The organism is Streptomyces sp. NPDC057249 (assembly GCF_042669245.1).
Taxonomy (GTDB): Bacteria; Actinomycetota; Actinomycetes; order Streptomycetales; family Streptomycetaceae; genus Streptomyces.
Window position 1 is genome coordinate 1 of record NZ_JBHUXS010000015.1, and the last position, 57,671, is coordinate 57,671.

Annotated in this window: 48 protein-coding genes and 2 tRNA genes (1 of these 50 running past the window's edge); 40 read left to right on the forward strand and 10 right to left on the reverse strand. The window is 72.7% G+C overall.

The features are described 5' to 3' along the window. Positions 1–61: 61 nt before the first annotated feature. Positions 62–2,284, reverse strand: a complete 2,223-nt coding sequence (locus ACFUJY_RS25345) for a CDP-glycerol glycerophosphotransferase family protein (protein ID WP_383303726.1) — start codon at positions 2,282–2,284, stop codon at positions 62–64. A gap of 191 nt (positions 2,285–2,475) precedes the next feature. Here ACFUJY_RS25345 and galE point away from each other — a divergent pair, with 191 nt between their 5' ends. The 4 genes from galE (at position 2,476) to rfbD (ending at position 6,691) form a co-directional block, all read left to right on the forward strand. Further along, positions 2,476–3,447 (forward strand): UDP-glucose 4-epimerase GalE, encoded by a 972-nt coding sequence (galE, locus tag ACFUJY_RS25350; RefSeq protein WP_383303729.1) that lies wholly within the window; start codon positions 2,476–2,478, stop codon positions 3,445–3,447. A 225-nt stretch (positions 3,448–3,672) separates the two neighbouring features. Then, positions 3,673–4,743: a glucose-1-phosphate thymidylyltransferase gene (locus tag ACFUJY_RS25355; protein ID WP_383303731.1), complete on the forward strand. Its 1,071-nt coding sequence runs from the start codon at positions 3,673–3,675 to the stop codon at positions 4,741–4,743. Next, complete coding sequence (gene rfbB / locus ACFUJY_RS25360; protein WP_383303733.1) at positions 4,740–5,729, forward strand: dTDP-glucose 4,6-dehydratase; 990 nt, start codon at positions 4,740–4,742, stop codon at positions 5,727–5,729. Before ACFUJY_RS25355 ends, rfbB begins: the two co-directional genes overlap by 4 nt. Beyond that, entirely contained in the window at positions 5,726–6,691 is a 966-nt protein-coding gene (rfbD, locus tag ACFUJY_RS25365; RefSeq protein WP_383303736.1) for a dTDP-4-dehydrorhamnose reductase, read from the forward strand. The genes rfbB and rfbD overlap by 4 nt, the downstream gene beginning before the upstream one ends. Here rfbD and rfbC read toward each other — a convergent pair. Next, positions 6,610–7,263 (reverse strand): dTDP-4-dehydrorhamnose 3,5-epimerase, encoded by a 654-nt coding sequence (rfbC, locus tag ACFUJY_RS25370; RefSeq protein ID WP_383303739.1) that lies wholly within the window; start codon positions 7,261–7,263, stop codon positions 6,610–6,612. The two genes, rfbD and rfbC, sit on opposite strands and share 82 nt — an antisense overlap. Positions 7,264–7,475: 212 nt before the next feature. On the opposite strand from rfbC, the gene proB reads away from it, so the two are divergent. The 5 genes from proB to ACFUJY_RS25395 all read left to right on the forward strand — a co-directional run bounded on the left by proB (position 7,476) and on the right by ACFUJY_RS25395 (position 12,542). After that, positions 7,476–8,582 (forward strand): glutamate 5-kinase, encoded by a 1,107-nt coding sequence (gene proB, locus ACFUJY_RS25375; protein ID WP_383303742.1) that lies wholly within the window; start codon positions 7,476–7,478, stop codon positions 8,580–8,582. Between the two features lie 141 nt (positions 8,583–8,723). Then, a complete protein-coding gene (locus ACFUJY_RS25380; RefSeq protein WP_383303745.1) occupies positions 8,724–9,224 on the forward strand; it encodes a hypothetical protein in 501 nt (166 codons plus the stop codon). A gap of 82 nt (positions 9,225–9,306) precedes the next feature. Next, on the forward strand, positions 9,307–10,590 hold the full coding sequence (locus ACFUJY_RS25385; RefSeq protein WP_383303747.1) for a glutamate-5-semialdehyde dehydrogenase: 1,284 nt from the start codon (positions 9,307–9,309) through the stop codon (positions 10,588–10,590). A gap of 64 nt (positions 10,591–10,654) precedes the next feature. Continuing rightward, a complete protein-coding gene (locus ACFUJY_RS25390) occupies positions 10,655–11,248 on the forward strand; it encodes a hypothetical protein (protein ID WP_383303750.1) in 594 nt (197 codons plus the stop codon). A gap of 178 nt (positions 11,249–11,426) precedes the next feature. Then, positions 11,427–12,542 (forward strand): hypothetical protein, encoded by a 1,116-nt coding sequence (locus tag ACFUJY_RS25395; protein ID WP_383303752.1) that lies wholly within the window; start codon positions 11,427–11,429, stop codon positions 12,540–12,542. Here the strand turns inward: ACFUJY_RS25395 and ACFUJY_RS25400 are convergent. After that, positions 12,481–13,590 (reverse strand): M48 family metallopeptidase, encoded by a 1,110-nt coding sequence (locus tag ACFUJY_RS25400; RefSeq protein WP_383303755.1) that lies wholly within the window; start codon positions 13,588–13,590, stop codon positions 12,481–12,483. The two genes, ACFUJY_RS25395 and ACFUJY_RS25400, sit on opposite strands and share 62 nt — an antisense overlap. 113 nt (positions 13,591–13,703) lie before the next feature. On the opposite strand from ACFUJY_RS25400, the gene ACFUJY_RS25405 reads away from it, so the two are divergent. From ACFUJY_RS25405 to ACFUJY_RS25435, 7 genes are all read left to right on the forward strand, one after another. Then, a complete protein-coding gene (locus tag ACFUJY_RS25405; RefSeq protein WP_185992685.1) occupies positions 13,704–13,856 on the forward strand; it encodes a hypothetical protein in 153 nt (50 codons plus the stop codon). An 83-nt stretch (positions 13,857–13,939) separates the two neighbouring features. Then, positions 13,940–14,101 carry a hypothetical protein gene (locus ACFUJY_RS25410; RefSeq protein WP_199563822.1) on the forward strand — a complete coding sequence of 54 codons (162 nt, stop codon included), beginning with the start codon at positions 13,940–13,942 and terminating at the stop codon, positions 14,099–14,101. A 38-nt stretch (positions 14,102–14,139) separates the two neighbouring features. Then, complete coding sequence (gene nadD / locus ACFUJY_RS25415) at positions 14,140–14,757, forward strand: nicotinate-nucleotide adenylyltransferase (RefSeq protein WP_383303759.1); 618 nt, start codon at positions 14,140–14,142, stop codon at positions 14,755–14,757. A 19-nt stretch (positions 14,758–14,776) separates the two neighbouring features. Further along, the gene (locus tag ACFUJY_RS25420) at positions 14,777–16,564 is read left to right on the forward strand and encodes an LCP family protein (RefSeq protein ID WP_383303761.1); all 1,788 of its coding nucleotides are present in this window, start codon (positions 14,777–14,779) and stop codon (positions 16,562–16,564) included. 146 nt (positions 16,565–16,710) lie between these two features. Continuing rightward, positions 16,711–17,142 (forward strand): ribosome silencing factor, encoded by a 432-nt coding sequence (rsfS, locus tag ACFUJY_RS25425; RefSeq protein WP_018103223.1) that lies wholly within the window; start codon positions 16,711–16,713, stop codon positions 17,140–17,142. Beyond that, positions 17,139–17,792 (forward strand): histidine phosphatase family protein, encoded by a 654-nt coding sequence (locus ACFUJY_RS25430; protein WP_383304143.1) that lies wholly within the window; start codon positions 17,139–17,141, stop codon positions 17,790–17,792. Before rsfS ends, ACFUJY_RS25430 begins: the two co-directional genes overlap by 4 nt. Positions 17,793–17,910: 118 nt before the next feature. Next, positions 17,911–17,983 (forward strand) — tRNA-Ala (locus ACFUJY_RS25435). A gap of 49 nt (positions 17,984–18,032) precedes the next feature. On the opposite strand, the gene ACFUJY_RS25440 is transcribed toward ACFUJY_RS25435, so the two are convergent. Continuing rightward, on the reverse strand, positions 18,033–18,932 hold the full coding sequence (locus tag ACFUJY_RS25440) for a helix-turn-helix transcriptional regulator (protein WP_383303765.1): 900 nt from the start codon (positions 18,930–18,932) through the stop codon (positions 18,033–18,035). Positions 18,933–19,026: 94 nt separating this feature from the next. On the opposite strand from ACFUJY_RS25440, the gene ACFUJY_RS25445 reads away from it, so the two are divergent. From ACFUJY_RS25445 to ACFUJY_RS25480, 8 genes are all read left to right on the forward strand, one after another. Beyond that, positions 19,027–20,502 (forward strand): MFS transporter, encoded by a 1,476-nt coding sequence (locus ACFUJY_RS25445; RefSeq protein WP_383303768.1) that lies wholly within the window; start codon positions 19,027–19,029, stop codon positions 20,500–20,502. 133 nt (positions 20,503–20,635) lie between these two features. Then, complete coding sequence (locus ACFUJY_RS25450; RefSeq protein ID WP_018103228.1) at positions 20,636–20,869, forward strand: hypothetical protein; 234 nt, start codon at positions 20,636–20,638, stop codon at positions 20,867–20,869. Between the two features lie 114 nt (positions 20,870–20,983). Continuing rightward, positions 20,984–21,056: transfer RNA gene (locus ACFUJY_RS25455), tRNA-Ala, on the forward strand. A 291-nt stretch (positions 21,057–21,347) separates the two neighbouring features. Continuing rightward, positions 21,348–24,221 carry a leucine--tRNA ligase gene (gene leuS / locus ACFUJY_RS25460; protein WP_383303771.1) on the forward strand — a complete coding sequence of 958 codons (2,874 nt, stop codon included), beginning with the start codon at positions 21,348–21,350 and terminating at the stop codon, positions 24,219–24,221. 137 nt (positions 24,222–24,358) lie between these two features. Next, positions 24,359–25,093, forward strand: a complete 735-nt coding sequence (locus ACFUJY_RS25465) for a hypothetical protein (protein WP_383303774.1) — start codon at positions 24,359–24,361, stop codon at positions 25,091–25,093. Positions 25,094–25,248: 155 nt separating this feature from the next. Beyond that, positions 25,249–26,094 carry a DegV family protein gene (locus tag ACFUJY_RS25470; RefSeq protein ID WP_383303777.1) on the forward strand — a complete coding sequence of 282 codons (846 nt, stop codon included), beginning with the start codon at positions 25,249–25,251 and terminating at the stop codon, positions 26,092–26,094. A gap of 268 nt (positions 26,095–26,362) precedes the next feature. Continuing rightward, positions 26,363–27,310, forward strand: coding sequence for a helix-hairpin-helix domain-containing protein (locus tag ACFUJY_RS25475; RefSeq protein WP_383303780.1), 948 nt, complete (start codon positions 26,363–26,365; stop codon positions 27,308–27,310). After that, on the forward strand, positions 27,307–29,940 hold the full coding sequence (locus tag ACFUJY_RS25480; protein WP_383303783.1) for a ComEC/Rec2 family competence protein: 2,634 nt from the start codon (positions 27,307–27,309) through the stop codon (positions 29,938–29,940). Before ACFUJY_RS25475 ends, ACFUJY_RS25480 begins: the two co-directional genes overlap by 4 nt. Positions 29,941–30,035: 95 nt before the next feature. Here the strand turns inward: ACFUJY_RS25480 and ACFUJY_RS25485 are convergent, their stop codons facing one another. Continuing rightward, a complete protein-coding gene (locus tag ACFUJY_RS25485; RefSeq protein WP_383303784.1) occupies positions 30,036–30,491 on the reverse strand; it encodes a pyridoxamine 5'-phosphate oxidase family protein in 456 nt (151 codons plus the stop codon). 101 nt (positions 30,492–30,592) lie between these two features. Between ACFUJY_RS25485 and ACFUJY_RS25490 the strand changes: the two genes are divergently transcribed. After that, the gene (locus ACFUJY_RS25490) at positions 30,593–31,402 is read left to right on the forward strand and encodes an arylamine N-acetyltransferase (RefSeq protein WP_383303786.1); all 810 of its coding nucleotides are present in this window, start codon (positions 30,593–30,595) and stop codon (positions 31,400–31,402) included. Between the two features lie 146 nt (positions 31,403–31,548). Further along, the gene (locus ACFUJY_RS25495) at positions 31,549–32,433 is read left to right on the forward strand and encodes a YceI family protein (protein WP_383303789.1); all 885 of its coding nucleotides are present in this window, start codon (positions 31,549–31,551) and stop codon (positions 32,431–32,433) included. Positions 32,434–32,460: 27 nt separating this feature from the next. Here ACFUJY_RS25495 and ACFUJY_RS25500 read toward each other — a convergent pair whose 3' ends face one another. Further along, positions 32,461–32,706 (reverse strand): hypothetical protein, encoded by a 246-nt coding sequence (locus tag ACFUJY_RS25500; RefSeq protein WP_383303792.1) that lies wholly within the window; start codon positions 32,704–32,706, stop codon positions 32,461–32,463. 83 nt (positions 32,707–32,789) lie between these two features. On the opposite strand from ACFUJY_RS25500, the gene holA reads away from it, so the two are divergent. Continuing rightward, on the forward strand, positions 32,790–33,785 hold the full coding sequence (gene holA / locus ACFUJY_RS25505) for a DNA polymerase III subunit delta (protein WP_383303794.1): 996 nt from the start codon (positions 32,790–32,792) through the stop codon (positions 33,783–33,785). 299 nt (positions 33,786–34,084) lie between these two features. Here the strand turns inward: holA and rpsT are convergent, their stop codons facing one another. Next, positions 34,085–34,351: a 30S ribosomal protein S20 gene (gene rpsT / locus ACFUJY_RS25510; protein WP_018103239.1), complete on the reverse strand. Its 267-nt coding sequence runs from the start codon at positions 34,349–34,351 to the stop codon at positions 34,085–34,087. A gap of 214 nt (positions 34,352–34,565) precedes the next feature. Between rpsT and lepA the strand changes: the two genes are divergently transcribed. From lepA to hemW, 4 genes are all read left to right on the forward strand, one after another. Then, entirely contained in the window at positions 34,566–36,440 is a 1,875-nt protein-coding gene (gene lepA, locus ACFUJY_RS25515; protein WP_383303796.1) for a translation elongation factor 4, read from the forward strand. A gap of 213 nt (positions 36,441–36,653) precedes the next feature. Next, the gene (locus ACFUJY_RS25520) at positions 36,654–38,543 is read left to right on the forward strand and encodes an AMP-dependent synthetase/ligase (protein WP_383303799.1); all 1,890 of its coding nucleotides are present in this window, start codon (positions 36,654–36,656) and stop codon (positions 38,541–38,543) included. Positions 38,544–38,764: 221 nt separating this feature from the next. Then, the gene (locus tag ACFUJY_RS25525) at positions 38,765–40,657 is read left to right on the forward strand and encodes a SpoIIE family protein phosphatase (protein WP_383304145.1); all 1,893 of its coding nucleotides are present in this window, start codon (positions 38,765–38,767) and stop codon (positions 40,655–40,657) included. Between the two features lie 46 nt (positions 40,658–40,703). Next, complete coding sequence (hemW, locus tag ACFUJY_RS25530; protein ID WP_383303801.1) at positions 40,704–41,945, forward strand: radical SAM family heme chaperone HemW; 1,242 nt, start codon at positions 40,704–40,706, stop codon at positions 41,943–41,945. Between the two features lie 60 nt (positions 41,946–42,005). Here the strand turns inward: hemW and ACFUJY_RS25535 are convergent, their stop codons facing one another. The 3 genes from ACFUJY_RS25535 to ACFUJY_RS25545 all read right to left on the reverse strand — a co-directional run bounded on the left by ACFUJY_RS25535 (position 42,006) and on the right by ACFUJY_RS25545 (position 46,562). Next, positions 42,006–44,879 carry a hypothetical protein gene (locus tag ACFUJY_RS25535; protein ID WP_383303803.1) on the reverse strand — a complete coding sequence of 958 codons (2,874 nt, stop codon included), beginning with the start codon at positions 44,877–44,879 and terminating at the stop codon, positions 42,006–42,008. A 117-nt stretch (positions 44,880–44,996) separates the two neighbouring features. Next, entirely contained in the window at positions 44,997–45,815 is an 819-nt protein-coding gene (locus tag ACFUJY_RS25540) for a DUF3097 domain-containing protein (protein WP_383303804.1), read from the reverse strand. Between the two features lie 24 nt (positions 45,816–45,839). Next, positions 45,840–46,562 (reverse strand): MBL fold metallo-hydrolase, encoded by a 723-nt coding sequence (locus ACFUJY_RS25545; protein ID WP_383303807.1) that lies wholly within the window; start codon positions 46,560–46,562, stop codon positions 45,840–45,842. 185 nt (positions 46,563–46,747) lie between these two features. Here ACFUJY_RS25545 and hrcA point away from each other — a divergent pair, with 185 nt between their 5' ends. From hrcA to ACFUJY_RS25590, 9 genes are all read left to right on the forward strand, one after another. Continuing rightward, complete coding sequence (gene hrcA / locus ACFUJY_RS25550; protein ID WP_018103247.1) at positions 46,748–47,764, forward strand: heat-inducible transcriptional repressor HrcA; 1,017 nt, start codon at positions 46,748–46,750, stop codon at positions 47,762–47,764. Continuing rightward, positions 47,765–48,901, forward strand: a complete 1,137-nt coding sequence (gene dnaJ / locus ACFUJY_RS25555; protein ID WP_383303810.1) for a molecular chaperone DnaJ — start codon at positions 47,765–47,767, stop codon at positions 48,899–48,901. 111 nt (positions 48,902–49,012) lie between these two features. Next, a complete protein-coding gene (locus ACFUJY_RS25560; RefSeq protein ID WP_383303813.1) occupies positions 49,013–50,086 on the forward strand; it encodes a nitronate monooxygenase in 1,074 nt (357 codons plus the stop codon). After that, positions 50,083–50,829 carry a 16S rRNA (uracil(1498)-N(3))-methyltransferase gene (locus tag ACFUJY_RS25565; RefSeq protein ID WP_383303816.1) on the forward strand — a complete coding sequence of 249 codons (747 nt, stop codon included), beginning with the start codon at positions 50,083–50,085 and terminating at the stop codon, positions 50,827–50,829. Before ACFUJY_RS25560 ends, ACFUJY_RS25565 begins: the two co-directional genes overlap by 4 nt. Positions 50,830–51,010: 181 nt before the next feature. Then, a complete protein-coding gene (locus tag ACFUJY_RS25570) occupies positions 51,011–52,633 on the forward strand; it encodes an IS200/IS605 family accessory protein TnpB-related protein (protein WP_383304147.1) in 1,623 nt (540 codons plus the stop codon). 62 nt (positions 52,634–52,695) lie between these two features. Further along, positions 52,696–53,226: a hypothetical protein gene (locus tag ACFUJY_RS25575; RefSeq protein WP_383303819.1), complete on the forward strand. Its 531-nt coding sequence runs from the start codon at positions 52,696–52,698 to the stop codon at positions 53,224–53,226. A gap of 123 nt (positions 53,227–53,349) precedes the next feature. Next, complete coding sequence (locus ACFUJY_RS25580) at positions 53,350–56,568, forward strand: S41 family peptidase (RefSeq protein ID WP_383303821.1); 3,219 nt, start codon at positions 53,350–53,352, stop codon at positions 56,566–56,568. A gap of 223 nt (positions 56,569–56,791) precedes the next feature. Continuing rightward, positions 56,792–57,151, forward strand: coding sequence for a histidine triad nucleotide-binding protein (locus ACFUJY_RS25585; protein ID WP_383303824.1), 360 nt, complete (start codon positions 56,792–56,794; stop codon positions 57,149–57,151). After that, positions 57,152–57,671, forward strand: partial view of a ribonuclease Z gene (locus ACFUJY_RS25590; RefSeq protein WP_383303827.1) — the 5' portion only. Its footprint extends 389 nt past the window's final position; the window shows 520 of its 909 coding nt (coding positions 1–520); the start codon lies at positions 57,152–57,154; its stop codon lies beyond the right edge, outside the window.

Below are 57,671 nucleotides of genomic sequence, written 5' to 3' on the forward strand. Positions count from 1 at the left end.
GGCCCGGTCCCTTCCGGATGACGGAAGGGACCGGGCCCGCGGTCGTTTCGTTACGGGGCGCTCAGACCTGGGACAGGGCCTCGGCGGGGGAGGGGGCCGGAGTCCGCTCGGCGAGCGGGATCACCGGCAGCAGGGTCTCCTCGCCCAGGAACACCTTGCGCACCACGCGCTCGGCGGCCCGCCCGTCGTCGTAGTCGCAGTACCGCTCCCGGAACGCCGTGCGCAGCGCCGCCGCCTTCTCGTCGCACCACTCCTTCGAGCCCAGGATCTCGGTCAGCCGCTCCTGGGTCGTCGCGACGGCGCCCGGGGGCTCGGCCATCAGGTCGAAGTAGGTGCCCCGCACCACCCGGTAGGTGTCCCAGTCGTCCGCGTGGATGACGATGGGCCGGTCCAGGTTGGCGTAGTCGAACATCGCCGAGGAGTAGTCGGTGATCAGGGCGTCGGCCGCGAGGTAGAGCTGTTCGACGTCGCCGTGGGCGGAGACGTCGATGATCCGGCCGCCGGCCTGGAGCTCGGCCGTCCGGCCGGCGGGCTTGTAGAAGTAGTGCCCGCGCACCAGCAGGGTGACGTCCGGGCCCAGGTCCTCGGCCAGCTTCGCCAGGTCGAGCCGGGGCGTGAACGACTTCTCGTACTCGCGGTGGGTCGGCATGTACAGGAAGGCGGTCGTGCCGTCCGCGAGGCCCAGCTCCCGCCGGGCCGCCACGACGTCCGCCGCGGTGGCGTTGACCAGCACGTCGTTGCGCGGGTAGCCGGTCTCCAGCGTCTTGTACCGGCAGGGGTAGACCCGCTCCCAGACGGTGGTCGAGAACCGGTTGGACGACAGGCTGAAGTCCCAGCGGTCGCACCGGCGGAGCAGCTTCTCCATGTCCATGTTGGTGGACGCCGGGTACTGCGCCTGGTCGAGACCCATCGTCTTCAGCGGGGTGCCGTGGTGGGTCTGGAGGTGGATCTGCCCCTCGCGCTTGACGATGGTGTCGCCGAAGTTGACGTTGTTCGTCAGGTACTTGGCGCGGGCCATGACCGCCCAGTACTCGCGTGAGCCGACGATGACCTTCTCGACGCCCTCGGGCACCCGGTCGCGGTGCTCGGCACGCACCGCCCAGACCCGGCGCACCTGCGGCGCCAGCCGGCCCAGCTCGGCCTCGATGGCCGCCGGGTTGCAGGAGTGGCCCCGGCCCCAGTACGCGGAGAAGACGGCCAGGTTCTCGTCCACCGGCAGCCGCAGCTGCGACCGGTAGAACACGCCGAGGGCCGCCCGCTTGGCCCGGCCGATACGGGCCTGCCCGCCCAGACGCGCGCGGTGGCGGACGTTGTTGGCGCGGGTCAGGCCGAAGAACGCGGAGTACGAGTCGAGGCCGAGCAGCGCGTACTTGTAACCGCGCCCGCCGGCCGGCCGCTCGAAGCCCTCCGGCAGCCGTGCGCGGTAGTCCTTCGCGGCCCGGTGGAAGAACTCGGCCCGCGCGTTGCGCGGCAGCCGGCCCGGCTTCTCCAGCACGGTCAGGAAGTGGTCGACCATCTTCCGGAACAGCGCCGGCCGCCAGGAGGCCAGGTCCGGCCGCTCGTCCAGGAACGCGAACACCCGGTCGTACTGGTCGAAGACGTCGAAGTGCTTCCGGCTGACCGTGCGCAGGATGTTGCCGCCCTCACGCCGCTGCCGGTACATCACGCAGGAGCGGTCGAGCACCGCGATGCGCTCCGCCGCGATGAGCGAGCTGTACGTCCATGGGGCGTCCTCGTAATAGCCGGGCGGGAACTGGAACCCGTGCCGGGTGACGAAGTCGCGGCGGTACGCCTTGTTCCACACGATCTGGAGCAGGTCCAGGAGCTGCGGGCGTTCGGCGAGCGAGAAGACGGCCGGGCCGTCCTCGGTCATCAGGTCGGAGCGCTTGTTGCGCAGCAGCCGCCCGTCCCAGTAGGTCCGGGTGTAGTCGTAGACCAGGATGTCCGGGTCGCCGGTCGCGTCGAGCCGGGCCGCTATGGCCGACAGCGAGCCCGGTGCCAGGGTGTCGTCGCTGTCCAGGAAGAGGACGTAGTCACCGGTGGCCTCTTCGAGACCCGCGTTGCGCGCCCGGCCCAGGCCGACGTTCTCCGTGAGGTGCAGCACACGCAGCCGCTCGTCGCGGGCCGCGTAGGTGTCGAGGATCGCGCCGGAACCGTCCGGGGAGCAGTCGTCGACGCCGATGACCTCGAAGTCGGCGAAGTCCTGCCCGAGCACGGAGTCCAGACACTCTCCGATGTACCCCTGCACGTTGTACGCAGGCACGATGAGTGTCAGTCGAGGCATCGTCCACCAGTTCCAGAGGGCTGTCCGCAAGGGCTTTACGAGGGGGCGCGGTCGGACCGTGCGACAGTGGTCGGCGTCCGGCACCCGGACAGCGTAATTGATCGCCCCAACCGCCTCCGGAGGGTGCCGGGGGCCTTCCGCGTAGGGTGGAACGCCGACGGGGCGCAGCAGCTGACAGGAGACGCACGAACATGACCTGGATGGTTACGGGTGGGGCGGGATTCATCGGTGCGCACGTGGTGCGCGCGATGGTCGCCGGTGGTCAGCGGGTGGTCGTGTTCGACGACCTGTCGACCGGAAGCGCCGACAAGGTGCCCGCCGGCGTTCCGCTGGTGACCGGCACGGTCCTCGACCGCGAGGCCCTGGACGCGGCGATCCGCGAGCACGGCGTGACCGGTGTGGTGCACGTCGCGGGCAAGAAGCAGGTCGGCGAATCCGTCGAGCGGCCCCTGTACTACTACAAGGAGAACGTCACCGGCCTGGAGGTCCTGCTGGAGAGCATGGCCGACGCGGGCGTCGACCGGCTGGTGTTCTCCTCGTCGGCCGCGGTCTACGGCATGCCCGACGTCGACCTCGTCACCGAGACGACGCCGTGCGCGCCGATGAGCCCGTACGGCGAGACCAAGCTGGTCGGCGAGTGGCTGATCCACGCCGCCGCCAGGGCACACGGGCTGCGCGCCGCCTCGATGCGCTACTTCAACGTGGCGGGCGCCGCCTCGCCGGAGCTGGCCGACGAGGGCGTCTTCAACCTCGTCCCGATGGTCTTCGAGCGCCTGGAGGCCGGCGAGGCCCCGCGCATCTTCGGTGACGACTACGACACGCCCGACGGCACCTGCATCCGCGACTACATCCACGTCGAGGACATCGCCTCCGCCCACCTCGCCGCCGCCCGCCGGCTGGAGGATGCCGAGCCCGGCACGGACCTCACGCTGAACATCGGCCGCGGCGAGGGCAGCTCGGTGCGCGAGATGGTCGACCGCATCCTCAAGGTCACGGGCAACGAGGACGCCACCGCCGAGGTCTCGGCCCGCCGCCCCGGCGACCCGGCCCGCGTGGTCGCCTCCGCCGAGCGCATCAGCCAGGAGCTGGGCTGGTCGGCGCGGTACGGCGTGGACGAGATGATCGAGTCCGCCTGGCAGGGCTGGCGCCTGCGCCACCCGTAAGCACGGCCGCACGAAGGGCCCGGCGCCGCTCCACGGGGCGGCGCCGGGCCCTTCGCGTACCGCGGGGCGGTCCGGGTCGCGGGATGTCGTCGCTTTTCCTCCGGATGGGGCGGCAATGGGCGGGCAAGAGCCGTTTTGTTCACTGAAGTGCGGCAGAATCTCAGTAAGGTCCCCTAGGTAGCGGCCCTGCGGCCGCCGTCACATCTCATCGTGGGGGCAGGAACTGTGAAGGCTCTCGTACTCTCCGGTGGGGCCGGCACCCGGCTGCGCCCCATCACCCATACCTCGGCGAAACAGCTGGTGCCGGTGGCGAACAAGCCGGTGCTGTTCTACGGCCTGGAGGCCATCGCGGAGGCCGGCATCACCGAGGTCGGCATCATCGTGGGCGACACCGAGGAGGAGATCCGCGCGGCGGTCGGCGACGGTTCGCGCTTCGGCATCGACGTCACCTACATCCGGCAGGCCGAACCCCTCGGCCTCGCCCACGCGGTCCTGGTCGCCCAGCGCTTCCTGGGGGACGACGACTTCGTGATGTACCTGGGGGACAACTTCATCGTCGGGGGGATCGCGGACCTGGTCGAGGAGTTCCGCGCGGACCGGCCCGACGCGCAGATCCTGCTGACCCGGGTGCCCGACCCGACCTCGTTCGGCGTCGCGGAGCTGGACGGGGACGGCAGGGTGGTGGCCCTGGAGGAGAAGCCGGAGCACCCCAAGAGCGACCTCGCGCTCGTCGGCGTCTACCTCTTCACCCCGGCCGTCCACGAGGCCGTCCGCTCGATCCGTCCCTCCTGGCGCGGCGAGCTGGAGATCACCCACGCCATCCAGTGGCTCATCGACCGGGAACGCGATGTGCGCTCCACCATCATCCGCGGCTACTGGAAGGACACCGGCAACGTCACCGACATGCTGGAGGTCAACCGGACCGTGCTGGAGGGCATCGAGCCGTGCACCGACGGCGCGTACGTCGACGGCGAGAGCGAGATCATCGGCCGGGTGCTGATCGAACCGGGCGCCCGGGTCACCCGCAGCCGGATCGTCGGCCCCGCCGTCATCGGGACCGGGTCGGTGATCAGCGACGCCTACGTCGGCCCGTTCACCTCGGTCGCCCAGAACTGCCGCATCGAGGACAGCGAGATCGAGTACTCCATCGTCCTCGGGGGCGCCTCCATCGACGGGGTGCGGCGCGTGGAGGCGTCGCTGATCGGCCACGACGTCGAGGTGACGCCCGCGCCCCGCAGCCCGTCCGCCCACCGACTCGTCCTCGGCGACCACAGCAAGGTGCAGATCTCCTCATGACCGGTACGCGCATCCTCGTCACCGGAGGCGCCGGCTTCATCGGCTCCCACTACGTCCGGACGCTGCTCGGCCCGGACGGCCCCGGCGACGTCTCCGTCACCGTGCTCGACGCCCTCACCTACGCGGGCAACCCGGCCAACCTGGACGAGGTCCGGGGCCGTCCGGGCTTCGCCTTCGTGCACGGCGACATCTGCGACGCGGAGCTGGTGGGGCGGCTCATGGCCGGGCACGACCAGGTGGTGCACTTCGCCGCCGAGTCCCACGTGGACCGCTCCATCGACGGCGGCGCCGCCTTCGTCCGTACGAACGTGGTGGGCACCCACACCCTGGTGCACGCCGCACACGAGGCGGGCGTCCGCACCTTCGTCCACGTCTCCACCGACGAGGTCTACGGCTCCATCGACGAGGGCTCCTGGACCGAGGACGAACCCCTCGCGCCCAACTCCCCGTACTCCGCGTCCAAGGCGTCGAGCGACCTCATCGCCCTGGCGTACCACCGCACCCACGGCCTCGACGTGCGCGTCACCCGCTGCTCCAACAACTACGGGCACCACCACTTCCCCGAGAAGGTCGTCCCGCTCTTCGTCACCAACCTCCTGGAGGGCCGGCCCGTCCCGCTCTACGGCGACGGCGCCCATGTCCGCGACTGGCTGCACATCGACGACCACGTCCAGGGCATCGAACTCGTCCGCACCAAGGGCCGTCCCGGCGAGGTCTACAACATCGGCGGCGGCACCGAACTCTCCAACAAGGAGCTCACCCGGCTGCTCCTGGCGGCGTGCGACGCCGACTGGGACACCGATGTGATCCACGTCGAGGACCGCAAGGGCCACGACCGGCGGTACTCCGTCGACTGCACCAAGATCCGCGAGGAGTTGGGTTACGCGCCGCGCAAGGACTTCGCGGCCGGCCTCGCCGAGACCGTCCGCTGGTACCGCGAGAACCGCTCCTGGTGGGAACCGCTCAAGGAGAGGGCCGCCCTGTGAGGCCCCGCTGGCTGGTCACCGGGGCCGGGGGCATGCTCGGCCGGGACCTGACGGCCACGCTGACCCGTGAGGGCGGCACCGTCGTCGCGGCGGACCGCGCGGCCCTCGACATCGCCGACCCGGCGCAGGTCCGCGCCGTGTTCGACACCCACCGGCCCGCCGTCGTCGTGAACTGCGCCGCCTGGACCGCCGTGGACGACGCGGAGAGCCGGGAGGCCGAGGCGCTGCGCGTCAACGGCACCGGACCCGCCGTCCTCGCCGACGCCTGCCGCGCCCACGGCAGCGTCCTGCTGCACGTCTCCACCGACTACGTGTTCGCGGGCGACGCGGACCGGCCGTACCCGGAGGACGCCCCGACCGCCCCCCGCAGCGCGTACGGCCGCACCAAACTGGCCGGGGAGCGCGCGGTCCTGGAGACCCTGCCGGACACGGGCCACGTGGTGCGGACGGCCTGGCTCTACGGCGCGGGCGGCGCCAACTTCGTCCGTACGATGATCAGGCTGGAGTCCGTCAAGGACACCCTCGACGTGGTGGACGACCAGCGCGGACAGCCCACCTGGACCGTCGATCTCGCCTCCCGGCTGGTCCTGCTGGGCCGCGCCGCGCTCGACGGCACCGCTCCGGCCGGCGTCTACCACGGCACCAGCGGGGGCGCGACGACCTGGTACGGGCTGGCCCGCGAGGTCTTCCGGCTGCTGGGCGCCGACCCGGACCGGGTCCGCCCGGTCGGCAGCGCCGCCTTCGCCAGGCCCGCGCTCCGGCCCGCGTACAGCGTCCTCGCGCACGACCGCTTCCGGGCCGCCGGCATCGACCCGGTCCGCGACTGGCGCGCGGCGCTGCACGCGGCCTTCCCCGCGCTCCTCGCCGCCGAACGCCCCGGTCAGCGCCCGGCCGGGCTGAACGACGGCTCACCGGCCCGGACCCCCGGCACCGCCGGACCCTCCGCGCGCAGCCGCGCGTAGTACGCCTCGCACGCCGCGTACGAGGGCAGCAGCCCGCGCTCCTCGGCCTCGGCGAGCGTCGGGGCCGAGGCGTCCTTCGGCGAGAGCAGCGGCGCGATGTCCGCGGGCCACTCGATGCCCAGGTCCGGGTCGAGCGGGTCGACGCCGTGCTCCCGCTCCGGCGCGTACCCCTCGGAGCAGAGGTACAGCACGCACGCGTCGTCGGTCAGCGCCATGAACCCGTGCCCGAGCCCCTCCGCGAGGTAGACCGCCCGGTGGTCGGTGTCGTCCAGCCGGACCGCCTCCCACCGCCGGTAGGCGGGCGAGCCGGTGCGGAGGTCCACGATCACGTCCAGCACCGCGCCCCGCACGCACTTCACGTACTTAGCCTGGCCCGGCGGCACGTCCGCGAAGTGGATGCCGCGCAGCGTGCCCCGGCGTGAGCTGGAGAAGTTGGCCTGCGCCAGCCCCAGCGTGTGCCCGGCCGCCGCGCCCAGGTCCGCGGCCCTGAACCACTCGTGGAAGCTGCCGCGGCCGTCCGGGAAGACCGTGGGCTCGTGCACCCAGGCCCCGGGAACGGAGAGCCGACGCATGCGATCACATCCTGTTCGCAGTCCGCGGGGCCTCTGCGGCCCCGGTGTCCCTGCTCAACGAGTCCGGGGACCGAACAGACACGGAACGGGACATAAGGCGACGAAAAGGTTTCCACGGTGCGGAACGCGAAGGCGCCGGATTCCGCTCTCGCGTAGATTGCGGGGTCCAGCGAGCGAATGCGGGGGACCGGGTGTCAGGGGCAAGGCAGGGCGTGACGGAAGCCCGCAGGATCGTGGTCAAGGTCGGTTCCTCCTCCCTCACCACCGCCGCCGGCGGCCTGGACGCCGACCGCGTCGACGCCCTGGTCGACGTACTGGCCAAGGTCCGCGACGGCGGCGAACGCGAGGTCGTCCTCGTCTCCTCCGGTGCCATCGCGGCCGGACTCGCCCCGCTCGGACTGCACCGCAGGCCCAAGGACCTGGCCCGCCAGCAGGCCGCCGCCAGCGTCGGCCAGGGGCTGCTCGTCGCCCGCTACACCGCCTCCTTCGCCCGCTACGGCATCCGCGTCGGCCAGGTCCTGCTCACCAGCAACGACACCAGCCGCCGCGCCCACTACCGCAACGCCTACCGCACCCTGGACCAGCTCCTCGACATGGGCGCGCTGCCCGTCGTCAACGAGAACGACACCGTCGCCACGGACGAGATCCGGTTCGGCGACAACGACCGGCTCGCCGCCCTCGTCGCCCACCTGGTCCGCGCCGACCTGCTGGTCCTCCTCTCCGACGTGGACGGCCTCTACGACGGCGACCCGAGCATCCCCGGCACCACCCGCATCGCCGAGGTCACCGGTCCCGCCGACCTGGCCGGGGTCAGCATCGGCAGCGCGGGCAAGGCGGGCGTCGGCACCGGCGGCATGGTCACCAAGGTCGAGGCCGCCCGGATCGCCACCGCCGCCGGCATCCCCGTCGTCCTCACCTCCGCGAGCCACGCCGCCGACGCGCTGGCCGGCCGTGACACCGGCACCTACTTCCACCGCACCGGCCGCCGCTCCGCCGACCGCCTCCTCTGGCTCGCCCACGCCTCCACCCCGCGCGGCTCGCTGACCCTGGACGACGGGGCGGTGCAGGCGGTCGTGGAGCGCCACAGCTCACTGCTGCCGGCCGGGATCGCGGCGGTCGAGGGCGAGTTCGCCGCGGGCGACCCGGTGGAGCTGCGCGACCTGCGGGGGCGGCCCGTGGCGCGCGGGCTCGTCAACTTCGACGCCAAGGAGATGCCGCAACTCCTCGGCCGCTCCACCCGGGACCTCGCCCGGGATCTCGGACCCGCCTACGAACGCGAGGTCGTACACAGGGACGATCTCGTCCTCCTGGACGGCTGACGCCCCCCGAAACGGCTGAAAGTCCAGCCTCAGGACCGAGACCTTCACGAAAACCGCCCCACACCGGGCCGCGGACTGGTCCACTTTGTAGCAGGGAAACTGCGGGGTACAGCAAAAGCAACACATCACAGGAGGCCGCCGGTGAGACGAGCGCGCCCGGGGGCGCCGCCCCGAGGAACGGGTGGCCGCACCCTGACCAGTGTGGGAGCGGGGGCCGGCTTCGACGGGAGCGGTCCCGCGGACCGGAGGGACGAGCGCCCCGCCCGGCCGGAGCCGGGACCGGCCGGCCGGGAGCACACCCCGTCGAAGCTGTGGCACGTCACCCTCTGCGTCTCCGGGACCGAGTTCCCGCTGAAGGAGGTCAGGCGCGGGCTCGAACAGCTCGCGCACGACCACCCCTTCCTGCTGACCAGCCGTTACGCCAACGACCACGCGGAGATCCGCTACTGGGAGGAGGCCCGCGACCTGCACGACGCGGCGGCGGTGGCCCTGCGGCTGTGGGGCGAGCACCGCTCCACCGCCGGCCTGCCGCCCTGGGCGATCGTCGGCCTCGAAGTCATCGACCGCGAGACCTACCACCAGCGCGTCGCCGAGGGATACGGGCCGCCTCCGGCCGCCCCGGTCGGCGTCCACCCGTACTGACCCGGCCCCCGCCGGTGAAACGGCCGTCTCGCATCACGGGATGCGTGCGGAATGCCCGCAGGGTGCGCACTACTCTGCGGGCATGACCACGCTCTCGCCGTACGACAACATGTCTCCCGTGGCCCAGGCCGCCTACCGGGCCCGCTCCGCCGCCGCCGACATCGCGCCACTTCCGCGCGCGGCGAAGGACGACGCCCTCCTGGCGATCGCCGACGCGCTGGAAGTACGGACGAGCGACATCCTCGCGGCCAACGCCGAGGACGTGGCGCGCGCCCGTGAGGCGGGCACCAGCGAATCCGTCGTGGACCGGCTGACCCTCACCCCGGAGCGCATCCGCGCCATCGCCGCCGACGTACGGCACGTCGCCGCCCTGCCCGACCCGGTCGGCGAGGTGGTGCGCGGCTCGACCCTGCCCAACGGCATCGACCTGCGCCAGGTCCGGGTGCCGCTCGGTGTCGTCGGGATCATCTACGAGGCCCGGCCCAACGTGACCGTGGACGCGGCGGCCCTGTGCCTGAAGTCGGGGAACGCCGTCCTGCTGCGCGGCTCGTCCTCCGCCTTCGCGTCGAACACCGCCCTGGTGCGGGTGCTGCGCGACGCCGTGGGCGGCTCCGGACTGCCGGCCGACGCGGTGCAGCTGGTCCCGGGCGAGAGCCGTGACTCGGTGCGCGAGCTGATGCGCGCCCGGGGCCTGGTGGACGTGCTCATCCCGCGTGGCGGCGCCTCGCTGATCCGCACCGTGGTCGAGGAGTCCACCGTCCCCGTCATCGAGACCGGCACCGGCAACTGCCATGTGTACGTCGACGCGCAGACCGACCTGGACATGGCCGTGGAGATCCTGGTCAACTCCAAGGCCCAGCGGCCCAGCGTCTGCAACGCGGCGGAGACCCTGCTCGTCCACAAGGACGTCGCCGACGCCTTCCTGCCGCGCGCGCTGGACGCCCTCGCCGAGGCCGGCGTGACCGTGCACGGCGACGAACGGGTGCTGGGTTACGCCGAGGGCTCCAAGGCGACGGTGGTGGCGGCGACCCCGGAGGACTGGGAGACCGAGTACCTCTCGTACGACATCGCGGCGGCCGTCGTGGAGTCGCTGGACGCGGCCGTGGCGCACATCCGGCTCTGGTCCTCCGGCCACACCGAGGCCATCGTGACCACCTCGCAGGCCGCCGCCCGCCGCTTCACCCAGCTGGTGGACTCCACCACGGTGGCCGTCAACGCCTCGACCCGGTTCACCGACGGAGGCCAGTTCGGTTTCGGCGCCGAGATCGGCATCTCCACCCAGAAGCTGCACGCCAGGGGCCCCATGGGCCTGCCCGAACTGACGTCGACCAAGTACATCGTCACCGGCGACGGCCACGTGAGGTGACCCGGTGACAGGCGAATGCGCCGTCTCCCTGCCCAAAGCGGCCCGCCGGGGCTAGTCTGAAACCGTGGCGGACGACGCGGGGGGCAGGCCGTACCCGAACGGCTGGGAGCCCGACGACGACCGCGGGGGCGCGGACGAGGACTTCGCCTCCGTGGTGTTCGACGAGGACTTCGTACGGGCCGCCGAGTTCCACGAACCGACCGCCGTCGAGCGCCTGCTGGCGGCGGCCGAGGCGCGCGCGGAGGCCGACGCCCGGCGCTCCGGCGCCCGCGGCGGACCCCTCGACGACGAGCTGTACGACGCGGGCTACGGCCCGGGCGGCTACGGCGGCCCGGACGGCTACGACCCGTTCGACGCGGACGACTACACCGAGCAGGGCCCCTACGGACGCCACGGCGGCGCCCTGCGCCCGTACCGGGGAGCGGCCCGCTGGCACCGCCCGGTCGCCTGGCTGCTGGCCGTCCTGATGGGCGTCGGCATGGTCGCCCTGGCCTTCAGCGCGGTCTACCGCAACAGCTCGGGGGACCGGCAGGACCAGGTCCCGCCGCCGGCCTCCACCGGTGTGGACAGCGCGCCCGGCCCCGGTCCCGGCTCCGCCCCCTCGGACGCGGACGACCACGCCCGCCCGATGGTCTCCGCCGTCCCGCGCACCCCCTGACCCGGGCGGCCCCCGCCGGGGTGCTCCGGCCCGCCCCGTCCTCCGTCCGGCGGTCCGGTGGAACTCCCCGGTGGTTGCCGGGCGTCACCGCGTTTACCGTCGTCGTGTTCGACCCACCCTGAAGGTATGACCCCTCCTCCGCCCGAAGAGGGGACTTCTCACGGAGTCGGGAGAAGTCATGGCACACCGCGGAGATCCACCCGACGGCCCGGCGGAGCACCGCGCGCACGGCCCGGACGACGAGTACGGCTCACTCGTCTTCGACGAGTCCTTCGTGCGGGCCGCCCGGCTGCAGGAATTCTCCGCCCAGGAGCGCATGGGGCAGCACGCCCGCGCCGTCCGCAGTCTCCCCGGACGGGCCTATCGCAGCGGCTCCCGGATCGCCCTCGCCCTGATGGTCCTCATCGCCCTGGCCTTCGGCACGGCCGTCTTCATGGGCCTGAGCCACCCCTACGAGACTCCGGCCGCCGCCCGCAAGCCCGAACCGCTGCGGATGACCCTCGTCCCGCTCGCCCCGCGCGGCGCCGTCCCCGCGGGCACCCCCGCCGCCCTGTTCGCGAACAGCCCCGCAGCCCAGCACGCGAAGGGCAGGGACGGCATCAACCCGCCGCCGGCCCGGCACACCGCCGACTTCTCGGAGAGCGAGGTGAGCGCCGCCCTGGCCACCGTCAAGGACTACCTGGCCGCCTCCTCGCTCGACCCCGACGTCCTCAGCGGGAACGCCGTGCGCCCCGTGGAGGCGCTGCTCGACCCGGACCAGATGGAGCAGTTCGACCACAGCGTCGACGAGCCCTACGACGACGGGCAGCACGCCGCGACCGGCTGGCTCGTCCGCTTCGACCCGGCCGAGGTCACCCCGGACCCCGAGGTCCGGGTCCGGGGCACCCTGCGCTACCTCCAGACGGGCTCCGACACCCTGGAGGTCGTGTCGGACCACACCTTCACGTACGCCCTGCGGCCCGCCGTGTCGGGCCCCCAGCCGAAGGGCGGCGCCTCCCTCTTCACGGTGCGGCGGGAGATGCGCTTCCGCTTCGACCGGGAGGACCTGAGGCTGCATCGGCTGGAGGTGCGGACCAGCTACCTCCAAGCGGGCCCGCAGTCCTGCCCGGCCGACGCCTCCGGAGCCCTGCGGCCGCTGCTCGCCGGCCAGCGGGCGGTCTCGCGCGGACCCGCGGGCACCGACCCGTACGCCACGGGCCGGCCCGTCGCCGCGCTGTGCGGGACGCTGGAGGTCAGCTCCCTTCCGCCGAAGGCCCCTGCGAGCCCTCAGGGCCCTCCGTCCCCGACGGCTTAGCGGAACCGCCCTTGGCGCCGCCCCCGCCGGTGAACTTGTCGCGCAGCTTGCCGCCCAGGTCCCCGGCGCCGCCCGCTATGTCACCGACGAGCTTCATCAGCGGGTCCTTGCTGTTGCGCACCGAATCGGCGTAATGCGAGGCGGACTCCTTGAACGAGTCCGTCACCGAGGTGTCCTTGTCCTCGTCCCGGCGCGGGTAGTGGCCGTCCATGATCCGCTGGTATTCGCGGGTCTCCGACCACTTCTTCAGTTCGGCGGCGCGGACCGTGGTGAACGGGTGCGAGCGGGGCAGCACGTTGAGGATCTTGAGCACCGAGTCGCGCAGGTCGCCGGACTTCTCGTACTCGTCGGCCTGGGCGAGGAACGCGTCCACGTTCATCTCGTGGAGGTGGTTGCCACCGGCGATCTTCATCAGGCCGCGCATCGACGCCTGTATGTCCTGGCCGACCAGCAGCCCGGCCCGGTCCGCCGACAGCTCCGACTTGCGGAACCACTCGCGCAGCGCCGTCACGATCGCCATGATCGCGACGTTGCCCAGCGGAATCCAGGCGACCTTGAGCGCCAGGCTGGTGAGGAAGAGGAGGATCGTGCGGTACACCGCGTGACCCGACAGGGCGTGTCCGACCTCGTGGCCGATGACCGCCCGCATCTCCTCCTCGTCCAGCAGCTCGACCAGGCCCGTGGTCACCACGATGATCGGCTCGTCGAGCCCGATGCACATGGCGTTGGGCTTGGGGTCCTGGTTGACGTACATCGGCGGGACCTTCTCCAGGTCCAGGATGTAACAGGCGTCGCGGAGCATGTCGTTGAGGTGGGTGAACTGGGCGTCGCTCACCCGGACGGAGTCCGACAGGAAGAGGAGGCGCAGGCTGCGCTCGGGCAGCAGTCCGCTCAGCGCCTTGAAGACGGTGTCGAAGCCGCTCAGCTTGCGCAGCGCGACCAGCGCGGAGCGGTCCGCCGGGTGCTCGTAGGCCCGGGAGGAGATCCCCGGGAAACGCTTGCGCTGCCTGCTCGGTACGCGGTCCTGGCTCTCGTGGCTGCTGGTCATGACATGGGCCCCCTGTGTTCGTGCGAGACGTCGCTCGCCCCCTGACGCCGCCCAGCCTAGGTGCTGGGGCTACGGTGTGCGGGGGGCTGTGGATAACTGAGGAGACGCCCGACATGCCGCACACCGTTGCTCTGTTCGCCGCCGCATCCGGGGACCAGGGCCCGGGCAACACGATCCGCATCGTGCTGGTCGCCTCCTTGCTGGGAGCCGCACTGCTGGCCTGGTTCCTGCTCCGCGGATACCGCAACGACGACAACAACGACTGAGTCGGCGTGAGCGTGCCCGTGACCCCCGCATACGATGTCCGCGACGTCTTCCCCCGACTCCCGATCGATAGGTCCTGCCGAAGATGAGCCTCACGAGCACCGCACACCAGCTGGTCACCGTCGCCGCCGAGGGCGAGCACGGCGGCAATCACGACAGCCTCATCCCCGCCGTCACCGGTGGCGGCGCCCTTGTCGTGCTTCTCCTCCTCCTGTGGATCACCACCCGCTTCAACCGCGACCGCTGAGACCGAGGCGTACAGCTGTGCCAGTAGGCTCTGCACGCATGGGAGAGCAGGAAGTGCCTACCGGCCGCGGAAAGCGCCGACTCGGCGTGATGGGCGGGACGTTTGACCCGATCCATCATGGACACCTGGTGGCGGCCAGTGAAGTGGCCGCCCAGTTCCACCTCGACGAGGTGATCTTCGTACCGACCGGGGAGCCGTGGCAGAAGAGCCACAAGCACGTGTCCCCGGCGGAGGACCGTTATCTGATGACGGTCATCGCGACGGCGTCCAACCCGCAGTTCTCGGTCAGCCGGAGCGACATCGACCGCAAGGGCCCCACGTACACGATCGACACGCTGCGGGACCTGCACGAGGTCCACGTCGACGCGGACCTCTTCTTCATCACCGGTGCCGACGCGCTCGCCCAGATTCTCACCTGGCGCAACGCCGACGAACTGTTCTCGCTCTCCCACTTCATCGGTGTGACCCGGCCGGGCCATGTGCTCACGGACGACGGGCTGCCGAAGGGGGGCGTCTCCCTGGTGGAGGTACCCGCGCTCGCGATCTCCTCGACGGACTGCCGCGCGAGGGTCGCCCAGGGCGAGCCGGTCTGGTACCTCGTGCCCGACGGCGTGGTCCGCTACATCGACAAGCGCCAGCTGTACCGCGGCGAGTGAGCCACGGAGAGGGGCACCGGTGAACGACCGACAGAACCCGTACGACCCGTACTACCAGCAGCCGCAGATCATCGGCTACGACGAGTACGGGCAGCCGGTGTACCAGCAGCAGCCGGAACAGCAGCCGTACGACCCGTACGCGCAGCAGCCGCAGCAGTCCGACCCGTACGGAGGCGAGGCGCCCCAGGGCGGCGGGCAGGGGTACGGCTACGACCCGTACGCGCAGCAGGGGCCCCCCGCCCCGCCGCAGCCGTACGACCCCTACGCGGCCCAGCCCCAGCAGGCCCCGCAGCAGGACTACGGGTACGACCCGTACGGGTACGAAACGGGGCAGCAGCCCCTCCACGACACCGGCCGGCAGCAGCCCGTCCACGACACGGGGCAGCAGCAGCCCGTCCACGACACCGGCCGGCAGCCCGCCGCGGTCGACACGACCCAGCAGTGGAGCATCCCGCAGCAGGCCCCCGCGCCCGCCCCGGCCGCCGCGCCCCGTGAGCCCGAGCCGCGTCCGGCGCCGGACGCGGCCGTGCCCGGTCAGCGCCGAGGCGGCGACGACTACCGCACCGAGCAGTTCGCCTTCATCGAGGAGCCCGACGAGGACTCCGAGGACGTCATCGACTGGCTCAAGTTCACCGAGAGCCGCAGCGAGCGCCGTGAGGAGGCGCGCCGCCGGGGCCGCCACCGGATCGTCGCGCTGCTCGTCGTCGGCGTCCTGGCCGTGCTCGGCGGCGTCGGGTACCTGTGGTCGGCGGACAAGATCCCCGGCATGTCCGACGGCGAGAAGGAGAACACCGCGACGACCGGTCCGCAGCGCCGGGACGTCATCGTGGTCCACCTCCACAACACCAAGTCCGGCGGCACGTCCACCGCCCTGCTCGTCGACAACGTCACCACCAAGCAGGGCACCACGGTCCTGCTCCCCAACTCCCTCGCCGTCTCCGACGAGGACGGCACCACCACCACGCTCGGCAAGTCGGTCGAGGACGACGGCACGTCCGGGACCCGGGACTCCCTGGACGCCCTGCTCGGCACCGACATCAGCGGGACCTGGCGGCTCGACACGCCGTACCTGGAGAACCTGGTCGACCTCGTCGGCAACATCGAGGTCGACACCGACACCGCGGTGCCGGGCGCCAAGAAGGGCTCCGGCGACCTGGTGAAGAAGGGCGAGGCGCAGACCCTCAGCGGCCAGATGGCCGTGGCGTACGCCACGTACCGAGGGCCCGGCGAGGCCGAGGCCAAGCAGCTGATGCGGTTCGGGCAGGTCATGCGCGGGGTGCTGCGCAAGATGTCCGACGACCCGCAGGCCGCCACGGTCACCGTCCAGACGCTGGCCCAGATCCTCGACCCGTCGCTGCCCGAGAAGGACCTCGGCGCGTCGCTGGCGAAGCTGGCCGAGCACGCCAAGATCGGCGACTACAAGACGGCGCTGCTGCCGGTGCAGGACGACGGCACGCTCACCGACGCGGCCACCGACAGCGTGGTCAAGGACATCCTCGGCGGTACGGTCAAGGCGCCGTCGGCCGACGGGGTGGTCCGGGTCGGGATCAAGAACGCCACCGGTGACACCGGCTCCACCGAGTCCGCCCGGGGCAAGCTGGTCAACGGCGGTTTCGCCTTCGTCAACAGCGGCAAGGCCGACGCGGTCGCCTCCTCGCAGGTGGTCTATGCCGGGGCGGCCGACAAGGAGAAGGCGACCCAGGTCGCCAAGACCCTCGGGCTGCCGGCGGGCTCGGTCCGGAAGGGCAAGCCGGCCGGGAACGCGGACGTGTCCGTCCTCCTCGGCCAGGACTACAAGGCCGAGTAGCCGCGGAGCGGTCGCGGGAGGTCCGGAGCCGAGCGGCCCGGGCCTCCCAGGGCGGTTCACGGGCGGGCCGCGGAATACGGCTGCGTGGGCGAGCGGTTCCCCGTGAGACCCTAGGGGTCTATCCGACCGACGACGAAAGCCTGCTTGTGACCGCCACTGACCGCTCCATCGAGCTCATCAACGCCGCCGCCCAGGCGGCCGCCGACCGGCTCGCGCACGACATCATCGCCTACGACGTCAGCGACGTGCTGTCGATCACCGACGCCTTCCTGCTGGCCTCGGCCCCCAACGACCGCCAGGTCAAGTCGATCGTCGACGAGATCGAGGAGCGGCTCCAGAAGGAGCTCGGGGCCAAGCCGGTCCGCCGCGAGGGCGACCGCGACGCCCGGTGGATCCTCCTCGACTACGTCGACATCGTCATCCACGTCCAGCACAGCGAGGAGCGGGTCTTCTACGCGCTGGAGCGCCTGTGGAAGGACTGCCCCGAGCTCGACCTGCCCGAGGACGCGGTGAAGACCCGCGGCAAGGCCGCCGAGCACGCGCAGCTCAACGGCGGTACGGAAGGTGAGCAGAGCTGAACGGCAGCAGGAGCGGCAGGGGCCGCAGGATCGTCCTCTGGCGCCACGGCCAGACGGCATGGAATCTGGAACGCCGGTTCCAGGGCTCCACGGACATCGAGCTGACCGAGACCGGCGTCGCGCAGGCCGCCCGGGCCGCCCGGCTGCTCGCCTCGCTGAAGCCGGACGCGATCGTGGCCTCCGACCTGCGGCGGGCGGCGGCCACGGCGGCCGAGCTCGCCGCTATCACCGGGCTCGACGTGGTGCACGACGCGGGTCTGCGTGAGACCTACGCGGGCGCCTGGCAGGGCCTGACCCACGAGGAGATCGTGGAGCGCTACGGCGAGCAGTACGCCGCCTGGAAGCGCGGCGAGCCCGTGCGGCGCGGTGGCGGCGAGCTGGAGACCGAGGTCGCCGACCGGGCCGCCCCGGTGGTCCTGGCGAACGCCGACAGACTGCCCGACGACGGCACGCTGGTCGTCGTCAGCCACGGCGGCACCATCCGGACCACCATCGGCCGGCTGCTGGGCCTGGAGGCGCACCACTGGGAAGGGCTCGGCGGGCTGACCAACTGCTGCTGGTCCGTGCTCGGCGAGGGCGCCCGCGGCTGGCGGCTGCTGGAGCACAACGCCGGCACCCTGCCCGAACCGGTGCTCGGCGACGACACCTGACCGGCCGTCGCCGGCCGCTCTCCGGGGCGGCGGGGGCCGGATTTCACTTTCCGGCTGGTCACAGGCTAAAGTTCTTCTTGTTCGCAGCGCGAGAGCGCAGGGAAACACAGCGGACAGCGGGGCTATAGCTCAGTTGGTAGAGCGCTTGCATGGCATGCAAGAGGTCAGGAGTTCAATTCTCCTTAGCTCCACAATCGGAAATCCCGTCCCCGTCAGGGGGCGGGATTTCCGCATGTGCGGTCAGCGGTCCTCAGCGCCCCGGCGGTGCGCCCGCAGCGCGGCGAGCAGCGCCCCGCTCTCCTCGTCGGCCGGGGTGTACGTGACGATCCGGCACTCGGGCAGCCCGTTGATGGTCAGCGACACCGAGGTCATCCGTATCTCACCGGCCACCGCCCAGTGCCGGAAGGTCTTCACGCGCCGCCCCGGCGGGACGACGTCCCCGCTGCGCCACAGCTGCGCGAAGTAGGGGCTGGCCTCCGACAGCTCCGCGATGAACGTCTCCCACGCGGGCTCGCCCACATGGCGCCCGTAGCCGCTGCGCAGGGTCGCCGCCATCAGGGGAAGCTCCTGGGAGCGGTGCACGACCGGACAGTCCTCGTCCGAGGCCGTGAACAGCGACCACAACGCGTTGCGGACCTTGGTGCCCCGCATGGTCGGGATATCGAAGATGTCCCGGTAGCCCGGATTGGTCGCCAGGACGTCGTAGCGCGCGTTGTAGACGACGGCGGGCAGCGGGTCGAGCGCGTCGATGATGCCCTGGATCTCCGCGCCGACCTCGAAGGTGTCGGACTCCCTCCCCGGCATGAAGGCGACCCCCGCCAGTTCGTACAGGTGCTCGCGCTCCGGGGGGTCCAGCCGCAGCGTCCTCGCCACCGCGTCCAGCACCTGCGGGGACGCGTTGATCGGGCGGCCCTGCTCCAGCCAGGTGTACCAGGTCACGCCGACGCCGGAGAGCTGGGCGACCTCCTCGCGGCGCAGCCCGGGGGTGCGGCGCCGCAGGCCCGGGGCCATGCCCACGTCGGCCGGGGTCACCCGGGCCCGGCGGCCGCGCAGGAAGGCGGCGAGCTCCGGCCGCCTGCCCGTCGCCGGTCCGCTCCGCCGCGTGCGCTGTTGTGCCGTCACCGTCGTCACGCCCCCCATCGTCGGTGCTGCGCCCGGCCGTTGCCAGGTGCTGCCAGTACCAGCATCGGCGGGCTCTCGTTACCCGTATGCGTACGGCACCAGCCTGGAACGCATGACCGCGACATCCGAAACGACGGCACCACGCTCCGTCACCAGGAGAACATCCACCACTGACAAGGCACCTGCCCGGCTGCTCGCCGTCGTGCTGACGGCCCAGTTCATGGCCATGCTCGACATCTTCATCGTGAATGTCGCGGCGCCGACGATCCGTACCGAACTCGGCGCGTCCGGAGCCCAGTTGCAGCTGGTGGTGGCCGGATACACCATCTCGTACGCCGTCCTCCTCGTCGCCGGCGCCCGGCTCGGCGGCGTGTTCGGCCTCGGCCGTGCGCATCTGACGGGGCTCGCCGTCTTCACCGCGGCCTCGCTCGCCTGCGGGCTGGCCGCGGGCCCGGGGCAGCTGATCGCCTTCCGGGTGATCCAGGGAGCGGGCGCGGCGGTGATGATCCCGCAGGTGCTCAGCCTGATCCAGCAGCACTTCACCGGGGCGGCGCGGGTGCGCGCGATCGGCGCCTACAGCGCCGTGCTGGCCACCGGGGCCGCCGCCGGGCAGGTGGTGGGCGGGGTGCTCGTGAGCGTCGACCTGTTCGGTGCGGGCTGGCGGCCCGTCTTCCTGGTCAACGTCCCGATCGGGCTCGCCCTGCTGGTGGTCGGCGCGCGCGTGCTGCCGGGGGAGCCGCGGACCGGGGCGGCCCGGCGGGAAGCGCGCGCACGCGGGTTCGACCCGGTGGGGCTGGTGCTCCTGGCGGTGGCCGTCACGCTGCTGACCGTGCCGCTGGTGCTCGGCCAGGAACTGGGCTGGCCGGACTGGACGTGGGTCTGCCTGCTCGCCTGCGCGCTGGTCCTCGCCGGCTTCGTCGCGTACGAGACACGGCTCGCCGCGCGCGGCGGTGCGCCCCTGATCGCGCCCCGCGTGCTCCGGTTGCCCGGAATCGCGGTGGCGGCGGTGCGCATCCTGCTGGTCATGGCGGCCAACGCGGGCTTCCTCTTCACACTGACCCTGCACCTCCAGGGCGGCCTCGGGTACTCGGCGCTGCACGCGGGACTGATGTGCGCGCCGACCGCGGCGGCCTTCGGCGCGGCCGGGCTGACCTGGCGGCGGTGGCCGGCCCGGCTCCAGCGGCACCTGGTGCCCGGAGGGTTCGCGGTGCTGGCCGCCGGCGAGGCGGTGACCGGACTCGCACTGCGGGGCGGAGAGGGCGGGAGCGTCGCCCTGTACTCGGGTTTCGTGCTCATCGGCGTGGGTATGGCTCTCGCGTTCAGCCCCAACCTCGCGGGTGCCCTGGCGGACGTACGGCCGCAGGACGCCGCCGACGCCAGCGGTGTGCTGGTGACCGTGACCCAGCTCGGGCAGGTCATCGGCGTCGCCGCCATCGGCACCCTCTACCTCAACCGCCTCGGTGGCCCGGGGCCGCAGGGGTCGGGGCACGCGCTGTGGGTCTGCGAGCTGGCCCTGGCCGCCGTGGCGTGCGCCGGGGCGGTGGCGGGGCTCGTACGGCGGCGGCGGACGGGAGTGGCGGTCGGCTGACCCCCTTGCGGGGTCATGGCAGAATCGGACCGCCGGAGGGGGCGACGGACCGAACGGGAGGGTGTGCGCGATGCCTGGGAGCCGCCACGAGGTCCCGCAGCCGCCTTTCTTCCGCCGGGGCCGGAGCTGATCCATGGGTGCACACAGGCGGAAGTGCGACTGGTGCGGCAGCGGTACGCCCATCGTCAGGGACATGGACCCGGTCAACGCGGACTACCAGTACTGGTGCGAGGAATGCGCGCGGGCGCTGATCATAAAAGGCGACCCCATCGAGACCTACCGGGAGCTGGAGGGGGAGCCGATCTACGGCCGGCTGCTCGAAGAGCACTGCACCCTCAAACGCTTCTACTCCTTCGCCACGGCCTGACCGCTTCCCCTCCGCCGGCGGGTGAAAACCGGACGGAGGGGAATCGATTTGGTGGACGGCCCGGGTGACCGGTACTGTTCTCGATGTCGCCAGGGAGACCGGGCGGCACGACGAGGGGCTATAGCTCAGTTGGTAGAGCGCTTGCATGGCATGCAAGAGGTCAGGAGTTCAATTCTCCTTAGCTCCACAGTGAAGAAGGAGCGGCGGGTCATCCCAAGTGGATGGCCCGCCGTTCTGCGTGCGAGGGCCGGTCGGCGGCCGTTGCCCGGAGGGCGACCGGCTCGGTGCGGTACCCTGACGCCATGCGTGCCGTAGCCCTTCTGCTTAGCGAGCCGCGCTGATCAGTCCCGACCGGTGAGAACGCCTGGTCGGCATCAGCGCGGCGTCCCCTCCTGTGCGAGGGGATTTTTCGTTTCCAAGGACGTGTGTCCGTAGACGTGGATGCCGGCAGATGACGATCGATGGAGCTTTGAGGATCATGAGCGAGACGAATACCGCAGCGGACGCCGCTGCGCCGCACCGCTACACGGCAGCGATGGCCGCCGACATCGAGGCACGCTGGCAGGACTTCTGGGACGCCGACGGCACGTACGAGGCGCCCAACCCGACCGGGGACCTGGCGGGCGACCCGGAGCTGGCCGCCAGGCCCAAGAAGTTCATCATGGACATGTTCCCGTACCCCTCGGGCGCGGGGCTGCACGTCGGCCACCCGCTGGGCTACATCGCCACCGACGTCTTCGCCCGCCACCAGCGGATGACCGGGCACAACGTCCTGCACACCCTGGGCTTCGACGCCTTCGGCCTGCCCGCCGAGCAGTACGCCGTGCAGACCGGCACGCACCCGCGGGTCTCCACCGAGGCCAACATCGAGAACATGACGGCGCAGCTGCGCCGGCTGGGCCTGGGCCACGACAAGCGCCGCTCGTTCGCCACGATCGAGTCCGAGTACTACAAGTGGACCCAGTGGATCTTCCTGCAGATCTTCAACTCCTGGTACGACACCGAGGCGGACCGCGCCCGGCCCATCGCCGAGCTGGTCGCCCAGTTCGAGAGCGGCGAGCGCGCCACCCCCGACGGCCGTGACTGGTCCGCGCTGAGCGCTGCGGAGCGCGCCGACGTCCTGGGTGAGTACCGCCTGGCCTACGCGTCCGACGCGCCGGTCAACTGGTCGCCCGGCCTGGGCACCGTCCTGGCCAACGAGGAGGTCACCGCCGACGGCCGCTCCGAGCGCGGGAACTTCCCCGTGTTCAAGGCGAAGCTGCGCCAGTGGAACATGCGCATCACCGCCTACGCCGACCGGCTGCTGAACGACCTGGACGGGCTGGACTGGCCCGAAGCCATCAAGCTGCAGCAGCGCAACTGGATCGGCCGCTCCGAGGGCGCGCGGGTCGACTTCCCGGTCGACGGCGCGGGCGGCATCACCGTCTTCACCACCCGCCAGGACACCCTGTTCGGCGCCACCTACATGGTGCTGGCGCCGGAGCACGAGCTGGTCGAGCGGATCATCCCCGCCGCCTGGCCCGAGGGCACCCACCCGGTCTGGACGGGCGGTCACGCCTCCCCGGCCGAGGCGGTCACCGCGTACCGCAAGCAGGCCGCCTCCAAGTCGGACGTCGAGCGGCAGGCCGAGGCCAAGGACAAGACCGGTGTCTTCACCGGCGCGTACGCCACCAACCCCGTCAGCGGCGAGCAGATCCCCGTCTTCATCGCCGACTACGTCCTGATGGGCTACGGCACCGGCGCGATCATGGCCGTACCGGCGCACGACGCGCGCGACTTCGCGTTCGCGCGCGCCTTCGAGCTGCCGATGCGCTGTGTGGTCGAGCCCTCGGACGACCGCGGCACCGACACCTCCACGTGGGAGGACGCCTTCGCCTCGTACGACGCGAAGCTGGTCAACTCCGCCAACGACGAGATCTCGCTGAACGGTCTGGGGGTCGTCGACGCCAAGGCCCGCATCACCGAGTGGCTGAAGGAGCACGGCGTCGGCGAGGGCACCGTCAACTTCCGCCTGCGCGACTGGCTGTTCAGCCGCCAGCGCTACTGGGGCGAGCCCTTCCCGATCGTGTACGACGAGGAGGGCATCGCCCACCCGCTGCCCGAGTCGATGCTGCCGCTGGAACTGCCCGAGGTCGACGACTACTCGCCGCGCACCTTCGACCCGGACGACGCCGACACCCAGCCCGAGACCCCGCTGTCGCGCAACGCCGACTGGGTGAACGTCACGCTGGACCTGGGCGACGGGTCCGGACCGCGGAAGTACCGCCGCGAGACCAACACCATGCCCAACTGGGCCGGTTCCTGCTGGTACGAGCTGCGCTACCTGGACCCGAACAACTCCGAGAAGCTGGTCGACCCGGCGATCGAGGAGTACTGGATGGGCCCGCGCGAGGGGCAGCCGACCGGCGGCGTCGACCTGTACGTCGGCGGTGCCGAGCACGCCGTCCTGCACCTGCTGTACGCGCGCTTCTGGTCCAAGGTGCTGCACGACCTGGGCCACGTCTCCTCGGCCGAGCCGTTCCACAAGCTGTACAACCAGGGCATGATCCAGGCGTTCGTCTACCGGGACAGCCGCGGCATCGCGGTCCCGGCGGCCGAGGTCGAGGAGCGCGACGGGGCGTTCTACCACCAGGGCGAGAAGGTCTCCCGCGTCCTGGGCAAGATGGGCAAGTCCCTGAAGAACGCCGTCACGCCGGACGAGATCTGCGCCGAGTTCGGCGCGGACACACTGCGCCTGTACGAGATGGCCATGGGCCCCCTGGACGTGTCGCGGCCCTGGGACACGCGTGCGGTCGTCGGCCAGTACCGGCTGCTGCAGCGGCTGTGGCGCAACATCGTCGACGAGGAGACCGGCGAGGTCACCGTGGTCGACTCCGAGCCCGGCGAGGACACGCTGCGTGCGCTGCACAAGGCCATCGACGGCGTCGGCGGCGACATGGCCGGGATGCGCTTCAACACGGCGATCGCCAAGGTCACCGAGCTGAACAACCACCTGACCAAGGCGGGCGGCCCGCTGCCCCGCCCGGTCGCCGAGGCCCTGGTGCTGCTGGTCGCGCCGCTGGCCCCGCACATCGCCGAGGAGCTGTGGCACCGGCTGGGCCACACGGAGTCGGTCGTGCACCAGGACTTCCCGGTGGCCGACCCGGCGTACGTGGTGGACGAGACCGTCACCTGCGTGGTGCAGGTGAAGGGCAAGGTCAAGGCGCGCCTGGAGATCTCCCCGTCGATCACCGACGAGGAGCTGGAGGCCCTGGCCCTGGCCGACCCGGCCGTCGTCGCCGCGCTGGGCGGCGCGGGCATCCGCAAGGTCATCGTCCGCGCGCCGAAGCTGGTGAACATCGTTCCCGCGTAGTCGCGGAGACGGGTGAGGGCTTTCCCCTACGGGCAGGTTGGGGGTTCCGGCGGAACCCTCAGCCTGCCCGTTCCGTTTACGGTGGAGAGGACCGGTGTACCTGTACCGGAGGCCGTCACACCATCCGAGGGGCGCTCATGGAAGCCGTGATCCTGATTCTGGGGCTGCTCGTCGTCGCCTTCATGGCCCTGGGCGTCTACGCGACGGTCAAGGTCGTCGGGGCCGCCAAGCGCGGCGTGGACCGCACGATCACGCAGGCACGCCGGACCGTCGAGGACACCACCCTGCGGGCCAAGAGCTACGGGCAGCTGGGCGTCGGCGGTGAGCTGGCGCAGCTGCGCCTCTCGCTGCGCACATCGATGCGGGCCACCCAGGAGGCCCTGCGGGCGGGTGCGGCCGAGGACGCCTCCCTGTCGGAGTCCCTGGGACTGTTCGACCGGCTCAGCGCACACGGACACGAGCTGGACGAGGAGCTGAAGGCGCTGGAGCGCGAGCCCGACAAGGCGACGGTGACCTCGCGCCTGCCGGGCCTCAAGGAGCGCACCGCGCAGATCACCCGTTCCGCCGACTCGCTGCGCTGGGCCGCCCGGGACCGGGCCCGCAAGTTCGCCGACGACGAGCTGTCGGCGCTGAACGCGCAGATCGACGTGGAGGCCGGGGCGCTGCGGCACTGGACCACGGTCGAGGAGGCGCCGGGCCCCTCGCCGGAGTGGGGCGGCGAGGCGGACCCGCCGGCCGAGGACCACCGGCCGTCGTCCGACGCGCCGGAAGAGGGCCGCCGGAAGCCGCCCGAGGCCCTCACCGCCCGGGACCCCCGGCGGAGCACCGCCTACCCGTGGCAGAAGACCGCCCGGCCCGAGACCACCAACTGACCGGTGAACGCCCGGCCGCCGGGACGCGCCGGCGCCGGGGACGGGGCGACCACCCGTGACCGAGGGTGGCAGGATGCGATGCGAAGCGACCGTGACTGATCGCTCGCGCGGGGTCGGACTGCCTACGTCGCGCCCCTGCGGGTAACCTCCGGGGCATGTCCCGCCATGTCGCGATCGTCACCGATTCCACGGCCTACCTGCCGCCTGACGCGATGCGGCGGCACGGCATCACGTCGGTGCCGCTGACCGTAGTGCTGGGCGATCAGGCCCTGGAGGAGGGCACTGAGATCTCGGCCCGTTCGCTGGCCCTGGCCCTGCAGAAACGTCGTTCCGTGACGACGTCCCGGCCCGGCCCCGAAGTCTTCGCCGCGACCTACCGGGCCGTCGCGGAGGCCGGGGCGAGCGGTATCGTCTCGCTCCATCTGTCGGCGGAGTTCTCCGGTACGTACGACGCGGCGGTGCTCGCGGCGAAGGACGCCCCGGTGCCGGTGCGCGTGGTCGACACCGGCATGGTCGCGATGGCCCTCGGCTTCTGCGCCCTGTCCGCCGCCGAGACGGCGGAGGCGGGCGGCGGGCTGGACGAGGCGGTGGCGGCGGCCGAGAAGCGCGCGTCGGGGACCGCCGCGTATTTCTACGTCGACACCCTGGACTACCTGCGCCGGGGCGGCCGGATCGGCGCCGCGCAGGCCCTGCTCGGCTCGGCCCTCGCGGTCAAACCCCTGCTCCAACTCGACGGCGGCCGGATCGAGCTGCTGGAGAAGGTGCGGACGGCCTCGAAGGCCATCGCACGGCTGGAGGAGATCGTCGCCGAACGCGCGGGCAGCGGGCCCGTGGACATCGCGGTGCACCACCTCGCGGCGTCCGAACGGGCGGACCGGCTGGCCGAGCGGCTCCGGGAACGCCTGCCCGGCCTGGCGGACCTGCACGTCAGCGAGGTAGGTGCGGTGATCGGCGCGCACACCGGACCGGGACTGCTGGGAGCGGTGGTCTCGCCGCGCTGAACCACCCGGCGCCCGGCGGAAACGTCACTCTCCGGAGTGGCCGAGTTATACACAATGAGCCCGTTGTCCACGGAAATCGCCTGTGCTCAACGGGAGGCGGCGGGACTGCCTAGCGTCCTGCTCCATGGCTTCCCGATCACATCGTGCAATCAGCGGACCCGGCGGAGCGGGTGCCGGCCCCGGCCGTGCCCCGGATTCCGACGGACGCCTACGACGAGCGGCGCGCCCCGGACCGGGCCGCCGGCGCCGGACCACGGTCCGTGCGGAGATGGCCGCGGCGGCGCGCAGCAGAGCCGACGCGCTGATGGCGGGCGGGTCCGGAGGACGCGTCGCGCGCTGGGGGATCGGGGCGCCCGCCGCCGCGGTGCCGGTGGCGGCGCCCCGCGCCGAGGACGGTGCCGGGGAGGCTCCTTCGGCCGTGGCGGGCGCGGCGCCCGTGGCGAGTACGGCGTCCGTGGTGAGCGCGGCGCCTGTGGTGAGCACGGCGTCCGTGGGGCGGTGGGCGGCGGCCGTGTTCGCGGTGCGGGAGCGGCTTCCGATGTGGGTGCAGCTCCGATGCGGCCTGGAGCCGAAGACCCTTGCCGCGCTCGTCGTGGTCCTGGTCGCGGCCGCCGTGTTGGCCGGGACGCACTTCTGGTCCGCTCGGCCCGAGGGGGTCCGCGCTCCGGACATGGCGGGCGAGGGGGTGCACGCGTCTGCGCCTGTGCCGGAGCCGGACGCGGGGGCTGAGCCGGAGGCCGGCGGCCGGCCCGAGCCGTCCCCCGGTCCCGTTGCCGGGCCGGGCGGGCAGATCGTGGTGGACGTCAGCGGGAAGGTGCGCAACCCGGGGCTGCGCCGGCTGCCCTCCGGATCGCGGGTGGACGACGCGCTGACGGCGGCGGGCGGGGCGCGGCCCGGGACGGACCTGGCGGGGCTCAACCGGGCCCGGGTGCTCATGGACGGCGAGCAGATCGTGGTGGGCGCTCCAGCGGCCCCCGCCCCGGCCCCGGGTCCCGGGGCGGGTGGCCCTGGCGCGGAGGCGACCGGACCGGTGAGCCTCAACTCCGCGACGGCGGAGCAGTTGGAGGGGCTGCCGGGCGTCGGCCCCGTCCTGGCCCAGCACATCGTGGACTACCGGACCCAGCACGGGGGCTTCCGGTCCGTGGACGAACTCCGCGAGGTCAACGGGATCGGTGCCCGCCGGTTCGCGGATCTCCAGCCCCGGGTCCGGCCGTGAGCGCGGCGGGCACCCTCGGGGTGCCGGCTCCGAGCGCGGTGGCGGAGGCCCACGAGGAGCGGGACATTCACGCGGCGTCGGGCCGACGGCTGGGGCTCTCCGACCCCCGTCAGGAGGGTCCGGCCGACCTCCGGCTGCTCGCCCCGGCAGCGGCGGCCTGGGCAGGCGCCGGGTTCGCGGTGGGCGCCCCGGGGCGTTGGGCGGCGATGGGGGTGGCGCTCTGCCTGGGGACGGCGATGGTGCTCCTCGCGGTGGGGCTGCAGCGGTCCTGTGGGGAGGCCGACAGTGGGGTGCCGAGTGGGGGCGGCGGAGTCGGTGGTGCCGGGGCGTCGGGCGTGGGCGGCGCCGCCGGAACCGGGAGTGCGCGGGGGCGGTTGCGGGCGACGGCCGTTGCGGCGGTGCTGCTCTGTGGGGCGGCCGGGGCGGCGTCCGCCGCGCTGCACGGTGCCGACGCGCGGCGGGGGCCGGTCCCCGGGCTGGCCCGGCAGTACGCGCGCGTCCAGGCGGAGATCGTCCTCACCTCCGACGCCCGGCGCACCTTCCCCCGGGTGCGCGGCGACCGCAGCACGCCCGCCTCCCTCCTCCTGGACGCGGAGGTCACCCGGCTGACACGGACCGACGGCACGGCCGTACGGCTGCGGACGCCGGTCCTGGTCATCGTCCCGCCGGGCGGCGCCACGGCGGCCTGGCAGCGGCTGCTGCCCTCCACCAGCCTGCGGGTCGCCGGGCGGCTGGCGCCCCCGCTGCACAAGGGCGAACGGGCCGCCGCCGTGCTGCGGCCCGACGGCAAGGCCCCGCCCAAGGTGACCGGGCCGCCCAGCCTCCTCCAGCGCACGGCGGGCCGGCTGCGCGCCGGGCTGCGTGAAGCCACCGGCGGACTGCGGCCCGACGCCCGGGCGTTGCTCCCCGGACTGGTGGTCGGCGACACGTCACGGGTCACCCCCGAGTTGCACGACGCGTTCCGGGCGACCGACCTCACGCACCTGCTGGCCGTTTCCGGGTCCAATCTGGCGATCATGCTCGTGCTGCTCATCGGGCCGCCCGGCCGTGCGCTGCGGGCCGAACGCGGGGGCCTGGCGCCCAGGCTCGGGATCTCCCTGCGGATGACGGCACTGCTCGGCGGTGGGCTCACGCTCGCCTTCGTCCTGGTGTGCCGCCCCGAACCGAGTGTGCTGAGGGCCGCCGCGTGCGGGCTGATCACGCTCCTCGCCATCGGCACCGGGCGGCGCCGGACGCTGATCCCGGCACTGTGCGCCGCCGTGCTGCTGCTGGTGCTCTACGACCCGTGGCTGGCGCGCAGTTACGGCTTCGTGCTGTCGGTGCTGGCGACCGGTGCCCTGCTGACCCTCGCCCCGCGCTGGAGCGAGGCGCTGCGCCGGCGCCGGGTGCCGCCACGGCTTGCGGAGGCGCTGGCCGCCGCGGTCGCCGCGCAGGCGGTGTGCTCGCCCGTGGTGGTGCTGCTGGCCTCCCGGGTGAGTCTGGTGGCGGTTCCGTGCAATCTGCTGGCGGAGTTCGCCGTGGCACCGGCCACGGTCCTCGGGTTCGCCGCGCTCGCACTGGCCCCGGTGGCGATGCCCGCGGCCCGGCTGCTCGCCGGGGCCGCGGGGTGGCCGGCCGGGTGGATCGCCTCGGTGGCCAGGGCCGGAGCGGCGTTCCCCGGGGCGGAGACCGACTGGCCCGACGGCCTCCCCGGGGCCGCGCTGCTGGCTGCCGTGGTCCTGGTCCTGGTACCGGCCGCGCGCTGGGCCGGGCGCCGCCCCTGGGTCTGCACGGCCGCCGCGCTGCTCCTGGTCCTCGCGGTGCTCCGGCCGGTACCGCTGACCCGGGTGCTGACCGGGTGGCCGCCGCCCGGCTGGGCGTTCGCCATGTGCGACGTCGGACAGGGCGACGCCCTGGTGCTCGCGGCGGGGCGGGGCTCCGGAGTGGTCGTCGACGCCGGCCCCGATCCCCGGCCCGTCGACCGGTGCCTGCGCGAACTGGGCGTGAGCCGCGTCCCGTTGCTCCTGCTCACCCACTTCCACGCCGACCACGTGCGGGGCCTCCCCGGGGTGCTGCGCGGCAGGGCGGTGGGGGCGGTCGAGACGACGAGCCTGGACGAGCCGCCGGAGCAGGCCGCGTTCGTCCGGAGAACGGCGGCGGAGGCCGGTGTGCCCGTCGTGCGGGCCGCGCCCGGGGAGCGGCGGCGGATCGGCGAGCTGGACTGGCAGGTGCTGTGGCCACCGGGCGCGGCACCGGCGGCCGGCCCCGCTCCGTACGACGTGCCGCAGGACCCGAACGATGCCAGCGTCACCCTGCTCGTACGGACCGGCGGGCTCACCCTGCTGCTGCCGGGCGACCTGGAACCGCCCGCCCAGCAGGCGTTGCTGCTCAGCCATCCGGAGCTGCCCCGGGTGGACGTGCTCAAGGTCGCCCACCACGGCTCCGCGCACCAGGACAGCGCCCTGCTGCGGGCCGTCCGGCCCAGGTTCGCGCTGGTGAGCGTGGGCCGGGACAACCCGTACGGGCACCCGGCGCCCCGGACGGTCGACGCGCTCGCGGAGCAGGGGGCGGTGGTGCTGCGCACCGACAGGGACGGGGCGATCGCGGTGACGGGTGCGGGGAACCGGCTGCGGGCGGTGGGGCGGTCATGACGCGGTGTGCGGCGAGGCGGCGGGCGGCGCCCGTCGCGCCGGTGCGGGCGAGGGGCGCGGCGGCCCCGGCCCCGGCCCTGGCCCCGGCCCCGGCTTCAGACCAGCCAGCGTCCGTCCGTCATCAGGTCGCGGCCGGGCTGCTCGTTGGACTCCCGCCAGGCCCTGACCGCGTACGGGGTGAAGCGGAGGTACACCCAGGCGGGGCGCCCCCGCAGATCCCAGGAGAACTTCGCGGCGAACGCGTCACCCGATGCCGGAGGAAGGTCCGTGCCCTCGACCACCTCGGCCGTGGCCTCGATCATGACCACGTCGCGGGTGTGGCCCAGGGCGATGTGGGCCCGGCCGTCCGGCGTCAGGTTGACCGCCGTCGGGTTGGTGCGCCGGGTCGCCATCAGCAAGGTCTCCCCGTCCCACAGGAACGACAGCGGCACCAGGGTCGGCGTTCCGTCGGCGGAGGCCGTGGACACCCAGGCGTCCGTGTCCTTCTCCAGGCGGTCGAGTACGTCCTGCTTGCGCTGTTCACGGCTGCGCGCCGGTTCCGGGAGAGGCATGCCGCGCACGCTAACCCGCGCCCCGGCCGCGTGACACCGTCGCCGGACCTAGGACCAGTGACGCATGGCGCGCGGCCGGGGCGGCGGCACAGACTGGCTCCATGGACCCGCAGCTGCCGCAGACCATCGACGCCTACCTGGACCGCATCGGCGCGGTCCGGCCCGCGCGTGCCGACGCCTCGGCGCTGCGCGAACTGCAACTGCGCCACCTCGTCGCCGTGCCCTTCGAGAACCTCTCCATCCACCTCGGCGAGGACATCGTGCTGGAGGACGGACCGCTCCTGGACAAGATCGTGGCCCGCGAGCGCGGCGGCTTCTGCTACGAACTCAACGGCGCGTTCGCCGTACTGCTGCGGGCGCTCGGTTTCCGCGTCACCCTTCTTCAGGCCCGGGTCCACGGCGCGGAAGGACGGCTCGGCATTCCGTACGACCATCTGGCGCTGCGCGTCGATACGGAGGACGGGACCGGGCCGTGGCTCGCCGACGTCGGGTTCGGCGACCACGCCAGGCACCCGCTCGCGCTCGACGACCGCGCCGACCAGGAGGACCCGGGCGGTGTCTTCCGGATCGCCCCGGCCGAGCCGGGCGGCGGGGAGCGCGGGGACCTCGATGTCCTCCGCGACGGCACGCCCCGGCTCCGGCTGGAGCGGCGGGCCAGGGAGCTGGCCGACTTCCGGGCGGGCGCCTGGTACCACCGCACCTCGCCCGACTCCCACTTCACCCGGGCCCCGGTCTGCTCGCGCTGCACGGACGACGGCCGGATCACCCTCAGTGGCCGCAAGCTCCTCACGACCGTGCGCGGCGAGCGGCACGAGACACCGCTGGGCGGTGACGACGAGGTGCTGGCGGCCTATCGGGACCACTTCGGCCTGCGCCTGGACCGGCTTCCCGGAAATTCGGACCTTCGGTAACAGCTACGCCCAAGCCGCTGCGAGCCACTCTGTTTGCCTCGAACGCCTCAATGGTGGTCGAATGCATGCTCGTCGGCGGGCCGCTGCTCCGACAACGACGTCTGCCCTCCGGCCCGAGGTGAGCGAGTGCCCGGGAGTGTGTGGAGATGTTCGGCCGTTGGTTCGGAAACAAAGGTGCGTCGGGTGCCGCTCGGGGCAACGCCCTGGCCGGACTGGTGGTGCCGGATTCGGCGGGCGTCCTCAGCTGCCGGGTGCTCGACCCGGTCAACGAGCCCGTACCGCTGGCGGAGTTCGCGCTGACGGACCGGGCCGGGCGCAAGGTGGTCGGGGGCGAGACCGACCCGTACGGCAGTGTCATGGCCACGGTTCCGGCGGGGGAGTACCGGCTGGCCGTCACGGCGGAGGGGTTCACCCCCTTCCACGGCTCGGCCACGGTCATCGAGGGCGGCCATGCGAGTCTCGGCGATGTGACCCTCCAGGTCGCCGCCCCGCCGCAGCTGCCCGAGCCGGGCGACTGGGAGATCGAACCGATGCACTCCCAGATCGGTTTCACCGCCCGGCACATCGGGATGGCCCGTATCCACGGCCGGTTCAACACCTTCGCGGGGGCGGTGCGGATCGCCGACCGCATGGAGGACTCGGCGATGCACGTGATCATGGACGCCGCGTCGATCGACACGAACGTCCAGATGCGCGACGACCACCTGCGGTCCAGCGACTTCCTGGATGTCGGCCGCTACCCGACGCTGGAGTTCTACAGCGACCGCTTCGTGCACCGGGGCGGGACCCGCTGGGGTGTGAGCGGTGCGCTCACGCTGCACGGGGTGAGCCGTACGGTGACCCTCGACACCCAGTACCTCGGGCTCGGCAACGGGATGGAGGGCGAGCCCCGGGCCGCCTGCCGCGCCACCACCCAACTGCACCGCGAGGACTTCACCCTCACCTGGCAGACGATGCTGGCGCGCGGCATCGCGGTCGTCGGCCCGAGCATCTCCGTCGAGATGGACATCCAGATCGTCCCCAAGGGCTGAGCCCCCGCACCACGGAGAGGACACGTCCTAGGGCGCCTCCAGCCACCCCTCGTACTCCGCGGCCAACGCGTCGAGCGCCGCCGGGTCGAGACGGTGGTCCGGGTCCTCCACGACGACCAGCCACTGGGCGTCCTCGGCGTCGTCCTCGCCGGCCAGGGCGTCGCGCACGAGCTGCGGTTCTTCGGTGACGCCGAAGCGCTCGGCGAGCTCCCGCGCCGCCTCCTCGGCTCCCTCGCGGTCGGGCAGCACCAGCACGTGTCTCTCATCGCTCACGTGCTCATTCTCGGATACGGGGAAGGGTGCGGCGGACCCGGCCGCGACCGGCCTGTCGGTGGCCCGTGGGATGCTGGACGGCGATGGCCACCAGAAGGAATTCCACCGACGACCCGCTCGCCCCGCTCACGCTCGCCGTGGGGCAGGAGGACCTGCTCCTCGACCGAGCCGTGCAGCAGGTGGTGGCGGCGGCGCGCGCCGCCGACGCCGACACGGACGTCCGGGACCTCACCCCCGACCAGCTCCAGCCGGGCACGTTGGCCGAGCTGACCAGCCCCTCGCTGTTCGCCGAGCGCAAGGTCGTGGTCGTGCGCAACGCGCAGGATCTGGGCGCGGACACGGTCAAGGACGTCAAGAAGTATCTGGACGACCCGGTCGAGGAGATCACCCTCGTCCTGCTCCACGCGGGCGGCGCCAAGGGCAAGGGGCTGCTCGACGCGGCCCGCAAGGCGGGTGCCCGCGAGGTCGCCTGCCCGAAGACGACGAAGCCGGCCGAGCGGCTGTCCTTCGTACGGGGTGAGTTCCGCGCGCTGGGGCGGTCCGCGACGCCCGAGGCGTGCCAGGCGCTGGTCGACTCCATCGGAAGCGACCTGCGGGAGCTGGCGAGCGCGGTGTCGCAGCTCGTCGCGGACATCGAGGGCACGATCGACGAGGCGGTCGTCGGGCGCTACTACACGGGGCGGGCCGAGGCGTCCAGCTTCACGGTCGCCGACCGGGCGGTCGAGGGGCGGGCGGCGGAGGCCCTGGAGGCCCTGCGCTGGTCCCTGTCCACAGGCGTGGCGCCCGTCCTGATCACCAGCGCGCTGGCGCAGGGCGTACGGGCGATCGGCAAGCTGTCCTCGGCGCGCGGAGGGCGGCCGGCGGACCTCGCGCGTGAGCTGGGCATGCCGCCCTGGAAGATCGACCGGGTGCGGCAGCAGATGCGGGGGTGGACGCCGGACGGGGTCGCGGTGGCGCTGCGGGCGGTCGCGGAGGCGGACGCGGGGGTGAAGGGGGGCGGGGACGACCCCGAGTACGCGCTGGAGAAGGCGGTGGTGGCCGTGGCGGGTGCGGCACGGGGCGGGCGTGGCCCGCGGTAGGGGGCCGGCCGCGGATGTCCTCAATCGCCGGACGGGCTTGAACGTGCCGTTCGGGCGTCCTCAAGCGCCGGACCGGCTGGTACTGCCGCGCGGGCTCAGACGTCCTCAAGCGCCGCACGGGCCGGGAAGGGCGCCCATACCGAAGGCCCCGCTCCCTGGGGAAAGGGAGGCGGGGCCTCGGGTTCGGACTGGTGCGCCGCACCCGCGTGGCGAACGCAGGTTCGGTGTGCGGCGCGGGGGCCGGGCAGGAGCGGGGTAGAGGGCCCGCTTGGTCCGTTCCGGCGGTGGGATCAGATCGCTCAGCCCTGGAGGGTGGCAGCCTTGGAGGCCAGCGCCGACTTCTTGTTGGCGGCGGCGTTCTTGTGGATGACACCCTTCGAGACGGCCTTGTCCAGCTGACGGGACGCGGCGCGCACGGCGACGGTGGCCTTCTCGACGTCGCCGGCGGCGACGGCCTCGCGGGCCTTGCGGATCGCGGTCTTGAGCGACGACTTGACGGCCTTGTTGCGCAGGCGCGCCTTCTCGTTCGTCTTGTTCCGCTTGATCTGGGACTTGATGTTCGCCACGAAAGAGCCTTTTCAGGTTCGTTGGATCTTCGATGTGTGTCCGTGCGGCCCGAGAGCCACATGGCACAGCTGTCCACGGTAGCAGGAGCGGTCCGACCGGCCCAAACCGGTCGCCGCCCCGCAGGCGTGGGACGATGGAGGCTACGTACAGATCCGCCCCGACCCGAACCGACCCGAGACACGGCGTCCGGCGTCTCAAGAATCAGGACCCTGCGTGCCCGCGACTCCTCTCCACGTGCCCGAGCCGAGCCGTACCGACCCGGCGCTGATCCGCAACTTCTGCATCATCGCGCACATCGACCACGGCAAGTCGACCCTCGCCGACCGGATGCTCCAGCTCACCGGGGTGGTCGACCAGCGGCAGATGCGCGCTCAGTACCTCGACCGGATGGACATCGAGCGCGAGCGCGGCATCACCATCAAGTCCCAGGCGGTCCGGCTGCCCTGGGCGCCGACCACCGGTGAGGGCCAGGGCAGCACCCATGTCCTCAACATGATCGACACTCCGGGCCACGTCGACTTCACCTACGAGGTCTCCCGGTCGCTGGCCGCCTGTGAGGGCACGATCCTGCTGGTCGACGCCGCGCAGGGCATCGAGGCCCAGACCCTGGCCAACCTCTACCTGGCGATGGAGAACGACCTCACCATCGTCCCGGTGCTCAACAAGATCGACCTGCCGGCCGCGCAGCCCGAGAAGTTCTCCGAGGAGCTGGCCCACCTCATCGGCTGCCAGCCGGAGGACGTCCTCAAGGTCTCCGCGAAGACCGGCATGGGTGTGGACGCGCTGCTCGACCGCGTCGTCCGGGACGTCCCGGCGCCCGTCGGGAACGCCGACGCGCCCGCCCGCGCGATGATCTTCGACTCGGTCTACGACTCGTACCGGGGCGTCGTCACGTACGTCCGTGTCGTCGACGGCTCGCTGAACAAGCGCGAGCGCATCCGGATGATGTCGACCGGCGCCACGCACGAGCTGCTGGAGATCGGTGTCTCCTCGCCGGAGATGACGCCCTCCGACGGGATCGGCGTCGGCGAGGTCGGCTACATCATCACCGGTGTGAAGGACGTCCGGCAGTCCAAGGTCGGTGACACGATCACCTCGCTGAACAACGGGGCGACCGAGGCGCTGGGCGGCTACAAGGACCCCAAGCCGATGGTGTTCTCCGGGCTCTACCCGCTGGACGGCTCGGACTACCCGGACCTGCGCGAGGCCCTGGACAAGCTCCAGCTCAACGACGCCGCCCTGGTGTACGAGCCGGAGACCTCCGCGGCGCTCGGCTTCGGCTTCCGCGTCGGCTTCCTCGGCCTGCTCCACCTGGACGTGGTCCGCGAGCGGCTGGAGCGCGAGTTCGGCCTCGACCTCATCGCCACCGCGCCCAACGTGGTCTACCGGGTCGAGATGGAGGACGGCAGCGAGCACACCGTCACCAACCCGAGTGAATTCCCCGAGGGCAAGATCGACAAGGTGCACGAGCCGGTCGTCCGGGCCACGGTCCTGGCGCCCAGCGAGTTCATCGGCGCGATCATGGAGCTGTGCCAGCAGCGCCGCGGCACCCTCCTCGGCATGGACTACCTCTCCGAGGACCGGGTCGAGATCCGCTACACGCTGCCGCTCGCGGAGATCGTCTTCGACTTCTTCGACCAGCTGAAGTCCAAGACCCGGGGTTACGCCTCCCTCGACTACGAGCCCACCGGCGAGCAGTCGGCGCAGCTCGTCAAGGTCGACATCCTGCTGCACGGCGACAAGGTGGACGCGTTCTCCGCGGTCACCCACAAGGACAAGGCGTACGCCTACGGTGTGCGCCTCGTCGCCAAGCTGCAGAAGCTCATCCCCCGGCAGAACTTCGAGGTGCCGATCCAGGCGGCCATCGGCTCCCGGGTGATCGCCCGCGAGACCGTCCGCGCCATCCGCAAGGACGTCCTCGCCAAGTGCTACGGCGGCGACATCTCCCGTAAGCGCAAGCTGCTGGAGAAGCAGAAGGAAGGCAAGAAGCGGATGAAGATGGTCGGCAACGTGGAGGTGCCGCAGGACGCGTTCATCGCCGTGCTGTCGACCGACGAGTCCGCCGGGGACGGCAAGGCCAAGAAGTAGGTCCCGGGCAGGGAGGCGGGCCCCCGCATCGCAGCACGCTGCGATGCGGGGGCCCGTTCGTTATCAAGCGGGGTCCGATTGCCTCTTACGCGGGGCGCGCGGGCGCTTTACCCTGATCACGACTTCTTAGTTACTCGCCAGTTAAGCAAGCGGGATCGCAGCACATAGACGCAGACAGCAGCAAGCACCACCGCCGCAGGCCCGGAGGATGTCGTGAGCGACACACAGACCATGATCGATAACCGTCCGCCCTCCGTGGCGACCCTCTTCATCGACCGGGTGGCGGCCACCCCGGACGGGGAGGCGTACCGCTACCCCGTGCCCGCGGCCGGCGGCGAGGGCCCCGACGAGTGGAAGTCGCTCAGCTGGGCGCAGGCCGCCGAGCGGGTGTACGCCGTGGCCGCCGGGCTGATCGCGCTCGGCGTGAACCCGGAGGAGCGCGTCGCCCTCGCCTCCTCCACCCGGGTCGAGTGGATTCTCGTCGACCTCGGCGTCATGTGCGCGGGCGCCGCGACCACCACGGTCTACCCCTCCACCAACGCCGAGGAGTCGGCGTTCATCCTCGCCGACTCCGAGAGCCGGGTCCTGATCGCCGAGGACGCCGCCCAGCTGGCCAAGGCCCGCGAGCGCCGCGCCGAGCTCCCGGACCTCGCCCATGTCGTGGTCATCGACGCGGAGGGCGCCGGTCCGGCCGAGGGCGACCCCGAGGGCTGGGTGCTCACCCTGGCCGAGCTGGAGGCCCTGGGCACCGAGCACCTGGCGAAGAACGCGGAGGCGGTCCGCGAGCGCGTCGACGCCATCACCTCCGAGCAGCTGGCGACCCTCATCTACACCTCGGGCACCACCGGCCGCCCCAAGGGTGTACGGCTGCCGCACGACAACTGGTCGTACATGGCCAAGGCCACCGTCTCCACCGGCCTGATCACCAAGGACGACATCCAGTACCTCTGGCTGCCGCTCGCCCACGTCTTCGGCAAGGTACTCACCTCCGGGCAGATCGAGGTAGGCCACGTCACCGCCGTCGACGGCCGCGTCGACAAGATCATCGAGAACCTGCCGGTCGTCCAGCCGACCTACATGGCCGCCGTGCCGCGCATCTTCGAGAAGGTCTACAACGGGGTCGCGGCCAAGGCGCGCGCGGGCGGCGCCGCCAAGTACAAGATCTTCCAGTGGGCGGCCGGCGTCGCCCGCGAGTACGCCAGGGTCTCCCAGGACAACTTCCGGCGCACCGGCAAGGCGTCCGTGCCCTTCGCGCTCGGCAGCAAGCACAAGGTCGCCGACGCACTGGTCTTCGCCAAGATCCGCGAGGCGTTCGGCGGCCGGCTCCGCGCCTGCGTCTCCGGCTCCGCCGCGCTCGCCCCCGACATCGGGCTCTTCTTCTCCGGCGCCGGCATCCACATCCTGGAGGGCTACGGACTCACCGAGTCGAGCGCCGCCTCCTTCGTCAACCCCGGCGAGAGCTACCGCACCGGAACGGTCGGCAAACCGCTGCCCGGCACCGAGGTGCGGATCGCCGACGACGGCGAGATCCTGCTGCGCGGCCCCGGCATCATGCAGGGCTACCAGGGCCTGCCGGACAAGACCGCCGAGGTGCTGGAGGCCGACGGCTGGTTCCACACCGGCGACATCGGCGAGCTCTCGGTGGACGGCTACCTGCGGATCACCGACCGCAAGAAGGACCTGATCAAGACGTCGGGCGGCAAGTACATCGCGCCCGCCGAGGTCGAGGGCCAGTTCAAGGCCGTGTGCCCGTTCGTCTCCAACATCCTGGTGCACGGCGCGGACCGCAACTTCTGCACCGCGCTGATCGCCCTGGACGAGCCCACCATCCTCGGCTGGGCCGCCGAGAACGGCCTGGCGGGCACGTCGTACGCGGACGTCGTGGCCTCCCCGAAGACCGTCGAGCTGATCGACGGCTACGTCAAGCGGCTCAACGAGGGCCTTCAGCGCTGGCAGACCATCAAGAAGTTCCGGCTGCTCCCGCGCGACCTCGACATCGAGCACGGCGAGGTCACGCCCAGCCTCAAGCTGAAGCGGCCGGTCGTGGAGCGCACCTACAAGGACCTGATCGAGGAGATGTACGCGGGTTCCCGCGAGGCCTGACCGGCGCCTGCCGCACCTCCGTACGCCCCCTGAAAGCCCCCCGCGCACTCCGGCGCGGGGGGTCGGCGCGTTCTCGCCGCAACATCGTGACCACCCACTTCGGTAACTCGGCGCGTATGTGAAGGGCCGATCTGTCACTCTGTCCGTGTCGTCAGCGGCGCACCACGGAGAAACAGGCAGAGCGAGAACAGGTCAGGAGCCGCCCTGTGGGGTCCATTCCCATGCAGCGGGACATCGTGCAGCGTCCCGGAACCACCGCAGCCACAGGCGCCCAGCCGGTCGCCCGGACCAGCCTGCCCGGCAACCTCCTCGCGCCCGCCGCGGCCCGGCGGTTCGTCACCGCCGCGCTGGACGAGTGGACCGGGCTCGGGCTGCCCGCCGCGGTCGGGTTCAGCGAGCGGCTGTCCGACGACGCCGCGATGATCGTCAGCGAGCTGGTGACCAACGCCGTCGTGCACGCGGGCACCGCGGTCGAACTGCTCTTCCGGCTGGAGGAGGCCACCGAGGACGAGGAGGCCGCGCTGGTCCTGGAGGTCTCCGACCACCACCCCGGCCGCACCGTCCGAGGGGACCACGCGCACAGCGCCGAGCACATGGGCGAGCCGGCCGACTACGGGCGCGGCCTGGACATCGTCGCCGCCCTCGCCGAGCGGTGGGGCATCACCTACCGCACCGGCACGAAGACCGTCTGGGCCCGGCTCCCCGTCGACGACTGGAACCCGTTCCCCGAGGGACGCGGCGAGACCGGGCTCGACCGCGGGCTGCGCGCCGCCGAACTGCTCGCCCCCAGCGCCCGGCGGACCGCCCGCGACGACGGGGACTGGGCCGGGCGCGGCGCGCTCTCCTTCCTCGCCGAGGCGTCCGACCTGCTGGCCGGGCAGCTGGACGAGGACATCGTGGCGGCCCTCGCCGGACAGTTACTCGTTCCCCGCCTCGCCGACTGGTGCGCGATCTGGCTGGAGCCCGAGAGCGGCGGCCCCGCGGCCGTCCCCCGCCTCGCCAAGGTCTGGCACGTGGACGAGGACCGGATCGGACCGCTGCGCGCCCTGCTGGAGGGCGACCCGCTCCGGCTGCCCGAGCGCGTCGGCACCGGTGCCGTCTCCATGCCGTGGCCCGGCAGCGCGGAGGACGGCGAACCGCCGGACGAGGAGGAGGGCGTCGCGTTCGCCTACCGCATCACGTCCGGCGGCCGCACCCTCGGAGCGGTCCTGCTGGGCCGCGGGTCCACCGACCGCCTGCCCGACGAGCTGACGGCCCTCGTCGAGGACTTCGTACGCCGGGTCGGCCTCGCCGTCGGCGCAGCGCGCGCCTACAGCCGGCAGGCCACCATCAGCCGCATCCTCCAGCGCGGGCTGCTGCCCAGCAAGGTCGCCCGGATACCGGGTGTGGCCAGCTCCCTCGTCTACGAACCGAGCGACGACGGCGTCGTCGGCGGTGACTTCTACGACATCTTCCCGTGCCCCGGCGACCGCTGGTGCTTCGTCCTCGGCGACGTCCAGGGCAGCGGCCCCGAGGCCGCCGTCGTCACCGGCCTGGCCCGCCCCTGGCTGCGGCTGCTGGCCCGCGAGGGCTTCCAGGCCGACGAGGTCCTGGTCCGCCTCAACCGGCTGCTCCTGGACGACGCCATGGAGGCCGCCGAGGCCGCCGCGCTCATGGTCGCCGCCGCCGGCGGCCAGCACTCCGCGGACAACGGCGGGCAGTCCCGCTTCCTGTCCCTGCTCTACGGGGAGCTGGTGCCGCTGCCCGGCGGCGGCGCCCGCTGCACCCTGGCCAGCGCCGGGCACCCGCTGCCGCTGCTGCTGCGCCCGGACGGCACCGTGCGGCCCGCCGCCGAGCCGCAGCTGCTGCTCGGGCTGATGGACGACGCGGTCTACGAGACCCAGAGCTTCGACCTGGCGCCCGGCGACAGCCTGCTCTGCGTCACCGACGGGGTCACGGAGCGGCGCTCGGGCGCCCTGATGTTCGACGACGGCGACGGGCTGGCGAAGGCACTGTCGGGGTGCGCGGGGCTGAGCGCGGAGGAGATCGCGGAGCGCATCAAGCACGCCGTGCACGACTTCGCCGAGCGCCCGCCGGACGACGACCTGGCCCTGCTCGTGCTCCAGGCCGAGTAGGGCCCGGTCCGGGGCATGGCGTCCGGTCGCCGGGCGGCGCGCGACAATGGGCGGTATGCCTTCCGTACTGCCCGATGGTGAACCCGTGCCCGACGACGGGGCGCTGCCCCGCCATGCCCTGGAAGGCGCGGCCGGCCGGCCGCTCGGCTTCTACCTGCACGTGCCGTACTGCGCGACCCGCTGCGGCTACTGCGACTTCAACACCTACACCGCGACCGAGCTGCGCGGCTCCGGCGGTGCCCTGGCCTCCCGCGACAACTACGCGTCCCACCTCGTCGGCGAGGTCCGCCAGGCCCGCAAGGTCCTCGGCGACGACCCCCGCCCGGTCCGCACGGTCTTCGTCGGCGGCGGTACGCCGACCCTGCTGGCCGCCGCCGACCTGGTCCGGATGCTGGCGGCGATCCGGGAGGAGTTCGGGCTCGCCGACGACGCCGAGATCACCACCGAGGCCAACCCGGAGTCCGTGGACCCCGCCTACCTGGCCGAGCTGCGCGAGGGCGGCTTCAACCGGATCTCCTTCGGCATGCAGAGCGCCCGGCAGCACGTCCTGAAGATCCTCGACCGCACCCACACCCCGGGCCGGCCCGAGGCGTGCGTGGCCGAGGCGCGGGCGGCCGGCTTCGAGCACATCAACCTGGACCTGATCTACGGCACCCCCGGCGAGTCCGACGACGACTGGCGCGCGTCCCTGGACGCGGCGATCGGCGCCGGGCCCGACCACGTGTCCGCGTACGCGCTGATCGTCGAGGAGGGCACCGGCCTCGCCCGCCGCATCAAGCGCGGCGAGATCCCGATGACCGACGACGACGCGCACGCCGACCGGTACCTCATCGCGGACGAGGCCATGGCCGCCGCCGGCTACTCCTGGTACGAGGTGTCGAACTGGGCCCGTACGCCCGAGGGCCGCTGCCTGCACAACGAGCTGTACTGGCGGGGCGCCGACTGGTGGGGCGCCGGACCGGGCGCGCACAGCCACGTCGGAGGCGTGCGCTGGTGGAACGTGAAGCACCCGGGGGCGTACGCGCAGGCGCTCGCCGAGGGGCGGTCGCCGGGGGCCGGGCGCGAGATCCTGTCCGCCGAGGACCGCCGCGTCGAGCGCATCCTGCTGGAGCTGCGGCTCGTGGACGGCTGCCCGCTCTCCCTGCTGGCCCCCGCCGGCCTCGCGGCGGCCCGCCGGGCGGTGGCCGACGGACTCCTGGAACCGGCGCCGTTCGAGGACGGGCGGGCCGTACTGACGCTGCGCGGGCGGCTGCTGGCCGACGCCGTGGTGCGCGACCTGGTGGACTGAGCGGGCCGCGCCGCTCGGGGCGTACGCGCATCAAGGCGCACGCCCCCACGCCCGCCGCACTCACTTCAACGGGCACCCCGCCGGTGTCAGCGCCCGCGCCCCCGCCGCCCGGCCGCAGATGATCCGGGCGCGGCTCCGGCCGTCCGGGTAGGTGATCTGCACGACGTCCAGACCGTGGCCCGCCTGGGCCTCGTACGGGATGAAGCCGCGGAAGGTGATCGTCCCCGTGGGCATCTTCCGCAGGTTCACCGCGTACAGGTTCGCCCACGTCTCCGCGGCGCTGTTCGCCGCGTCGCCGTGGCTCGCCGCGTCGTACAGCGCGGCCGTGGCGCTGTACGACATCACCGACTGGCCGCTCGCGAAGAGCGGGTCCTCGTACGCTCGCGACGCCGGCAGCCGGGGACGTACCGCGCCCTCGGGCAGCAGCTTCCCCAGGGCGCGGTACGACTCCTCGTAGAAGCCGTCCGCGCGGCCGCGGCTCATCGGCGCGAGGGTCGTGTGGTAAAGCGTGACGTTCTTCGTGGTGTCCGTGCTCGCGTCCAGCCGCGCCTTGGACAGGTCGTCGCCCGTGAAGACGGTGATGGGGCGGCGCGAGCAGCTGTGGGTGAGCCGGCTCATCAGGTTGGCGACGTCCTCGACCCGGCCCGCGAAGTACAGGGCGTCCGGCGCCGGGTCCGCGGCGCAGATCCGCTGCACCGGCCGGTCCAGGTCGGCGCTGCTGCGGCGGCCGAGGTCGTACTCCACCGGCTCCGACAGCTCGAAGCCCGACTCCTCCAGCATCGCGCCGCCCACCTCCTGCTGCTCCAGCGTGTAGCGGTCCTTGTCGTTGTTGCCGAGCTTGCGGGACAGGACCAGGGCATGCGGCTCGTGCTTGCGCGCCGCCGCCTCGGCCACCTGCTTCGCGACGAGGCCGAGGGCCTTCGCCTGCTCCTGGTCGGTGGCCGCCAGGCCGAAGTAGTTGGAGTAGTCCGTCGCCAGGTAGCCCCCGGAGTTGGTGGTGTCCACCACGGGCAGGCCCGCCTGCTGAAGGAGCGCGGTGGCCTCCGGACTGTCGGTGGTGTCGCGGCCGAGCCCGACCACGCCGACGACCGAGCGGTCCCTTTCGGCCACCTCGATGATCTTCTTCACCGCGGGTATCTGCTGGAGCATGTCCTGCCCGCCGTTGGCGGTCAGCACCCGCAGCTTGACGGAGAAGTCCAGCGTGTTGGTGTGGTGCTGGAAGAGGTAGACGCCGGTCAGCTCCTCCAGGGCCTTGCGGGTGCCCTCCGGGGACGGGGCGGTGAACGGACCCGCGTAGATCAGCGTGACGTACTTGTCGCCCGGCTCGATCGAGGCGTTCTCCTCGGCCACCGCCCGCTCGATCCGGTCGAAGGTGACCCCCGCCCCGGCCCCGTCCAGCTCCAGGTCGTTGCCCTCCGCGAAGCGCACCCGGGTGGTCGTCGCCACGCCGATGCACTCCTTGTCCCCGCCGCCCGGACCGTCCAGCCGCACCGAGTCCGTGTCGACGTCCGTGAGCGGCCCGTGGCAGTAGCGGCCGGCCAGGTGGTTGCTCAGCAGCATCGTCCCCAGCAGCGCGCCGGCCATCAGACACGCGACCGTCGTCCGCGACATCACCCACCACACCCACGTCCTGCGCACCCGCTCCGTGGACAGCTGCGCGTCCGCGTGCTCGTGGGTCAGCTGAGCCGTCGACAAGGGCAGCCGCAGCACCCAGGCGGGCGTGGCCGTGCCCGAGGGCGACTGGCCCACGCTGAGGCGGCCGACCCAGTCCTCGTACCTGGCCCGCGCCGCACCCGTGTGCGCGGGCGGCGGGTCGGGCGGCAGCGGCGGGGTGTGCCGCAGGATCTCGGCCGCCGGCAGGGAGGCCAGGAGCAGCAGCGGATCGACCTCGCTGCGCCGGGAGCGGACGTTGTTGACCGCGTTGATCAGCTGGACGCCGCCGTTGCTCTGGACGGCCCTCGGCAGGAAGACCACCGGCGGCACGGTCCGCTTGCCGCGCCGCCAGTCCGGCGCGTGCGGCCGGTAGTTGTTGCGCAGGTCCTCCAGCAGCGCCTGGACCCGCAGCTCCAGGTGGAACTGGCGGGCCCGCTCGTCGCCCGCCGCCGCGTCGGCCACCTGCCCGGCGACCACCGCCGCCCGCGCCCGGATCACCCGCCACGAACCGCTCGGCGAGAACCGGGACCAGCCGTCCGACGGGTAGCCGGTGCTGGCGGCGGCCAGCGACGAGGTGGTGGCGAACCACTTGCTGGCCCGGCGCAGCCACAGCAGCGGCGGCGCCGACGTCGACACCAGCCGGACCACCGCGAGCCCGAGGACCGCCCCCACGGCCACCAGCGCGGTCGGCAGCCAGCCGATCTCGCCGAGCAGCACACCCAGGACCGCGATGACCACGGCCCCCACGAACGTCTCCGGCCGCACCGACTCGCGGAACGCGGTCCACCAGGTGCCCCGGCCGCGCCGCCGGGCCCGCCAGCGCAGCGCGCTCAGCTCCTCCAGGATGCGCTCGTCGCGCTGGTCGCGGGAGCTGCCCGGGTCCGGGTCCCGCAGCACGGACCCGGTGGCCTGCTCGATGGCGCCGAGCAGCCGGGAACGGGGGAAGGCAAACGGTTTGTACTGCGATCCGCCCCGGGTCTCCCACGGCTTCTCGGTCAGCGTGCGGACCATGTCGAGCGCCGCGTCGTACGGGGTGTCGCCGCGCCCGTCGAGCAGTCTCAGGGGGACGCGGCGCGGCTGGTTGGCCCGGTGGATCTGGCGCACGATCTGCTCGACCCGGGCGTCCACGGCGGCCGGTACGTCGGCGTCGGCGGCCTGGAGGACGACCAGCGGCAGCAGGGGCCGGTTGTCGCGGTAGCGGTCGATGAGCTGCTGCACGAAGTGGAAGACGGCGGAGGCCGCCTCGTTCTCCGCAGTGTCCCGCCAGACCTCGCGTGCCATCGCCCCCGTGCCTTCCCTCGCGAACAGAGCCTGGCCCCACTCAATAACCGATGATGTGTGCGAGGCGCAGGCATTCATCCGGATCGGTGCCGGATCGAGGGGAAGGACGGCCGGACATCAGTCCGGAAGGGTGACGAAATCGATCAATTCCTCTACCCGGCCCAGGAGTTCGGGCTGAAGATCCCGATAGGAGCGGACCGAGGACAGAATGCGCTGCCAGGCCGCTCCGGTGTTCTCCGGCCAGCCGAGCGCCCGGCACACCCCCGTCTTCCAGTCCTGCCCGCGCGGCACCACCGGCCACCCCGCGATCCCCACCGACGCGGGCTTCACGGCCTCCCACACGTCGATGTACGGGTGCCCGACCACCAGCACGTCGCCGTCCGACACCTGGGCCGCGATCCGGGACTCCTTGGAACCGGGCACCAGATGGTCGACCAGCACCCCGAGGCGGGCGTCCGGCGCGGGCGAGAACTCCCGCACGATCGCCGGCAGGTCGTCGATGCCCTCCAGGTACTCCACCACCACGCCCTCGATGCGGAGGTCGTCGCCCCAGACCCGCTCGACCAGCTCCGCGTCGTGCCGGCCCTCCACGTAGATCCGCCCGGCCCGCGCCACCCGCGCCCGCGCCCCGGGCACCGCCACCGAACCGGAAGCCGTACGCGTGGGCCGCACCGGGCCCCCGGCCGACGGGCGCACCAGCGTGACGACCCGCCCCTCCAGCAGGAAGCCGCGCGGTGTCATCGGGAAGACCCGGTGCTTGCCGAACCGGTCCTCCAGGGTCACCGTCGGCCCCTCGGCGGTCTTCTCGCACCGGATGACCGCGCCGCAGAAACCGGTGACCGCCTCCTCCACGACCAGATCGGTCTCGGCGGGCACCTCCGGGGCGGGGGCGGACTTCTTCCACGGCGGGGTCAGATCGGGCTGGTAGCTGCGCATCGCACGACGATAATCGGGGAAGACCTACGACACGCCGAGCCGCCCCGCCAGCGCCTCCCGCTGGGCCCGGACGAACGCGGCGTCCACCACGGCCCCGTGCCCCGGCACGTACCGCGCGTCGTCCCCGCCCAGCTCCAGCAGCCGGTCCAGCGCCGCCGGCCAGCGCGCCGGGCGGGCGTCCGGGCCCGCCTGGGGTTCGCCGGACTCCTCGACCAGGTCGCCGCAGAACACCAGCGCGGGGGCACCCGGGACCAGCACCGCGAGGTCGTGGCCGCTGTGCGCCGCGCCCATGTCCACCAGCACCGCCTCCCGGCCGCCGCCCAGGTCCACCGTCAGCTCCCCGCGCACCTCGTGGCCCGGCGCCACCAGCACATCGACGGAACCGGCCGCGTCCGCCTCGGGCAGCCCCTGGGCCACCGCGTCCGCGTACAGCTCGTCCGCCCCGCGCCGCAGCAGCTCCGCCGTGCCCTCGGAGCCGTACACCCGCGCGCCGGCGAACGCCGCCGTGCCCAGCACATGGTCGAAGTGGGGGTGGCTGAGTGCGATGTGCGTCACCCTCCGGCCGAGCAGCGCCTGCGCCTGGGTGCGCAATTCCACACCCTCGCGCAGTGACGAGCCGGTGTCGCAGAGCAGCACCCCGTCCGGGCCGGCCACCAGCAGGGCCGTCGCGTCCCAGACCGGAAGGCGCCGGCGGCCCGTTCCGTGACCCAGCCGCTCCCATCCGAAGTCTTCCCAAGAGGCATCCATACGGCGACGCTATCGGCAGCGACCTGCGCGATCGGGCGGCACGGCGGCCGGTCGCCCTTGCTAGGGCACCACCCCGTCGCCGTACACTGGCCGGGGATCGCTGGCACTCGTACGCACCGAGTGCCAGGAGGAATCCCGGGAACGGCCCGGGAACACCGACGTGGAGAGCTGGAGGTGTGCGCGCGATGCTCAGCGAACGCAGACTCGAAGTGCTGCGCGCGATCGTCCAGGACTACGTCGGGACCGAGGAGCCCGTCGGCTCCAAGGCGCTCACCGAGCGGCACAAGCTGGGGGTCTCCCCGGCGACCGTCCGCAACGACATGGCGGTGCTGGAGGAGGAGGGCTTCATCGCCCAGCCCCACACCAGCGCCGGGCGCATCCCGACGGACAAGGGCTACCGGCTCTTCGTGGACAAGCTGGCGGGCGTCAAGCCCCTCTCGTCACCGGAGCGCCGCGCCATCCAGAACTTCCTCGACGGCGCGGTCGACCTGGACGACGTCGTGGGCCGTACCGTACGGCTGCTCGCGCAGCTGACCCGGCAGGTCGCCGTCGTGCAGTACCCCTCGCTGACCCGTTCGACGGTGCGGCATGTGGAGCTGCTGTCGCTGGCCCCGGCGCGGCTGATGCTCGTGCTGATCACGGACACCGGCCGGGTCGAACAGCGACTGGTGGACTGCCCGGCGCCGTTCGGCGAGACCTCCCTCGCCGATCTGCGGGCCCGGCTCAACAGCCGGGTGGTGGGGCGCCGGTTCGCGGACGTCCCGCAGCTGGTGCAGGACCTGCCGGAATCCTTCGAGAGCGAGGACCGGGGAACCGTGTCCACCGTCCTCTCGATCCTGCTCGAAACCCTCGTCGAGGAGACGGAGGAGCGGCTGATGATCGGCGGCACCTCCAACCTCACCCGCTTCGGACACGACTTCCCGGTGATGATCCGGCCGGTGCTGGAGGCACTGGAGGAGCAGGTCGTGCTGCTGAAGCTGCTCGGCGAGGCCAAGGACTCGGGCATGACCGTACGCATCGGGCACGAGAACGCCCACGAGGGGCTCAACTCCACGTCCGTCGTCGCGGTCGGCTACGGTTCGGGCGACGAGGCAGTCGCCAAACTCGGCGTGGTCGGACCGACCCGCATGGACTACCCCGGAACGATGGGAGCGGTACGCGCAGTGGCACGTTACGTCGGACAGATCCTGGCGGAGTCGTAAGTGGCCACGGACTATTACGCCGTACTCGGCGTGCGCCGCGACGCTTCCCAGGACGAGATCAAGAAGGCATTCCGGAGGCTCGCCCGCGAGCTGCACCCGGACGTCAACCCCGATCCGAAGACCCAGGAGCGGTTCAAGGAGATCAACGCCGCTTACGAGGTCCTCTCGGACGCGCAGAAGAAGCAGGTCTACGACCTCGGCGGCGATCCGCTCTCGCAGTCCGGCGGCGCCGGCGCGGGCGGCTTCGGCCAGGGCGGCTTCGGCAACTTCTCCGACATCATGGACGCGTTCTTCGGTACGTCGTCGCAGCGCGGGCCCCGCTCGCGCACCCGGCGCGGCCAGGACGCGATGATCCGGCTGGAGATCGACCTCGCCGAGGCGACCTTCGGCACCACCAAGGACATCCAGGTCGACACCGCCGTCGTCTGCACCACGTGCAGCGGCGAGGGCGCGGCCCCCGGCACCTCGGCGCAGACCTGCGACATGTGCCGCGGCCGCGGTGAGGTCTCCCAGGTCACCCGGTCCTTCCTCGGCCAGGTCATGACCTCCCGTCCCTGCCCGCAGTGCCAGGGCTTCGGCACCGTCGTGCCGACCCCGTGCCCGGAGTGCGCCGGCGACGGCCGCATCCGCTCGCGGCGCACGCTGACCGTGAAGATCCCCGCCGGTGTCGACAACGGCACCCGCATCCAGCTCGCGGGCGAGGGCGAGGTCGGCCCCGGCGGCGGCCCGGCCGGCGACCTCTACGTCGAGATCCACGAGCTGCCGCACGCGGTGTTCCAGCGCCGCGGCGACGACCTGCACTGCACGGTCACCATCCCCATGACGGCGGCGGCCCTCGGCACCAAGGTGCCGCTGGAGACGCTGGACGGCCTGGAGGAGGTCGACATCCGGCCGGGCACCCAGTCCGGCCAGTCCGTCCCGCTGCACGGGCGCGGCATCACCCACCTGCGGGGCGGGGGGCGCGGCGACCTCATCGTGCACGTCGAGGTGACCACCCCGATGAAGCTGGACCCCGAGCAGGAACGCCTGCTGCGCGAACTGGCCGAGCTGCGCGGCGAGGAGCGGCCCACCGGCCAGTTCCAGCCGGGCCAGCAGGGCCTGTTCTCCCGCCTGAAGGACGCCTTCAACGGCCGCTGACGGCACCCGCCCGCGCGGTACGGACCCGGGCCCCGGGTCCGTACCGCGCCGCGGCCGGACGGTTCGCGGGGCGGGCATCACGGGACAGGAAGGACATGACACGATGCGGTCATGCCCTCCGCGCTGACCGCTCTCTGCCGGTATCCCCTCGTGCAGGCCCCCATGGCCGGCGGTCCGTCCTGCCCGCAGCTCGCCGCCGCCGTCTCCGAGGCCGGCGCACTCGGCTTCCTGGCCGCCGGCTACAAGACGGTGGACGCCCTGCGCGACGAGGTCCGCCAGGTGCGCGGCCTGACCGGGCAGCCCTTCGGCGTCAACCTCTTCATGCCGCAGTGCGAACCGGCCGACCCCGCCGCGCTGGCGGACTACCGCAGCCGGCTCACGGGCGAGGCCACCGGTTACGAGACCGCGCTCGGCGACCCGGACGTCCCCGGCGACGACGGTTACGAGGACAAGGTCGCCGTCCTCCTCGACGCCCCGGTCCCGGTCGTCTCCTTCACCTTCGGCTGCCCCTCGCGCGACACGCTCGACGCGTTCGCGGCCGCCGGTACGTACACCGTGGTCACGGTCACCTCGCCGGAGGAGGCCCAGGCCGCCGAGTGGGCCGGGGCCGACGCCGTCTGCGCCCAGGGCACCGAGGCGGGCGGCCACCGCTCCACGTTCCACGACGACCCGGCGACCGAGGACGGCGGGACCGGGCTGCTGAGCCTGGTCACCCAGGTCCGCGAGACCGTGCAGATACCGGTCGTCGCCGCCGGCGGCCTGATGCGGGGCGCCCAGATCGCCGCCGTCCTCGCGGCGGGCGCCGACGCCGCCCAGCTCGGCACCGCCTTCCTGGCCTGCCCGGAGTCCGGCGCCCACATCCTGCACAAACAGGCCCTGACCAACCCGCTGTTCGTCCGGACCACCCTCACCAGGGCCTTCTCCGGGCGCCCGGCACGCGGCCTGGTCAACCGCTTCGTGCGTGAGCACGGCCCGTACGCCCCCGCCGCCTACCCCCAGGTCCACCACCTGACCTCCGGGCTGCGCAAGGCCGCCGCCCGCGTCGGGGACGCCCAGGGCATGTCGCTGTGGGCCGGGCAGGGGCACCGGATGGCCCGCGAGCTGCCCGCCGGCCGGCTGGTCCGGCTGCTCGCCGACGAACTGGACGCCGCACGGACGGCAGTGAGCACGAGGAGCACACAGTGACGGCACCCGTCTTCGTCGTCGGACACCTGCCCGACGCCCCCGAGTTCGTCCTCGACGGGCCCGAGGGACGCCACGCCGTGTCCGTGAAGCGGCTGCACACCGGCGAGGAGGTCGTCCTCACGGACGGCCGCGGCCGGTGGGCCCGGGGCGTCGTGCGCGCCGCCGAGGGCAAGGACCGGCTGGTCGTCGGGGACCTGGACCCGGTCCACGAGGAGCCGCGCCCCGCGCTGCGGATCACCGTCGTCCAGGCCCTGCCCAAGGGGGACCGGGGCGAGGTCGCCGTGGAGACGATGACCGAGACCGGCGTCGACGCGGTCGTCCCGTGGCAGGCGGCGCGCTGCATCACCCAGTGGAAGGGCGACCGCGGCCTCAAGTCCCTGGCCAAATGGCGCGCCACGGCCCGCGAGGCCGGCAAGCAGTCGCGCCGGGTGCTCTTCCCGGACGTGGCGGACCTGGCCACCACCAAGCAGGTCGCCGGCCTCCTCGCCGCGGCGGACTTCGCCGCCGTCCTGCACGAGGACCGCGACTACCCGAGCGAACCCCTGGCCACCGTCGCCCTGCCCGAGGAGGGCGAGATCGTGCTGGTCGTCGGCCCCGAGGGCGGGGTGTCCCCGGACGAACTGGCCGCGTTCGCCGCCTCCGGCGCCCGCACCTGCCGCCTCGGCCCCACGGTCCTGCGCACCTCGACGGCGGGCACCGCGGCGACGGCACTGCTCCTGGGACGCACGGGGCGCTGGTCGTGAACCGTCCCCGATGGGGTTCTGACTGCTGTGGGCTGAGCGTGCATGAGTGAGCTGTGGTGCTTGGGAGTGAGTGGTGGGGGTGTGGGGGAATGCAGGTTCTGGGATCGAATGGGTGACCTTGTGGAGGGTTGCTCGTTGTTACGGGTGGTGTGGTGTGCCGGTCGTGGGCGGGGGTGTGGTGGTGGGCGGTGTGCGGGAGTTGGCGGCGTCTTTCGTGGTGGCCGGAGCGTCCGGGGTGGCGGTGCGGGGCCGTCTCAAATGCCTCACCGAACAGGACGAGCGGGTGTTGCGGGCGGTGGGCGCGTATCAGGGTGGGCTGGCGTCGCGTGATCTGAAGGCCCGGTGTGCGGACGGCCTGGGCCACAGCGCTGAGTCGTGGGCTTCGCGTAAGCGTGGGTTGACGGGAGTGTCGTCGTCGCGGATCGCTGGGGCGATCACGAAGGCGTCGCATGATCAGTGGGCGCTGGCCCGGCGCTGCCTGGCCGCCCATATCCGGAGCCTTGAGGCCGGGATCAGCGTGCTCAGGCACCGGTTGTCGCTCCCGGTCGGGGCCAAGGGGACGAAGCGGGCGGCGGGTGGTTACCGGTCCAGGGGTGAGTGGTTTCACAAGTCCCGCCGTCTGAAGACCCTGGAGGACCGGCTGGCGGCTGCTGTCGCGGACTGGCAGGCGGGGCGGGTGGTGCGGGGCGGGAAGCGCCTGTTGAACACCCGCCATCATCTCGCCGAGGCCGGGCTGACGCAGGAGCAGTGGCGTCAGCGGTGGGAGGCGGAACGGTGGTTTCTCGCGGCGGACGGTGAGTCGGGGAAGCGGTATGGGAACGAGACCATCCGCGTCACCCCGGACGGCCGGGTCAGCATCAAACTCCCCGCCCCTTTGGCCCACCTCGCCAACAGCGCACACGGCCGCTACACCCTCACCACCCCGGTCGGGTTCGCGCACCGGGGTGCGGAGTGGGCCGACCGCGTCGAAGGCAACCGTGCTGTCGCCTACCGCATCCACTACGACGCCGGCCGGGACCGCTGGTACCTGACCGCGTCCTGGCAACGACCCGTCGTGCAGACCGTCCCGTTGGAGGCGGCTCGGGCCGGGGGTGTGATCGGGGTGGACACCAACGCCGATCACTTCGCCGCCTACCGCCTCGACGCCCACGGCAACCCGGTCGGCGAACCCCACCGCTTTCCGTACGACCTGTCCGGAACGGCCGCACATCGCGACGCGCAGGTCCGCCACGCCCTCACCCGCCTCCTGCACTGGGCGAAGCAGACCGGTGTCACGGCGATCGCCATCGAGGATCTCGACTTCGGTGCGGAGAAGACGCGGGAGAAGCACGGCCGCCGGAAGCGTTTCCGGCAGCTGATCTCCGGTATGCCCACCGGCAAGCTCAAGGCCCGCCTGGTCTCCATGGCCGCCGAGCACGGTCTCGCGATCATCGCGGTCGACCCGGCCTACACCTCGCGGTGGGGTGCTCAGCACTGGCAGAAGCCACTGACCACCCCGCACCGGAAGATGTCCCGTCACGATGCCGCCGGTATCGCGATCGGGCGACGCGCCCTCGGACACCCGATCCGGCGTCGGACGACACCGCCCCCACACGACCAGAGCGATCGTGCGAGGCATCGGACCGTCCAGGCCGCACCAGGTGCCCCAGGGCGTGAGGGGCCCCGCCCCCGCATTCCCGGACCACGGACACGATCCGTGCCACCGGACGCGGCGAGAACGCGGGCAACCAGGACACCCAAAACCGTTCGGGATGTCCGCAGCGAACAGGAATGGATCCAAGACTCACTCCTGCTCACTGAATAGGAACGGTGGTTGTGCCCGGAAGCGGTCTACCGCGCCGTCACCTGCGGTGGGAAGCTGCCCGTATGGGGACATCAAGGGCAGGGGGCCGTCGCGCGGCCCGTCGTTTTCCGGCCGCGCTCTGCCTCGCCGCGGCCGCCGTCGCCGGGCTCACCGCCTGTGAACCGGGCGACGCCACCGGCGCGTTGAACACCGCGTCCGTCGCCTTCACCACGGACCGGACCGCCACCCGCGCCCTGGAGCACGAAGGCGTCCAGGTGCGCTGGCTGACCTGCACGGCCTCACTCGACGGCGGCGGCACCCCCCGCTCGGCGGCGCCCTCCGCCGCGCGCCGGACGGCCGAGGTCCACTGCGACGGCAGGACGAAGTCCGGCGGCGACATCGCGCTGGACGGGCAGGTGACCTACGCGGTCGAAGGCCGGTGCGTGCGGGGCGACATGACCGCGAAGAGCGGTGGCCGCGCCGTCTTCCGGGCCACCCTGCTCGGCGACTGCACCGCCCCGGCCACGACCGCGCCGCCGGCCGGCCCTCCGGGCCGGGGCGACGGCCCGACGGCCACCGTGACGGTGACGGTCACCGCGTACCCCGGCAAGTGAGGCCGCAGGAGGGGGAGTCGGCGGTCACCGTCGGTTCGCGTGCATCGGTGGAGGACCCGCACCGCATGACGTACTCCGGCCAACCCCGTGCCACCCGGCACACCCGCGGCCTAGGGTGATCGTGTGACACAGCCTTCCTACCTCAGGTACCCCCACGTCCAAGGTGATGTGATCGCCTTCACCGCCGAGGACGACGTCTGGCTCGCCCCGCTCGACGGCGGCCGGGCGTGGCGGGTCAGCGCAGACAACCGTCCCGTCACCCAGCCGCGCATATCTCCCGACGGCACCCTCGTCGCCTGGACGTCCACCCGCGACGGGGCGCCCGAGGTGCACATCGCCCCCGCCGACGGCGGGCCCTCCCGGCGGCTCACCCACTGGGGCGACGCCCGCACCACCGTGCGCGGCTGGACCCCCGAAGGCGACGTGCTGGTCACCAGCACCCAGGGGCAGGTCTCACTGCGCCGCAGCTGGGCCCGGGCCGTCCCGGTCGACGGCGGTCCCGCGCGGACCCTCCCGTACGGCCCCGTCGGCTCCCTCGCGTACGGGCCCGCCGGGCGCGTCCTGCTGCTCTCGGCCACCATGGGGCGCGAAGCCGCCTCCTGGAAGCGCTACCGGGGCGGCACGGCCGGCAAGCTCTGGATCGCGGCCGAGGACGACCCGCTCCAGTTCACCCGGGTCCACCAGGACCTCGACGGCAACATCGAGTGCCCGATGTGGGTGGGGGAGCGCATCGCGTTCCTCTCCGACCACGAGGGCACCGGCGCCCTCTACTCCTCGCTGCCCGACGGCACGGACCTGCGCCGGCACACCCCCGTCGACGGCTTCTACGCCCGGCAGGCCACCACCGACGGCACCCGGGTCGCCTATGCCTCGGCCGGTGAACTCTGGCTCCTGGACGGCCTGGAGAGCGACGAGCCCCGCCGCGTCGAGGTCCGGCTCGGCGGCCAACGCGCCGACCTCCAGCCCTACCCGCTGCACGCCGACAGCCACCTGACCAGCGCGTCGCCCGACCGCACCGGCCGGGGCAGCGCGGTCCTGTCGCGGGGGGCGGTCCACTGGGTCACCCACCGCGAGGGCCCCGCCCGCGCACTCGCCGCCGAGCCCGGCGTACGGGCCAGGCTGCCGCGCACCTTCCAGGCCGACGGCGACCAGCAGGTCGTCTGGGTCACCGACGCCGAGGGCGACGACGCGCTGGAGATCGCCCCCGCCACCGGCACCGCCCCCGGCGCCACACCCCGCCGCCTCGCGGCGGGCCGGCTGGGCCGCGTCCTGGACCTCGCCCCCGCCCCCGACGGCAGCCGGTTCGCGGTCGCCGCGCACGACGGGCGGGTGCTGATCGTCGAGCGGGAGAGCGGCGAGATCCACGAGGTGGACCGCAGCGAGAACGGCGACGCCTCCGGCCTCGCCTGGTCGCCCGACTCCGCCTGGCTCGCCTGGTCGCACCCCGGCCCCGAGCCGCTCAGCCAGCTCAAGCTGGCCCACATCGCCGACCTCTCGGTCTCCGAGGCCACCCCGCTGCGGTTCCGGGACTTCGCGCCCGCCTTCACCGCCGACGGCAAGCACCTGGCCTTCCTCTCCGAGCGCGCCTTCGACCCCATCTACGACGCCCACGTCTTCGACATGGCGTTCATCGGCTCCTGCCGGCCGCATCTGCTCACCCTCGCGGCGACCACGCCTTCGCCGTTCGGGCCGCAGCTGCACGGCCGGCCCACGGAGAAGGAGAAGGGCGGCGACGGCGAGGACAACCCCACCGCGCTCCCCATCACCCGCATCGACCTGGACGGCCTCGCCGACCGGATCGTGCCCCTTCCCGTCGAGGCCGCCGTCTACTCCTCGCTGCGCACCGCGCGTGACGGGCTGCTCTGGCTGCGCCACCCGCTCACCGGAGTCCTCGGCACCAGCGGGGCCGGCCCGGACGCCCGCCGCCCGGACACCGTCCTGGAGCGGTACGACCTGGAGAAGCTGCGCTGCGAGGAGCTGTCCTCGGACGTCAGCCGTTTCGCGGTGAGCGGTGACGGGAAGCGGCTGGCGATCATCAGCCACGGCAAGCTGTCCGTCGTCCCCTCCGACAGCCGGGTGCCCGCGGGCGACGACGACCACGACGACGCCGTGACCGTCGACCTCTCCCGCATCCGCCGCACCCTCGACCCGGCCGCCGAGTGGCGCCAGATGTACGACGAGGCCGGGCGCGTCATGCGGGACAACTTCTGGCGCCCCGACATGGGCGGCGTCGACTGGGCCGGGGTCCTCGACCGCTACCGGCCGGTCCTGGAGCGCGTCGCGACCCACGACGACCTCATGGACCTGCTCTGGGAGGTCCAGGGCGAGCTGGGCACCTCGCACGCCTACGTCACCCCGCCCGGCGGGTGGCGCGACGACGCGGCCCGGCAGGGGCTGCTCGGGGCGGACCTCTCGCGCGCCGAGGACGGCAGCTGGCGCATCGACCGCGTGCTGCCCTCCGAGACCTCGGACCCGGCGGCCCGCTCGCCGCTCGCCGCGCCGGGCGTCGCGATCCAGGCCGGGGACGCGATCGTGGCCGTCGACGGACACCCCGTCGACCCGCTCACCGGGCCCGCGCCGCTGCTCACCGGCTCGGCCGGCAAGCCCGTCGAACTGACGGTCTCCCCGGCCGACGGGGGCGACCGGCGCCACGTCGTCGTCGTGCCCGTCGCCGACGAGGAGGCACTGCGCTACCACGCGTGGGTCGCCGACCGGCGGGCGTACGTGCACGAGCGGTCCGGAGGGCGCCTCGGCTACCTCCACGTCCCCGACATGGTCGGCGGCGGCTGGGCCCAGATCCACCGCGACCTGCGCACCGAGATGGCGCGCGAGGGCCTGGTCGTGGACGTCCGGGAGAACCGGGGCGGCCACACCTCGCAGCTCGTCGTGGAGAAGCTGGCCCGCCGCATCGTCGGCTGGGACCTGGCGCGCGGCATGCGCCCCACGAGCTACCCGGGCGACGCGCCCCGGGGGCCGGTGGTGGCCGTGGCGAACGAGTTCTCCGGGTCGGACGGCGACATCGTGAACGCGGCGATCAAGGCGCTGAAGATCGGGCCGGTGGTCGGGGTCCGGACGTGGGGCGGCGTGATCGGCATCGACAGCCGGTACCGGCTGGTCGACGGGACGCTGGTCACGCAGCCGAAGTACGCCTTCTGGCTGGAGGGGTACGGGTGGGGCGTCGAGAACCACGGCGTCGACCCGGACGTGGAGGTCGTGATGACGCCGCGGGATCACGCCGAAGGACGTGATCCGCAGCTGGACGAGGCGGTCCGGATCGCGCTGGAGTCGCTGGAGCGGGCGCCGGCGAAGGTGGCACCCGAGCTGCCGGGCCTCGCGGAGTGACCTCGGCGGGGTGGGGGCGGGAGCGCCTGCGGCGTGCCGGTTCCCCACCCCGCCCCTTCCCGAAACCGGGGCGCCGCCCCGGACCCCGCGCCTCAAACGCCGGCGAGGCTGACAGCCGGGAGCGGGGGTCCGGGGGCAGCGCCCCCGAAAGGCTCCGGGCGCGGGGGCGCCCCGATAGGCTGGACCGCAACGGATCACCCGAGCCCAAGGAGCGCGTAAGCGAATGGCAGGAGAACCGCAGCCCGACTGCCTGTTCTGCAAGATCGTCTCGGGGGAGATCCCGGCCACCGTCGTCCGCGAGACCGACACCACCGTCGCGTTCCGCGACATCAACCCCCAGGCCCCCACCCACGTACTCGTCATCCCGCGCCTGCACCACCCGGACGCCGCGTCCCTCGGCGCCGCCGCACCGCAGGTGCTCGCCGACGTGCTGTGCGAGGCGGGCAACGTCGCCGCCGACGAGAAGATCGACCGGACCGGGTACCGGGTCGTGTTCAACACCGGCGCCGGCGCCGGCCAGACCGTGTTCCACGCCCACGCGCACGTCCTGGGCGGCCGGGGCCTGGAATGGCCGCCCGGATAGATGTCGGCACGTGAACTCGTCGTGCTCGGGACCGCCAGCCAGGTCCCGACGCGGCACCGGAACCACAACGGCTACCTGCTGCGCTGGGACGGCGAGGGCATCCTCTTCGACCCCGGCGAGGGCACCCAGCGGCAGATGCTGCGGGCCGGGGTCGCCGCGCACGACATCAACCGGATCTGCGTCACGCACTTCCACGGCGACCACTCGCTGGGCCTGGCCGGGGTGATCCAGCGGATCAACCTCGACCGGGTCCCGCACCCGGTGACCGCCCACTACCCGGCGAGCGGGCAGCGCTTCTTCGACCGGCTGCGGTACGCGACCGCGTACCGCGAGACCGTGAAGCTGACCGAGGCCCCGGTCGCCGCCGACGGACCGCTGGCCACCACCGCCGCGTACACGCTCGACGGCCACCTGCTCTCGCACCCCGTCGAGTCGTACGGCTACCGGCTCACCGAGCCGGACGGGCGGCGGATGCTGCCCGCGAAGCTCGCCGAGCACGGCATCCGGGGGCCGGACGTCG

Coding starts and splice junctions, on each gene's coding strand:
- ACFUJY_RS25345 (WP_383303726.1), bottom strand. CDS start 2,284: ATGCCTCGACTGACACTCATCGTGCCTGCGTACAACGTGCAGGGGTAC.
- galE (WP_383303729.1), top strand. CDS start 2,476: ATGACCTGGATGGTTACGGGTGGGGCGGGATTCATCGGTGCGCACGTG.
- rfbB (WP_383303733.1), top strand. CDS start 4,740: ATGACCGGTACGCGCATCCTCGTCACCGGAGGCGCCGGCTTCATCGGC.
- rfbC (WP_383303739.1), bottom strand. CDS start 7,263: ATGCGTCGGCTCTCCGTTCCCGGGGCCTGGGTGCACGAGCCCACGGTC.
- ACFUJY_RS25385 (WP_383303747.1), top strand. CDS start 9,307: ATGACCACGCTCTCGCCGTACGACAACATGTCTCCCGTGGCCCAGGCC.
- ACFUJY_RS25395 (WP_383303752.1), top strand. CDS start 11,427: ATGGCACACCGCGGAGATCCACCCGACGGCCCGGCGGAGCACCGCGCG.
- ACFUJY_RS25400 (WP_383303755.1), bottom strand. CDS start 13,590: ATGACCAGCAGCCACGAGAGCCAGGACCGCGTACCGAGCAGGCAGCGC.
- ACFUJY_RS25405 (WP_185992685.1), top strand. CDS start 13,704: ATGCCGCACACCGTTGCTCTGTTCGCCGCCGCATCCGGGGACCAGGGC.
- ACFUJY_RS25410 (WP_199563822.1), top strand. CDS start 13,940: ATGAGCCTCACGAGCACCGCACACCAGCTGGTCACCGTCGCCGCCGAG.
- nadD (WP_383303759.1), top strand. CDS start 14,140: ATGGGAGAGCAGGAAGTGCCTACCGGCCGCGGAAAGCGCCGACTCGGC.
- ACFUJY_RS25440 (WP_383303765.1), bottom strand. CDS start 18,932: ATGGGGGGCGTGACGACGGTGACGGCACAACAGCGCACGCGGCGGAGC.
- ACFUJY_RS25445 (WP_383303768.1), top strand. CDS start 19,027: ATGACCGCGACATCCGAAACGACGGCACCACGCTCCGTCACCAGGAGA.
- ACFUJY_RS25450 (WP_018103228.1), top strand. CDS start 20,636: ATGGGTGCACACAGGCGGAAGTGCGACTGGTGCGGCAGCGGTACGCCC.
- leuS (WP_383303771.1), top strand. CDS start 21,348: ATGAGCGAGACGAATACCGCAGCGGACGCCGCTGCGCCGCACCGCTAC.
- ACFUJY_RS25465 (WP_383303774.1), top strand. CDS start 24,359: ATGGAAGCCGTGATCCTGATTCTGGGGCTGCTCGTCGTCGCCTTCATG.
- ACFUJY_RS25470 (WP_383303777.1), top strand. CDS start 25,249: ATGTCCCGCCATGTCGCGATCGTCACCGATTCCACGGCCTACCTGCCG.
- ACFUJY_RS25475 (WP_383303780.1), top strand. CDS start 26,363: ATGGCCGCGGCGGCGCGCAGCAGAGCCGACGCGCTGATGGCGGGCGGG.
- ACFUJY_RS25485 (WP_383303784.1), bottom strand. CDS start 30,491: ATGCCTCTCCCGGAACCGGCGCGCAGCCGTGAACAGCGCAAGCAGGAC.
- ACFUJY_RS25490 (WP_383303786.1), top strand. CDS start 30,593: ATGGACCCGCAGCTGCCGCAGACCATCGACGCCTACCTGGACCGCATC.
- ACFUJY_RS25495 (WP_383303789.1), top strand. CDS start 31,549: ATGTTCGGCCGTTGGTTCGGAAACAAAGGTGCGTCGGGTGCCGCTCGG.
- holA (WP_383303794.1), top strand. CDS start 32,790: ATGGCCACCAGAAGGAATTCCACCGACGACCCGCTCGCCCCGCTCACG.
- ACFUJY_RS25525 (WP_383304145.1), top strand. CDS start 38,765: ATGCAGCGGGACATCGTGCAGCGTCCCGGAACCACCGCAGCCACAGGC.
- hemW (WP_383303801.1), top strand. CDS start 40,704: ATGGGCGGTATGCCTTCCGTACTGCCCGATGGTGAACCCGTGCCCGAC.
- ACFUJY_RS25535 (WP_383303803.1), bottom strand. CDS start 44,879: ATGGCACGCGAGGTCTGGCGGGACACTGCGGAGAACGAGGCGGCCTCC.
- ACFUJY_RS25540 (WP_383303804.1), bottom strand. CDS start 45,815: ATGCGCAGCTACCAGCCCGATCTGACCCCGCCGTGGAAGAAGTCCGCC.
- ACFUJY_RS25545 (WP_383303807.1), bottom strand. CDS start 46,562: ATGGATGCCTCTTGGGAAGACTTCGGATGGGAGCGGCTGGGTCACGGA.
- hrcA (WP_018103247.1), top strand. CDS start 46,748: ATGCTCAGCGAACGCAGACTCGAAGTGCTGCGCGCGATCGTCCAGGAC.
- ACFUJY_RS25560 (WP_383303813.1), top strand. CDS start 49,013: ATGCCCTCCGCGCTGACCGCTCTCTGCCGGTATCCCCTCGTGCAGGCC.
- ACFUJY_RS25575 (WP_383303819.1), top strand. CDS start 52,696: ATGGGGACATCAAGGGCAGGGGGCCGTCGCGCGGCCCGTCGTTTTCCG.
- ACFUJY_RS25585 (WP_383303824.1), top strand. CDS start 56,792: ATGGCAGGAGAACCGCAGCCCGACTGCCTGTTCTGCAAGATCGTCTCG.